This window comes from Streptomyces sp. DSM 42067, assembly GCF_055792885.1.
The window spans coordinates 5,066,615-5,123,426 of record NZ_CM147706.1; the positions used below are offsets into that span (position 1 = coordinate 5,066,615).

Below are 56,812 nucleotides of genomic sequence, written 5' to 3' on the forward strand. Positions count from 1 at the left end.
TCATCGCCGACGACCATCCGTGTCGCCACGACCCGGTCCGCCCCGAGCAGTTCCCCGATGGGCTCGACGACCTCCGCGCCCGAGGTGGAGACGATCACGACGTCGCGGCCGGCGGTGTGGTGCTCCTCGATGAGCGAGGCGGCCTCGTCGTAGATGATCGGGTCGATCAGGTCGTGCAGGGTCTCGGCGACGATCTCCTTCACCTGCTGCACGTTCCACCCTCGGCACAGCGCCGACAGATACTCGCGCATGCGCTCCATCTGATCGTGGTCGGCCCCGCCCGCCAGGAAGACGAACTGGGCATACGCGGTGCGCAGTACGGCCCGGCGGTTGATCAGCCCGCCTTGGTAGAACGACTTGCTGAAGGTGAGCGTGCTCGACTTCGCAATGACCGTCTTGTCCAGGTCGAAGAAGGCAGCTGCGCGAGGCGACGAGTGGTTTTCCACGTGCCAGAGCATAGGGGCCCACCATTCGGCGTAAGGTGTGGCGCGTGGGTTTGCCTGAGAGGGCTCTCGGGTACACCATGGAAGTCACGGATCGTTCGCGACCGTGCTAACCCGGTCCGACTCCTCCCCCCCCGAGTCGGCCGTGGGGACGACCCCCGCTCTCCCCCCCGGCGGGGGTCGTCGCATGTCCGGACGCATTTCGTCCCCTCTTCTCCGATCATCGAGCCCTCCCTGTGGCTTCAGCGGTGCTGCCGTCCGACTGTCTCAACTGGTTACTCTGTGTAGTGGTTGCGCTGCTCTGTGGAAGTTCCGGCGATGTCACCGGTATGGGTGAGGGGGATATTCACAACCACAGGCTTGTCCACAGTTATTGACCAAGATCCACACGATTTCCGGGATCGCTGCACGGTGATTCCGCTCGTCCCGCTCGCGGAGTTCAAGACCCGGCTCGCTTTCGCCGGTTCCTGCGGCCGCTTCCAGTCGCCACTTCTGTTTGGCGAATTGGCAGCCGGTCCTCCGTGCTCGCGGGTTCACGGGCGCATGACGTGTACAGCGAGAGGGGCTGGGGATCGTGGCGGGAGCCATCGCATACGACCGGTCGCCGGCCGCCGACAGGCGGCAGGGCGCACCGCTGATCGTCACGGAGGACGTGGAGTTGCTGGACGACCTGCTGCGGCTGTGTGCCGCGGCAGGGGCGAGACCCGAGGTGCACCACGGGGTGCCCGAGCAGCGAGGCGACTGGGAAGCGGCGCCCCTCGTGCTGGTCGGGGACGATGCCGCCGTCCGGGTGAGGGGCGCTGTCCGCAGACGGGGAGTGGTACTGGTCGGTCACGACCAGGACGACCCGGACGTGTGGCAGCGGGCCGTGGAGATCGGCGCCGACCATGTGCTGCGGCTCCCCGACGGTGAGCAGTGGCTGGTGGACCGGATCGCCGACGTGGCCGAGGGCGCGGGATTGCCCGCGCTCACAGTCGGGGTGATCGGCGGGCGCGGAGGCGCGGGGGCTTCCACGCTCGCGTGTGCGCTCGCGGTGACGTCGGCACGGGAGGGGCGCCGCACCTTGCTCGTGGACGCCGACCCGCTGGGCGGCGGCCTCGACGTACTGCTGGGTGGTGAGACCGCCGACGGGCTGCGCTGGCCCGCGTTCGCGGAGTCACGCGGGCGGGTCGGCGGCTCGGCCCTCGAGGAGTCGCTGCCCGAGCTGCATGCGCTGCGGGTCCTCAGCTGGGACCGGGGCGATTCGGTGGTCGTGCCGCCGGAGGCCGTGCGCGCGGTCCTCGCCGCCGCGCGCCGGCGGGGCGGCTCGGTGGTCGTGGATCTGCCGCGCCGGGTGGACGACGGGACCGCCGAGGTCCTCGCTCAGCTGGACCTGGGGCTGCTGGTGGTGCCACCTGAACTTCGCGCGGTGGCCGCGGCGAGACGGGTCGCGTCGGTGGTGGGCATGGTGCTGCAGGATCTGCGGGTCGTGGTGGGTGCCGGGCGTGGCAGCGGTGGGCTCGGCGGGCTCCCCGCGGAGGAGGTCGCGCGGCTCCTGGGGCTGCCGCTGGCGGGAGAACTCCCGGTAGAGCCCGGCCTGTTGGCGGCTCAGGCGAGCGGTACGCCGCCCGGGGCGGCCGCGCGCGGTCCGCTGGCGCGGTTCTGCAGCGCCTTCTGGGAGCGGGTGCCCGCTGAAGGAGGGGGCGTATGAGCCGCCGGCCCATCGCGGTGGCAGGTGGCCCCGGACACGCGGGGCAGGCCGGAAGGGGTGCCGGGCTGCTGGACGGAGTGCGGCAGTGGCTCGCCGAAAGTGGTTCCGACCCGACCCCGGCCCGGGTGGCCCAGGCGTTGAGGGAGCAGGGCAGGGTGCTCGGCGACGCCGAAGTACTGGGCGCAGCCGAACAGTTGCGTTCCGAGCTGGTCGGCACGGGGCCCCTGGAGCCGCTGCTCGCCGACCCGCGGGTGACCGACGTCCTGGTCTCCGCGCCCGACCGGGTGTGGGTGGACCGAGGGGGCGGCCTGGAGCTCACCGGTGTGTCCTTCCCGGACGCGGCGGCGGTACGACGCCTTGCCCAGCGTCTGGCGGCCGTGGCCGGGCGGCGGCTCGACGACGCACGGCCCTGGGTGGACGCCCGGCTTCCGGACGGGACGCGACTGCACGCGGTGCTGCCGCCGGTCGCCGTGGGCTCGACCTGTCTGTCTCTGCGGGTCGTGCGGCCGCGTGCCTTCACCCTGGACGAGCTGGTGGCGGCGGGCACGGTGCCGCCCGGCGGAGAGCGGGTGCTGCGAGCGCTGCTCGAGGCGAGGCTGTCGTTCCTGATCAGCGGCGGTACGGGCTCGGGCAAGACCACTCTGCTGAGTGCCCTGCTCGGACTGGTCGGACCGGGCCAGCGGATCGTACTCGCCGAGGACTCCGCGGAGCTGCGGCCCGACCATCCTCATGTGGTGCGCCTGGAGACCAGGCCCGCCAACCAAGAGGGTGCGGGGCTCGTCACGCTCGAGGACTTGGTGCGCCAGGCCCTGCGGATGCGGCCCGACCGGCTGGTCGTCGGCGAGGTGCGGGGCGCGGAGGTCGTCGATCTGCTTGCTGCGCTCAACACGGGTCACGAAGGAGGCTGTGGCACCGTCCATGCCAATGCCGCGGGCGATGTGCCGGCGCGACTGGAGGCACTGGGCACTGCGGCCGGTCTCGACCGGGCGGCGCTGCACAGCCAGTTGGCGGCCGCGCTGTCTGTGGTGCTCCATCTTGTCCGCGATCGCGACGGACGGCGGCGTATCGCAGAGGTGCACGTGCTGGAGCGGGAGGCCTCCGGGCTTGTGGTGACGGTGCCCGCTCTGCGCTGGGGCGCGGACGCGTTCCGGTACGAGCGCGGCTGGCAGCGGCTACGGGAACTGCTCGGGGGTGGGGCGCTGTGACAGCGATTGTGCCCTCAGCGCCGATGTGCGCGGCGATGGTGTGCGCGGGAGCGGCGGCCTGGGTGATGGCCGGGCGTGACCGAGTGGTGCGACGTGCTCGGCGGCTGCTGGCGGAGGGTGGGCCCACAGGACCCGTCCGGTCGCCATGGGGTTGGGCGAGTGCCTGGTGCCGCGCTCGGCTGCGGCCCGAATGGTGGTGCCTTATGGCCGGGGTGACCGTCGCGCTCATCGGGGAGTCCTTGGTGCCGCTTGTCGTGGGGTCAGTGGGTGTGCCCCTTGCCGGGCGGGCGCTGCGTGCCCGTACGGCACGACAGCTGAGCGAGAAACGGGCCGACGCGGTGATCGCGCTGTGCGGAGCGCTCGCCGGAGAAGTGCGCGCGGGGCGGCAGCCCGCCGAGGCGCTGCTCGTGGCGGCCCGCGATTCCGGTGGGCTCGGCGGGGCCCGGGCGGCAGTGGTAGCAGCAGCCCGGTTCGGCGGGGACGTTCCGGGGGCGCTGGGAGAGTCCGCGCGGGAGCCGGGGGCCGAAGGTCTGCGAGGGCTCGCGGCGTGCTGGCGGGTCGCTGTGGACAGAGGGGCCGGCCTCGCCGCCGGGCTGGACCGGCTGGAGAGCGCACTGCGTGCGGAGCGCGATCAAAGGGCGGACCTGAGAGCCCAATTGGCGGGAGCTCGCTCAACGGCCGTACTGCTCGCGGCGCTTCCCCTCCTTGGCCTGCTTCTCGGTACGGCACTGGGCGCCGACCCGCTGCGGGTGCTGCTGCACACCGGGCCGGGGCTCGGCTGCCTGCTCGTGGGCGGGGTGCTGGAGGGGGCGGGGTTGTGGTGGGCACTGAGGATCGTACGAGGGGCGGAGCGGCAGTGAACGTTGTCCACAGGCTGGGGGCGGCGGTGTGCGTCGCGGTGACTGTGCTGTCGCTGGTGCACCTACTGAGTTCCGGGCGGCGTGAACGGACGGTGCGGCGCCGGCTGAGTGCACTGCTGGGCACGGTGCGCCGGGCGGCTCCTGCCAGAGAAGCGCGAGTGCGGCATGCGGTACGGAGATGGGCGCCGGTGGTGGGCGCGGCGTGTGCCGGATATGCGCTGGTGGGCGGTGTTGTGGGCTGCCTCGTCGGGGCGGTCGCCGGGTACGGCGCCTTGCGCTGGCGGCGGACAGGTGCGCCGGCACCGGACGTCGATGCGGATGCCGCGGCACGGCAACTGCCGCTCGCCGCCGATCTGCTGGCGGCATGCATCGCGGCTGGCGCCGACCCCGTCAGGGCCGCGCAGGCGGTTGGCGGATCGCTGGGCGGTCCGGTGGGCGAGCGGCTGGCGTGGGGCGCGGCCGAGGTGCGGCTCGGCGGCGAACCTGCCGAGGCATGGCGGCGGCTGGCCGCGATACCGGGGGCCGAGGCGCTGGCCCGGCTGCTGGAGCGGGCCGGAGAGTCGGGTGCACCGGCGGCCGTACCGGTCGCACGGCTGGCCACGGAGGCCAGGGCCGAGTGGGGGCGTACGGCCATGGCCAAGGCGCGCCGCGCCGGGGTGCTGATCACAGCTCCCGTCGGGCTGTGCTTTCTGCCCGCGTTCATCGCCGTCGGGGTCGTCCCGGTGCTGATCGGGCTGGCGGGTGGCGTGCTGGGCGGGGGTGGTGGCTGAGAGGGGGGCGTGAGTCCGGGCACCGGACCGTGCAACGCAGGGCCCGTCGCACGAGCGGGCCTCAAGTACCGAATTCCATTGGATCTTTCTGGGGGTTGAGATGTGTGAAGTGATGCGGGCACGCGTGCGTGGCCTGTTGCGCAAGGTTCGTACGGCGTCCGCGGAGCGGCCGAGGGACGCGGGGATGGTCACCTCTGAGTACGCGATGGGCCTGATCGCGGCAGTGGGGTTCGCCTCCCTGCTCTACAAGGTGCTGACGAGTGGGCAGGTGAAGGCCGCGCTGCAGGGCATCGTGGAGAAGGCGCTCGATGTCCAGTTCTGATGAGGCGTGGCCGACAAAGGATTGGCACCAGCCGCATGCGGCCGGCGACGAGACGCACGCGGGCAGGAGTGAGACGCGTGCGGGCGAGGGTGTGACGCATGCGGGCGGGCCTGAGATCCATGCGGGCGATGTGACGCATGCGGGTGGGGGCGAGAGGGATGTGACCCCTGTGAGGCGCTCGGTCCGGCGGCCTCGGGACCAGGGCTTCGCGACGGCCGAGGCGGCGGTGGTGCTTCCCTCTCTGGTGCTGTTCGCGATGGGACTGGTGTGGGCGCTGCTGGCCGCGTCCGCCCAGATCCAGTGTGTGGACGCCGCGCGGGCCGGGGCTCGTGCCGCCGCCCGCCAGGATCCGCAGAAGGTAGCTGTGGCGGCGGCGGAGCAGGCCGCACCGGACGGGGCACGGGTCACCGTGCGGCGGGACGGTGACCTGGTCCGGGTGGAGGTCACAGCGGACTCACCGGGCCTCGGGGCACTGTCCCTGCGCCTGCGGCACGAGGCCGTGGCGCTGGCGGAGGAGACGGTGGGGGTGAGTGGCTGATGAGGCGCTCCCGGTACAGGCGCCGGTGCGAGCGGCACGGCTGGACAACCCGCTGGTCGCAGGCTCGCGCGTCGGACCGGGGCTCCGCCACCGTCTGGGTCGTCGGGGCGGTCGCGGTGCTGTGCCTGGTGTTCGGTGCCGTGCTCACCATGGGCCAGGCCGTGATCGCTCGTCATGAGGCGGGTGGAGCAGCCGACCTTGCCGCACTTGCGGCGGCGGACCACTGGATGGAGGGGGGTATGCCCGCGTGCGCCCGGGCGGAACGGGTGGCAGAGGCACAGGGCGCTCGGCTCGTGCGATGCACTGTTTCCGGCGAGATCTCGGACGTAACGGCGGCGGCCGGCCTCGGTCCGTGGACGGCGGAGGTCAGATCACGGGCGGGACCGTCGGGACCGGTTGCTCCGGGACCGCCGCCCCCGGCCCCCGAGCAGGCTTCACTCCCGGTGGCGGGGCCGGGCCCGGAGGCGGAGGCTCAGGTCTCGGTGCGCTCCGCGGCCTTCACAGGACCGGGTGCCTCGTCCTCGTCCTCGGGAGCCCCTTGAAGCAGCACGGTCAGGAGGCGCACGGCTCCGCGCTTGTGCAAGGGATCGTTGCCGTTGCCGCACTTCGGGGACTGGATGCACGACGGGCAGCCCGCGTCGCACTCGCAGGATGCGATGGCTTGGCGGGTGGCGGTGAGCCACTCCCGAGCGGTGTGGAAGGCGCGCTCCGCGAAGCCGGCGCCGCCCGGGTGGCCGTCGTAAACGAAAACGGTGGGGAGCAGGGTGTCCGGGTGCAGCGGGATGGAGACGCCGCCGATGTCCCAGCGGTCGCAGGTCGCGAAGAGCGGCAGCATGCCGATCGACGCGTGTTCCGCGGCGTGGAGAGCACCGCCGAGCTGTTCGGGGTTGACCCTCGCGGCGTCGACCTGGTCCTCGGTGACCGTCCACCACACGGCGCGCGTGCGGAGCGTACGAGGAGGGAGGTCGAGTCTGGTCTCGCCCAGCACCTCGCCAGTGATGAGTTTGCGACGCAGAAAGGAGACGACCTGGTTGGTGACTTCGACGGAGCCGTAGCACAGACGTGCCTCGCCCCACGGGACCTCGACGTCGGTCTCCAGTACGGAGATCGAGGTGGTGTCGCGGGCCACAGTCGAATAGGGCGGATCGGCCTCCTCGACCAGGGCGACCGAGTCCTCCAGGTCCAGTTGCCGCACCAGATACGTGCGGCCCTGGTGCAGGTGGACCGCACCGTCGTGGACGGTGGCGTGCGCGGCGGAGGCGTCGACGGTGCCGAGCAGCCGGCCGGTCGCCGCCTCCACGATCTGCACCGGACGGCCGCCCCCGCCGCGGATGTCGGTCAGGTCCGCGGCCCGTTCCCTGCGGGTCCAGTGCCAGGCCTTGGCACGTCGGCGCAGCAGCTTCGCGGCCTCCAGCTGCGGCAGCAGATCGGCGGTGGCCGGACCGAAGAGGGGAAGGTCGTCGTCTGTGAGGGGAAGCTCGGCCGCCGCGGCGCACAGGTGCGGGGCCAGGACGTACGGGTTGTCCGGGTCCAGGACCGTGGACTCCACCGGTTTCTGGAACAGGGCCTCGGGGTGGTGGACGAGATAGGTGTCCAGCGGGTCGTCCCGGGCGACAAGCACGGCCAGTGCGCCCTGCCCGGAGCGACCGGCGCGGCCTGCCTGCTGCCACAGCGAGGCTCGCGTCCCCGGATAGCCGGCGATGAGGACGGCGTCCAGCCCGGAGACGTCGACTCCGAGCTCGAGGGCGGTGGTCGCGGCCAGACCGAGGAGGTCCCCGGAGTGGAGGGCGCGCTCAAGGGCGCGGCGCTCCTCGGGCAGGTAGCCGCCCCGGTAGGCCGCAACGCGCTGGGCGAGCGAGCGGTCGCCGGGAGTCTCGGCTGCTGACGTCAGTCCGGCCAGCCGCTCCTGGGCGATCACGGAGATCAGCTCGGCCCCCCGGCGGGACCGTACGAAGGCGACCGTGCGCACGCCCTGCGTGACCAGGTCGGTCAGGAGGTCGGCGGTCTCGGCGGTGGCCGTGCGTCGCACGGGCGCGCCCTTCTCGCCGTGGAGCTCGGTGAGCGGTGGCTCCCAGAGGGCGAAGACGAGCTCTCCGCGGGGAGAGGCGTCGTCGGCAATCTCGCGTACGGGGAGTCCGGTGAGGCGCTGGGCGGCCACCGCGGGTTCGGCGGCGGTGGCGGAGGCCATGAGGAAGACCGGTTCGGAGCCGTAGCGGGCGCACAGGCGGCGCAGGCGGCGCACTACCTGGGCGACGTGGGAGCCGAAGACACCGCGGTAGGTGTGGCACTCGTCGATGACGACATAGCGCAGGGCACGCAGGAAGGAGGACCAGCGGGGGTGGGACGGGAGTATGCCGCGGTGCAGCATGTCGGGGTTGGTCAGGACGTAGTTGGCGTACTGGCGCACCCACTCGCGCTCCTCGACGGGGGTGTCGCCGTCGTAGGCCGCCGGCCGTACGGCGTTGCCCAGGGGCCGGGCGAGATCCTTCACGGCCCGGCACTGGTCGGCCGCGAGCGCCTTCGTGGGAGCGAGGTAGAGGGCGGTCGCGCCCCGCCCGTTGGGTGCGTCGGAGCCGTCGAGCAGGGTGCTGAGGACCGGCACGAGATAGGCGAGCGACTTGCCGGACGCGGTGCCGGTGGAGACGACCACGCACTCGCCGTCCAGGGCGTACTCCGCGGCGAGTGCCTGGTGGGACCAGGGGTGCTCGATACCGGCGGCCTGCACGGCCGCGAGGACCTCGGGGCGGATGCGGTCCGGCCAGACGGCATGGTGTCCCGCTCTTGGGGGCAAGTGCTCCGTATGAGTGATACGGGAAGCCCGGCTCGGGCCCGGGGCGAGCCGGTCCAGGACAGCACGAGGGGAGGGGCGCACCGTGGTGTCCCCCGTGCGTCGATCGGATCGGTGATTCTTGGCCATCGGCATCGAGTGTGTCACTGGCGTGACGGACAATGGCCTAAGGCGTCGTGCACGCCTGCCGGTAAGTGATTGAATGCCATCGCGGCTGGCGATCCGTCCCGGGGGCTCAAGCCGAGGTGTCCCTAGGGGCGACCGCTCGATAGCAAGGTGCTGGAGGATCCGTGGACCTGTCCCTGTCGACCCGTACCGTCGGCGATCGTACGGTCGTCGAGGTCGGTGGCGAAATTGATGTATATACCGCGCCCAAGCTGCGCGAGCAGCTGGTCGAGCTGGTGAACGACGGCAATTTCCACCTCGTCGTCGACATGGAGGGCGTGGACTTCCTCGACTCCACCGGGCTCGGCGTGCTGGTGGGCGGACTGAAGCGGGTGCGTGCCCATGAGGGCTCGCTGCGCCTGGTCTGCAACCAGGAGCGCATTCTGAAGATCTTCCGGATCACCGGCCTGACGAAGGTGTTCCCGATCCACACCTCAGTTGAGGAAGCGGTCGCGGCCACCGACTGAGCCGGTCTCCCCGGGCTCCGAACCGGGGTGCACAAGTAGGGAGACCGGGCCGCTGTGGCCCGGTCTTCCGAGAGCACGCCCATACGTCCGAGGGGGATGCATGGCCACCGTTGAACTCCGCTTCAGCGCGCTACCCGAGCATGTCAGGACCGCCCGACTGGTGGCGGCAGCAGTTGCGCGCAGGGCTGGGGTGGACGAGGCCGTTCTCGACGAGGTCAGGCTCGCTGTCGGCGAGGCCTGCAGCCGGGCCGTCGGGCTGCACCAGAGCGGCGGCGTCACCGCGCCGGTGCGGGTGGTGCTGACCGAGGAGGAGAAGCAGTTCTCCATCGAGGTCGGCGACGAGGTGCCGCATGCGGCTGCTTCTCACGGCGCGCCTGGCGCGGACGGTGTGGCAGCCGACGAGCTCGAGCCGGAAGAGGACGAGATGGGCCTCGCAGTCATCAGTGGTCTCGTGGACGATGTCGAGGTGAGGGCCGACGAGCACGGCGGCCTCATCCGCATGAGCTGGCCGACCGCGTCGGCGGCGGTGCTGCCGTGATCGCGTGCGCTGGTCGCTGACCCATCTACCCGCGCCTGGCGACGCACACATGTTCTGATCTTTTTCTCTTTCGGGCCCTGTTGAACAGGGCCTTTTTCATTTACCTAGATCATTCATCTGGCGTCAACGCTTTCAAGGCATTACTCCTTTTGGATGTCGCCGGCGTTGAGGGATCATTTGCTGAAGAGCACATGAAGTCCGATTCCGTTTGTCGCGCTCTGTTTTGATCAGGGCCTGCTACCTACAATCCGTCCACATCTTGAGCTCAGCCCAAGCGTCAAGGAGGACGAATGGCGGGGCTTTCTACCCCTCATCAGCTGGACCATCCCTCAACCTTCGCAGCCGCAGTTCTGACCGACGACAACCGCCTCATCGTGACCGTCATCGCGGCCGTCGCGCTCGCGGCTCTGGTGGTCGCCGGAGTGCTGGTGCGCCAGGTGCTCGCGGCAGGCGAGGGCACCGACAGCATGAAGAAGATCGCGGCGGCGGTGCAGGAAGGCGCGAATGCCTATCTGGCCCGGCAGCTGCGCACTCTCGCGGTATTCGCCGTCGTGGTGTTCTTCCTGCTCATGCTGCTGCCCGCGGACGACTGGAATCAGCGCGCCGGACGCTCGGTGTTCTTCCTGATCGGCGCGGCATTCTCGGCGGCCACCGGCTATATCGGCATGTGGCTCGCCGTACGGAGCAATGTGCGTGTGGCAGCCGCCGCGCGCGAAGCGACTCCCGCAGAAGGAGAACCCGAAAAGGATCTGACGGCCGTCTCGCACAAGGCCATGAAGATCGCGTTCCGTACAGGCGGCGTCGTCGGCATGTTCACGGTGGGGCTCGGTCTGCTCGGAGCCTCCTGTGTGGTGCTCGTGTACGCGGCCGATGCGCCGAAGGTCCTTGAGGGCTTCGGTCTCGGCGCCGCTCTGATCGCGATGTTCATGCGTGTCGGCGGCGGCATCTTCACCAAGGCCGCCGACGTCGGCGCCGACCTGGTCGGCAAGGTCGAGAAGGGCATTCCGGAGGACGACCCGCGTAATGCCGCGACCATCGCCGACAATGTGGGCGACAACGTCGGCGACTGCGCAGGTATGGCCGCGGACCTCTTCGAGTCGTACGCCGTGACACTGGTCGCCGCGCTGATCCTCGGCAAGGCGGCCTTCGGCGACGCAGGTCTCGCCTTCCCGCTGATCGTTCCCGCGATCGGCGTCGTGACGGCGATGATCGGCATCTTCGCTGTGGCGCCCCGCCGTGCGGACCGCAGCGGCATGTCCGCGATCAACCGCGGTTTCTTCATCTCCGCGCTGATCTCGCTGGCGCTGGTGGCCGCCGCGGTCTTCGTCTACCTGCCGTCTTCGTACGCCGACCTGAAGGGCGTCACCGACGCGGTGATCCAGGCCAAGAGCGGTGACCCGCGGATCCTCGCGCTGGTCGCCGTGGCGATCGGCATCGTCCTGGCCGCGCTGATCCAGCAGCTCACCGGCTACTTCACCGAGACCACCCGGCGACCCGTGCGGGACATCGGCAAGACCTCCCTCACCGGCCCGGCCACTGTCGTCCTCGCCGGTATCTCCGTGGGTCTCGAATCGGCGGTCTACACCGCACTGCTGATCGGCCTCGGCGTGTACGGGGCGTTCCTGCTCGGCGGTACGTCGATCATGCTGGCGCTCTTCGCGGTGGCGCTGGCCGGTACCGGTCTGCTCACCACGGTCGGCGTGATCGTCGCCATGGACACCTTCGGTCCGGTCTCCGACAACGCGCAGGGCATCGCCGAGATGTCCGGTGACGTCACGGGCTCGGGCGCTCAGGTGCTCACCGACCTGGATGCCGTGGGCAACACCACGAAGGCCATCACCAAGGGCATCGCCATCGCCACGGCCGTCCTCGCGGCGTCGGCGCTCTTCGGCTCGTACCGGGACGCGATCGTCACCGCCGCACAGGAGGTCGGCGAGAGCGTCACCGGCAGGGACGCGCCGATGAACCTGCTGATGGACATCTCGCAGCCCAACAACCTGGTCGGTCTGATCGCCGGTGCGGCCGTCGTCTTCCTCTTCTCCGGTCTCGCCATCAACGCGGTGTCGCGTTCGGCGGGCGCGGTGGTCTACGAGGTGCGGCGGCAGTTCCGCGAGCACCCCGGGATCATGGACTACACCGAGAAGCCGGAGTACGGGCGCGTGGTCGACATCTGCACCAAGGATGCGCTGCGCGAGCTCGCGACGCCGGGTCTGCTCGCTGTGATGGCGCCGATCGCGATCGGGTTCACGCTCGGTGTCGGCGCGCTCGGTGCGTATCTCGCGGGTGCGATCGGCACGGGCACGCTGATGGCGGTCTTCCTCGCCAACTCCGGGGGCGCCTGGGACAACGCGAAGAAGCTCGTCGAGGACGGTCACCACGGTGGCAAGGGCAGTGAGGCCCATGCCGCGACGGTGATCGGCGACACAGTCGGCGACCCCTTCAAGGACACCGCGGGACCGGCGATCAACCCGCTGCTGAAGGTGATGAACCTGGTGGCGCTCCTCATCGCGCCAGCGGTAGTCAAATTCAACTACGGCGACGATGCCAGTGTCGGTATCCGTGTCCTGATCGCGGCGCTGGCCATCGTGGTCATCGTCGGCGCGGTGTACGTCTCCAAGCGGCGCGGCATCGCCGTGAGTGACGAAGACAACGCCGAGCGGACGTCCAAGCCGGCCGACCCGGCGGTGGTTTCCTGACCCTTGGTCAGAAGGCCTGGTCAGACTGGGCTCGACGGGCGGGCGTGCGGCGCGCTAATGCGCGCTGCGCGCCCGCTTTCGTGCGCTCGTGAGCCTTCTCTCTCTTGGTGCAAATGGCTTCAATAGGGCCCATAGCGGACGTCCGACATGCGATAGTCGCCCACTTGGCGTGTAAGTTCCGGGGCCGAGAGCCATGGAAGGGACCAATCCGGTGAACAAGAAGCTCGCGGCCGCACTGTCCGGCGGTGCGGTACTGGTACTGGCGCTGTCGGGATGCAGTGGCGACAGCAACGAGGAGCTGGACTCCTGGGCCAAGTCGGTCTGCGACGCGGTGAAGCCGCAGGCGAAGGCGATCGAGGACGCCAACGCCGCGATCCAGAAGCAGACCTCGGACAACAGCACGCCGGAGGACGTCCAGAAGACCGACTCCCAGGCCTTCCAGGACATGTCTGACGCGTACAAGTCGATCGGCTCCGCCGTGGACAAGGCCGGTGCGCCGCCGGTCGACGGCGGCGAGAAGAAGCAGCAGAACGCCGTCGAGGAGCTCAAGAGCATTTCCGCGGCGTACGCGGACCTGAAGAAGAAGGTCGACGACCTCAACACCGAGGACCAGGCGAAGTTCGCCGACGGTCTCAAGGACATCGCGACCGAGCTGGACAAGCTCAGCAAGAGCGGCAACGACGCGCTGGAGAAGCTCGAGGAGGGCGACGTCGGCGAGGCCATGCAGCGGCAGGCGAGCTGCAAGTCTGCCTCGCCGGCGGCTACGCAGGGGTGACGGGCGCCGCCCTTTGGGGGCGGCTTCCGGCCGGGCCCGCCCCGACGCCCGGGTGTTCAATTCGTACGTCGCCGAGGCGACCGCCGTCGTGGTGCTGTGCCACTCTCCCCCAGCTACCTCCCCCAGACTCCGTCCGGGAGGTGCCCCCAGGGGGTGCCGGGTGCCCCCAGCCCTGCGGAACGCCTGCCCACAGCGGTGCGGACCTGCCTGCCCACAGCAAGGCAGGGCAGCGCGCCGTTCTGGGCTCTGGGCGACACAATGGGTCGCGTGAGTAGCGCCAGTCAGTCCTCCCTGTCCTCCCTGTCCTCCCTGCCCTCGTCCGGCCGGGCCGACGTCGCCGCCCGGCTGCGCGACGCCCTCCTGGCCGCCGACTTCACCGCCGACGGGCTTCTCGAACTGCTCGGCGCACCCGCGTACGCGGCGCTGGCGCGCAGCGAGACCGTCCCCGCCCTGCGCGCCACCCGAGGGGACACCCCGCTGGAAGCGCTCGTACGACTCTTTCTGCTGCAGCAACCCGTGCCGCACGCACGCGTGGCGGACGTTCTGCCGGTCGAGGAGTGCCTCGACAGCGGGTGGCTGGTCCGGGCGGGCGGCGACGAGGTCGCGGCGACGGTGGATGTGCGGCCGTACGGCGGACCTGACGGCGAGGACTGGTTCATCGTCTCGGACCTCGGGTGCGCGGTCGGGGGTGCCGGAGGCATCGGCAACCGCGACGAGGGCGTCGTGCTGGGCGTCGGCGGGGCGTCCACGACCCTGGCTGGGATCACGGTGCGCAGGTCCGTGGCATCGGCCCTGGACCTCGGCACCGGCTCCGGTATCCAGGCGCTGCACGCCGCCCAGCACGCGACCCGGGTGACCGCGACCGACCTCAACCCCCGCGCGCTGCACATCACACGGCTCACGCTCGCGCTGTCCGGGGCCCCGGAGGCGGATCTGCGTCAGGGCTCGCTCTTCGAGCCGGTGGCCGACGAGACGTACGACCTGATCGTGTCCAACCCGCCGTTCGTGATCTCGCCCCTCTCTCGCGAAGGGTCTCGGCTCACCTACCGGGACGGCGGGATGGGCGGGGACGATCTGTGCCGGACGCTCGTCCAGCAGGCGGGGGAGCGGCTGAACCGGGGCGGGTATGCGCAGTTCCTCGCCAACTGGCAGCACGTGGAGGGCGAGGAGTGGACCGACCGGCTGCGCTCCTGGGTGCCGCGCGGCTGCGACGCCTGGATCGTGCAGCGCGAGGTGCAGGACATCACGCAGTACGCGGAGCTGTGGCTGCGCGACGCGGGCGACCACCGCACGGACCCGGCCGAGTACGCCGCGCGGTACGACGCGTGGCTCGACGAGTTCGAGGCCCGCAAGACGAAGTCCGTCGGGTTCGGATGGATCACGCTGCACAGGACGGACTCGGCGGAGCCCTCCATCACGGTGGAGGAGTGGCCGCACCCGGTCGAACAGCCGCTCGGCGAGACCGTGCTCAGGCACTTCGAGCGCCAGGACTATCTGCGGACGCACGACGACGCGGCGCTGCTCACCTCGCACTTCGCGCTCGCCGCCGAGGTCGTGCAGGAGCAGGTCGGGCTACCCGGAGCCGAGGACCCCGAGCATGTGGTGCTGCGTCAGCACCGTGGGATGCGCCGGGCGACAAAGGTCGACACGGTCGGCGCCGGATTCGCGGGCGTGTGCGACGGCACGCTGAGCGCCGGACGGATCCTTGATGCGATCGCACAACTGGTCGGCGAGGACCCTGTGTTGCTGCGCGACCGGACGCCCGCTCAGATCCGGCTGCTGATCGAGCAGGGCTTCCTGGAGCCCACGGTTCCGTAGGTGTTCCCCTGCGCCTCCCCGCCGTAGCGCGCGGTTGCCTGTGGGGTCGGACATGGCTACTGGGGCTCAGGGGGCCGATATGACGGGATTGATCCGCAAAAGGCCTCCTGTCAGTGGTGTCTGCGAAGCTACCTTCGAGAGACCAGCTTCACGCGTCCTCGGGGGAGGCGCGCTGTCTCGGGGGAGGCGCCATGGCGGGGGAGACGCCGGATCACGGTGAAGACAGGGTCATCAACGGTCGTTACCGGCTGTTGAGGACGCTGGGCGCGGGCGGCATGGGGCGCGTCTGGCTCGCGTATGACGGGGAGTTGGCCTGCGAGGTCTCCATGAAGGAGATCGCCATGCCGGATGTGCCGATGGAAGCCTCCGAGCCCGCCGATGGGGTCTCCCCTGCTCGAGCGGAGCCGAGAGCTCGGGAAAGGATCGCGCGGGCGCGGAGCGAGGCCCGGCACGCGGCCCGGTTGCGCGGCCATCCACATGTGGCGACGGTGCACGACGTGCTGCTGCACGAGGGGCTGCCGTGGATCGTCATGGAGTATGTGCCGGACGCGGTCGATCTCCAGGAGCTCGTGCGCCGGTCGGGGCCGCGGTCGCCCGAGCAGACGGCCCGGATCGGGCTAGCGGTGCTGGACGCGCTCACCGCCGGGCACCGCATCGGCATCCTGCACCGGGATGTGAAACCGGCCAACATCCTTCTGGCGCCGGACGCTTCGGGCGATCCGCACGCGCGTGTGCTGCTCACGGACTACGGCATCGCGCTGCAGCCGGAGTCGAGGGAGCCCCGGCTGACCTCGACCGCGGGGATCCTCGGAACTCCCGGTTTTCTGGCACCCGAGCGGGCCCGAGGCGAGCCGCCGACGCCCGCGGCCGACCTCTTCTCACTGGGTGCCACGCTGTACCAGGCCGTGGAGGGCCGAGGCCCCTTCGACCGCAGCGACGAGTACTCGACGCTGACCGCCCTGCTCACCGAGGACCCCAACCCGCCGCAACGCGCCGGTGAACTCGCTCCCGTGCTGAACGGGTTGCTCATCAAGGACCCGGTGCGGCGGTCGGCGCCCGAGGCCGTGGCCCGTGGTCTGGAACGGGTCCTTCAGGGGCCGTCGGGTGGCTTCTTCGGGCCTCCGCCGGTGGTCACGCAGGTGCCGGGGCCGGCGTCCGGACCGGGCGGATGGGCATCCGGATCGACGCCGGACGGCTCCGGCCATCCGGCAGGGCACGCGTCGGGGTACGGATCCGGACCGGGAACTCCGGTTACGCCTGGGGCCATGGGCGCCGGCACTCCGCATACGCCGCGGTCCGCCCAGGCCCCGCAGACGCCGCACACACCGCAGACCCCGGCGTCCGGACCGAGCACACCGGCCGGGTCGCAGGCGGGAACGCCCCTGGGCACACCGTTCGGCTCACCGGCGCTCGCACAGGGCGGTGCCCCCGGGTACGACGGATGGAACCCCTACGCGGTCGGGTCCGGGGCCTCCGGCCCGACACATTCCGGTTCCGGTTCTCCTTATTCAGGGGCTCCGGGAGCTCACTTCGGAGGGCCCGGACAGACCGGTGGTCCGGGCGGTCCGGGGCCGGGCGGGCCAGATGGGCCGCGTCGCCGACTGCCCGCCGCGGCCCTCGTGGCGATCGTGGTCGCCGTGGTGCTCGCCGTCGGCGGCGGCACCTGGGCCGCGGTCTCGCTCGTGGGAGACGGGAGCGGCGACGGCAAGAAGAACTCGGCGGGTAAGAAGTCGGCGTCACCAACTGCCACGCCATCGCCGACACCGACAGGCCCCGTTTACCCGTACGGAGAAAAGGCGGGACTGACCAAGCGGTTGCAGGTCGGAGACTGCGTGAACGCGGTCTGGTCGGGCGAGCCGTTCAAGTCCGTGCCCAACCTCGGCGTCGTCGACTGCGCGGAGGACGTTCCTGACGGGCAGGTCGTGGCCGTCGACATATCCAAGGACTACGACGAGGCCGTCAACGAGGGCGCGAGGCGCTGCGATCAGCAGACCGAGGAGATAGCGACGGCCCTCCCCGACGCGGGCTCCTACGCCCTGACGCCGGCGAAGGACCGGTTCCAGGCGAGCGGTGGCGGTACGCCATGTCTCGTACTGGGGCGCCACGTCCCGATCGGTGGCGAGGTGGGGAACTTCCGCGACTCGGGCACGGACCTGTGGGTCAGCCAGATGAGCATCGGCGACTGCTGGAACTACATCGAGGAGGAGGACACTTACCGGGCGCCGCTCGTCGACTGCGCCAAGCCGCACACCGACCAGGTCATCGGGATGGTCCCGGCCCCGGAGAACATGGCGCACAAGAAGGCCCTCGACAACGCGAACAAGCTCTGCAAGAACACATTCGAGTCGACCTGGGCGTCTGGCGCCGAGCTCGTCGTGTACGGCTGGATCGCAGGCGAGGACGACTGGGAGGAGGGGTTCACCAAGGTCGTGTGCACGGTAGGCAGGGCCGACGGTGAAAAGACGAGCGGGAAGATACCGGCGCCGGGCTCGGCCTGAGCCGGCCTGACGCGGCCCGAGCCGGTGGGAGCGATGTGGGCAGGCCGGCACGGTCTGAGGTCTGAGCGGGCCGGTCTCGGCGTGGGCCGCAGGCGGCGTCCCGCTCACCGGTTGCAGGCCTCTCGCTGACCGGTTGCAGGTCACCTGGCGGGTGCGCGCCGGCACCTCCGAGTGCGCGCCGCGATGCCGTCTGCTGTTCACCTCGGGTTCGTGCCGCGGCTTCCCGGCTGTGCCAGCCTCCCGCCCGGACCTGGTCGGTCCGGGGCAGCTCCCGGGGAGCCAACGAGCAGCGGCGGAGGGCAGAGCGCATGGAGAGCGGGCCGGCGATCTTCGCGGGGACGGTGTTCGTGCTGTTCGGAGCCGCCCTCCTGGTGTGGACGGGGGCGCGGGTGCTGCATCGGGCACCCGTGGCACAGGGTGTGAACCCGGTCGCATCTGCGACGCTTGCGACCGTCGCCGGAGCAGGCGCGCTGCTGCTCGGGATCTGGTGCTTCGCAGGGCTGTGACGTCGGCGGCGGCCATGTCGCCGGGCATCGCGCCGCTCGGTGCGCGGGTCTGCCCGAAAAGACCAGGTCGCCACTCCGTGCGGCAGGAATACCGGTACTCGGGTTACCGTTCGAGTGGCCGTTGTGGGCTTTTCCCGTTTGACACGGGGGCGGGATGTACCGTCACACTCCGCAGCGTCACCCTACGTACCGCACAGTCATCGAGTGCCGACCGGAGAGAAGAGCGAAGTTGTCCCCGACCAGCGAGACCGCACAGGGCGGCCGCCGACTCGTCATCGTCGAGTCGCCTGCCAAGGCGAAGACGATCAAGGGCTACCTCGGCCCCGGCTACACCGTCGAGGCGAGCGTCGGGCACATCCGCGACCTTCCGAACGGCGCCGCGGAGGTGCCGGAGAAGTACACCGGCGAGGTGCGCCGCCTCGGCGTGGATGTCGAACACGACTTCCAGCCGATCTATGTCGTGAACGCCGACAAGAAGGCCCAGGTCAAGAAGCTCAAGGACCTGCTCCGCGACTCCGACGAGCTCTTCCTCGCCACCGATGAGGACCGCGAGGGCGAGGCGATCGCCTGGCATCTCCTCGAGGTGCTGAAGCCGAAGGTCCCGGTCCACCGGATGGTCTTCCACGAGATCACCAAGGACGCGATCCGCGAGGCCGTCGAGAACCCGCGCGACCTGAACAAGCGCATGGTCGACGCCCAGGAGACCCGCCGCATCCTCGACCGCCTCTACGGCTACGAGGTATCGCCGGTCCTGTGGAAGAAGGTCATGCCGCGACTGTCGGCGGGCCGTGTCCAGTCCGTCGCGACCAGGCTCGTCGTCGAGCGGGAGCGCGAGCGCATCGCCTTCCGTTCCGCCGAGTACTGGGACCTGACCGGCACCTTCGCGACCGGCCGCCCCGGCGACTCGTCGGACCCGTCGTCGCTGGTCGCACGCCTGAACACGGTCGACGGCAAGCGCGTCGCTCAGGGCCGTGACTTCGACTCGCTCGGGCAGCTGAAGTCCGACACGCTCCACCTCGACGAGGCGAACGCCCGTGCGCTCGCCGCAGCGCTGGAGAACACGCAGTTCTCGGTGCGCTCGGTCGAGTCCAAGCCGTACCGCCGCTCGCCGTACGCTCCGTTCCGCACCACGACCCTCCAGCAGGAGGCGAGCCGCAAGCTCGGCTTCGGCGCGAAGGCCACGATGCAGGTCGCGCAGAAGCTGTACGAGAACGGCTACATCACGTACATGCGTACGGACTCCACGACGCTGTCGGACACGGCTGTCGCCGCCGCCCGTGCGCAGGTCACGCAGCTGTACGGCGCCGACTACCTGCCGGCCCAGCCGCGCACGTACGCCGGAAAGGTCAAGAACGCGCAGGAGGCGCACGAGGCGATCCGCCCCTCGGGCGATCGTTTCCGCACCCCCGCCGAGACGGGTCTGACCGGCGACCAGTTCAAGCTCTACGAGCTGATCTGGAAGCGGACCGTCGCGTCCCAGATGAAGGACGCCGTCGGAAACAGCGTGACGGTGAGGATCGGCGGCCGCGCGAGCGACGGCCGGGACGCCGAGTTCACCGCGTCCGGCAAGACGATCACCTTCCACGGCTTCCTCAAGGCGTACGTCGAGGGCGCCGACGACCCGAACGCCGAGCTCGACGACCGTGAGCGCAGGCTGCCGCAGGTCACCGAGGGTGACGCGCTGTCCGCCGAGGAGATCTCGGTCGACGGCCACGCGACCAAGCCGCCAGCTCGTTACACCGAGGCCAGCCTGGTCAAGGAGCTGGAAGAGCGCGAGATCGGCCGCCCGTCGACGTACGCGTCGATCATCGGCACGATCCTCGACCGCGGCTACGTCTTCAAGAAGGGCACCGCGCTCGTCCCGTCCTTCCTGTCCTTCGCCGTGGTCAACCTGCTGGAGAAGCACTTCGGCCGGCTCGTCGACTACGACTTCACCGCGAGGATGGAGGACGACCTCGACCGCATCGCGCGGGGCGAGGCGCAGGCCGTGCCGTGGCTGAAGCGCTTCTACTTCGGCGAGGGCGAGGGCCACGGTGGTGCGGCGGACGCCGGTAACGGCGACGGCGACCACCTCGGCGGCCTCAAGGAGCTCGTCACCGACCTGGGCGCGATCGACGCCCGCGAGGTGTCGACGTTCCCCGTCGGCAACGACATCGTGCTGCGCGTCGGGCGGTACGGCCCGTACATCGAGCGCGGCGAGCGCGACAACGACGGCCACCAGCGGGCGGACGTTCCGGACGATCTGGCCCCGGACGAGCTGTCGGTCGAGTACGCCGAGGAGCTGCTGGCCAAGCCCAGCGGCGACTTCGAGCTGGGCAAGGACCCGGAGACCGGTCATCAGATCGTTGCGAAGGACGGGCGCTACGGCCCGTACGTCACCGAGGTGCTCCCCGAGGGCACCCCGAAGACCGGCAAGAACGCCGTCAAGCCGCGTACGGCCTCGCTCTTCAAGTCGATGTCCCTCGACACGGTGACGCTCGAGGACGCGCTCAGGCTGATGTCGCTGCCGCGCCTCGTCGGGACGGACGCCGAGGGCGTCGAGATCACCGCGCAGAACGGGCGCTACGGGCCGTATCTGAAGAAGGGCACGGACTCGCGCTCCCTGGAGAACGAAGAGCAGCTCTTCACGATCACGCTGGACGAGGCCCTCGCGATCTACGCCCAGCCCAAGCAGCGCGGGCGGGCCGCGGCCAAGCCGCCGCTGAAGGAACTCGGCGAGGACCCGGTCAGCGGCAAGCCGGTGGTCGTCAAGGACGGCCGCTTCGGCCCGTACGTCACGGACGGCGAGACCAACGCGACGCTGCGGTCCGGCGACAGCGTCGAGACGATCACGCCTGAGCGTGGCTTCGAGCTGCTCGCCGAGAAGCGGGCGAAGGCCCCGGCCAAGAAGACCGCCAAGAAGGCGGCCGCGAAGAAGGCACCGGCGAAGAAGACGGCCGCCAAGAAGACCGCTGCGAAGAAGACCGCTGCGAAGAAGACGACGACGGCCGCCAAGACGACGGCTGCGAAGAAGACCACTGCGAAGAAGACCACCGCCAAGAAGGCGACGGCTTCTTCGGCTGCGGACGACTGAGCAGGCGCGGACGGCTGAGTAGCCGCGGACGACTGAACAGCCGCACAGTACGGAACAGAGCAGTCTCCGGACCTGCGTGCTGAACTGCGACGCCCCGGTGCCACCCGGCGCCGGGGCGTCAGTCTGTTCGGGTCCCCTCCGGGGAGTACTCGCGTCCGGATACCCTTGCAGGATGACGCGAGCCGAGCAGCCACCGGCCCAGAATCCGGCCCCTGACGACGCCCTGGTCGCAGATTCGCGAGAGCGCGCCGTCCGCGCACTGTTGCGCGGGCCGCAGTTGAAGCGGTTGTGGAGTGCCCAGCTCGTGGGCGGGGTGGGGGACGCACTCGCCCTTCTCGTCCTCGTGCTGCTGGTGCTCCAGGCAGCGATTTCCGAGAGTTCGTTCGGAGGCGGCTACCGCGGCGTGGCGTTCGGAGTCGCCGCCGTCTTCGCGGCGCGGATCCTCGCGACCCTGCTGTTCGGGGCGGTCCTGCTCGGTCCGCTCACTTCTCTCACGTCCCCTGGCGGTCCCCTGGACCGCCGCTGGACCATGATCGGCTCGGACGGCGTGCGCGCCGCGCTGCTGATCGTCGCTCCGCTGTGGATCGACTGGACCCCGGACAACGCGTTCGCCCTCCTGCTCGTCACCGCCTTCGTGACCGGCGTCGCGGAACGCTTCTGGACGGTGTGCCGGGAGAGCGCGGCGCCCGCGCTGCTGCCCCCGCCGCCGCTCGAGGGCGCCGCGGTGCGACCGCTGCCGGACCACATGGACGCGCTGCGGCGGCTGTCGCTGCGTACCGGCTTCGTGGCGCTGCCGATCGCCGCCGCCGCGCTCGTCGTGGTCACGCTCGTCGGCAATCTGCTGGGCGCCGGCATCGCCTGGTTCGGGCAGCACCAGGCCGCCCTCGCCTCCTACGTGGCGGCGGGCCTGTTCGCCGCCTCGCTGTCCGTTCTGTACTTCCTCGAACTGCCCGACGCGCAGACGCCGCGCGCGCGTTCGCCGCTCGAGGGCCTGCGCCGCCCCAAGACGGGCTCCGGCGTCGACAAGGGACGTACGAAGGCGATCCCGCTGCTGGTGCTGGCTTGTGCCGCGGTCGCCACGGCCATCGCGGCCGCGGTCGCCGTTGCGGTCCTGCACTCGAAGGACCTGGGCGGCGGCCCGGTGCTGTACGGGCTGCTGGTGCTGGCGCTGACAGGCGGCACCGTCGTCGGCATCCGTACGGCGCCGTCCGTCCTGCCGTCGCTGTCGCGCCGCCGGCTGCTGGCGCTCGCCGTGGCGCTCACCGGCGTGGCGCTGCTCGCCGCGGGTCTCGTGCCGGATGTGACGAGCGTGTGGTTGATCATGGTGCTCGCGGGCGTCGCCGCGGGTGTCGCCGCGAACACCGGGCACACGCTGCTCGACCAGGAGACCGAGGAGTACCGGCGGGCGCGTACGACCGAGCATCTGCACGCGGTCGTACGGGTGTGCGTAGCGCTCGGCGTCGTGGCCGCGCCGGTGCTGGCGGCGGCGATCGGGCCGTATCGGCTGGCCGGCGGCAAGTTCGTGTTCGCACACGGCGGCGCGGCGTTCACGCTGATGCTCGTCGGGGCGCTGCTGCTGCCGGTGGCCGCGCTGGTGCTGGCGAAGACCGACGACCGGTCCGGGGTGCCGCTGAGGCACGATCTGCGGGACGCGATGCGTGGCGGTGACCCCGCCCAGGCGCCCGCCGCCTCCGGCTTCTTCATCGCCCTCGAAGGTGGCGACGGCGCCGGGAAGTCGACGCAGGCCGAGGCGCTCGCGGAGTGGATCCGAGCGAAGGGCCATGAGGTCGTGGTCACGCGTGAGCCCGGCGCGACGCCGGTCGGCAAGCGGCTGCGGTCGATCCTGCTGGACGTGTCGTCCGCGGGTCTGTCGCACCGGGCGGAGGCCCTGCTGTACGCGGCCGACCGCGCCGAACACGTCGACACGGTCGTCAGGCCCGCCCTGGAGCGCGGCGCCGTCGTCATCTCCGACCGCTACATCGATTCTTCTGTGGCGTACCAGGGCGCGGGCCGTGATCTGTCTCCGACCGAGATCGCCCGTATCTCGCGCTGGGCTACGGATGGGCTCGTCCCGCATCTGACCGTCCTGCTGGACGTCTCGCCGGAGGCTGCGCGGGAGCGGTTCACGGAGGCGCCGGACCGTCTGGAGTCGGAGCCTGCCGAGTTCCACGCGCGCGTGCGGTCCGGTTTCCTGACGATGGCTGCCGCCGATCCGGGCCGCTACCTGGTCGTCGACGCGGCTCAGGAGCCGGAGGCGGTGACGACCGTGATCCGGCACCGGCTCGACGTGATGCTGCCGCTCTCCGCCGCCGAGGTGAAGGCCCAGGAGGAGGCCCGCAAGGCCGCCGAGGAGGAGGCGCGGCGGAAGGCCGAGGAGGAGGCCGCGCGCAAGGCGGAGGAGGAGCGCCAGGAGCGCGAGCGCCAGGAGCAGCTGGCGAAGCTCCGCGCCGAGGAAGAGGAGCGCAAGCGCCGCGAGGTCGAGGAGGCCCAGCGCCGCGAGGCCGAACGCCAGGCGGAGGAGGCCCGGCAGCGCGCCGAGGAGGCCCGCCGCCTCGCGGAGGAGGAGCGCGCCCGGCGGCAGGCCGAGGAGCAGGTGCGGGCAGCCGAGCAGGAGCGTCTCCGCCGGCAGGCGGAGGAAGAGGCCCGGTTGCGCGCGGAGGCCGAAGCGCGGCGTATGGAGAAGCAGCGCAAGGCGGAAGAGGCGCTGCTGCGGGCCGAGGAGGCACGGCGCCTGGCGGCGGAGGCGGCGGCTGCCTCGGCGGCGTCCGCGGCGCAGTCGGCAGGCGGGGCTACGGAGGCCACGGAGACCTCCAGCGTCTCGCCCGACAACGAGCGGACGGTGCCCACTCCGATCGTGACGCCGACCAACGCCTCCGGCGGACCGGTGGACGAGACGGCGGTGCTGCCGCCGGTGCAGGCGCCGGGTGCCGGGGACGAGACGGCTGTGCTGCCTCCCGTGCAGCACGGTGGCGCTGCGACGGGCCGGCCCGGCCAGGACCGGCCCGGCCAGGACCGGCCCGGCCAGGACCGGCCCGGCCAGGACCGGCCCGGCCAGGACCGGACCGGCCAGGACCGGACCGGCCAGGACGCGGAGGAGACCGCGGTGCTGCCGCAGCCGCCCGCGGCTCCCGCCGGGCCCGCGGGTGCGGCGGACGAGACGGCTGTTCTGCCTCCGGTACGCGATGACCAGCAGGGCGAGGACCCCGCCGACCGGGTGCCGCCGGGCTTCTTCCGTGATGAGCGCCAGGACGGGCCGCAGCCGGACGGTTCGAATGCCAGGACCCACGAGCTGCCCCGCGCCGACGCCGAGGGCCGCGCGCGCCGCCCCCGGTCCGACTGGGCGGAGGAGACTCCCCTGGACGACCTCCCGACCCTGGCGGACGAGCTGCTGGGACCGCAGGAGGACCAGGACGGGAACGACGGCGGACGGTGGGGCAGGGGCCGCCGCTGACGCCTTCGGCTCCCTCCGCCGGTCCGGCGGTCCGCCACTGTCAGTGGGCAGCCCCACAATGGACCGGGCAAGCCGAAGTACGACGAAAGGGCGGTGGACCCATGAGCGTGTGGGACGACCTGGTCGGCCAGGAGAAGGTGAGCGCCCAGCTCGCCGCTGCCGCCCGTGACGCCGACGCTCTGGTGACCGCCGCCGCCTCGGACGCCCCGCTCCCGGAGGCGTCGAAGATGACGCACGCGTGGCTGTTCACGGGCCCGCCCGGCTCAGGCCGCTCCACGGCCGCCCGTGCCTTCGCGGCCGCGCTCCAGTGCGTCAGCCCCGACCGGGCGCTCGGCGGCGCCCCCGGCTGCGGGTTCTGCGACGGCTGCCACACGGCCCTGGTGGGCACCCATGCCGACGTCGAGGTCGTCCGCACCGACCTGCTCTCCATCGGTGTCAAGGAGACCCGCGATCTCGTACGCCGGTGCCAGCTGTCGCCGGCAGGCGGCCGCTGGCAGGTCATCGTGCTGGAGGACGCCGACCGCCTCACCGAGGGTGCGGGCAACGTCCTGCTGAAGGCGGTGGAGGAGCCCGCCCCCCGCACGGTGTGGCTGCTGTGCGCGCCGTCCCTCGAAGACGTCCTGCCCACCATCCGCTCGCGCTGCCGTCACCTCACGCTGCGCACGCCTTCGGTGGACGCGGTGGCCGACGTACTCGTACGGCGCGACGGCATCGAGCCGGACGTCGCGGCCGCCGCGGCCCGCGCCACGCAGGGGCACATCGGGCGAGCCCGGCGCCTCGCGACGGACGAGCGGGCGCGTGAGCGCCGCGCCGCCGTGCTGAAGGTGCCGATCCGTGTCGGCGACATCGGCGGCTGCCTCAAGGCCGCCCAGGAGCTGATCGACGCCGCGGCGGAGGACGCCAGGCAGGTCGCCGAAGAGGTCGACGTGAAGGAGACCGAGGACCTGAAGGCGGCCCTCGGCGCGGGACAGGGCGGCCGGATGCCGCGCGGCACCGCAGGTGTGATGAAGGAGCTCGAGGACAGGCAGAAGCGCCGCAGGACCCGCACCCAGCGCGACAGCCTGGACCTCGCCCTGGTCGATCTGACCGGCTTCTACCGCGATGTGCTCGCCCTGCAGCTCGGTTCCCGAGTCGCTCTCGCCAACACGGAGGTGCAGGACGCGGTGGAGCGGATAGCCCGCAGCACCTCGCCCGAGTCGACGCTGCGTCGCATCGAGGCGATCGTCGCGTGCCGGGAGGCCCTCGACACCAACGTCGCGCCGCTGCTGGCGGTGGAGGCGATGACGGTCGCCCTGCGGGCGGGCTGACCGGGCTGACCGGGGACCGAGCTGATGCTCGGCCGCCGGGCGAGCCAGCGGGCTGCGTGACCCGTCCGCCGACGGAACCCGACAGGCGAGAGGCGCCGACCGAAGCAACTCGCAAGACACCGATGGCTACGTAGTGCATTCATCCCATCGCGGACAGTTAGGCTCGCCTGATGAACACCATGCGTCACATCCAGGCAAACGGGCTCCGGGCGTCCGGTGCCCTTCTCGTCGCCGCCGGGCTGCTCGCCACCGGCTGCTCGCCGGGCGGATCGACGACCGATGCCGCGCTGGCGGCGCTGCCCAGGTCCACGCCGACCGCGCTCTCGGCGTACTACGGCCAGGAGCTGCGCTGGCGCGACTGCGGCGTCCCCGGATTCGAGTGCTCCACGATGAAGGCCCCGCTCGACTACGAGAAGCCGGACTCCGGCGACATCAAGCTGGCCGTAGCCCGCAAGAAGGCCACGGGCCCGGGCAAACGCCTCGGTTCGCTGCTGGTCAACCCGGGCGGCCCGGGCGGCTCGGCGGTGGGTTACCTCCAGTCGTACGCGGCGCTCGGCTATCCGGCCGAGGTCCGCGCGCGGTACGACATGGTGGCCGTCGACCCGCGCGGCGTGGCGCGCAGCGAGCCCGTCGAGTGTCTCGACGGCCGCGAGATGGACGCGTACACGCAGACCGACATCACTCCGGACGACCGGCGCGAGACCGACCAGCTGGCCGCCGCGTTCAAGAAGTTCGCGGGCGGCTGCGAGAGCAGGTCGGGCACGATCCTGCCGCATGTCTCCACGATCGAGGCGGCCCGCGACATGGACATCCTGCGCGCGGCGCTGGGTGACAAGAAGCTGACGTATGTCGGTGCCTCGTACGGAACGTTCCTGGGTGCCACATACGCGGGGCTGTATCCCGAGCGGGTCGGCCGCCTGGTGCTGGACGGCGCGATGGACCCGACGCTGGCCGCACGCCAGCTGAACGAGGAGCAGACCGCCGGATTCGAGACCGCGTTCCGCTCCTTCGCGGAGGACTGCGTGAAGCACCAGGACTGCCCACTCGGCGGCCCGGGCACGACGGCGGAGGCCGCGGGCAAGAACCTCAAGGCCTTCTTCCAGCAGCTGGACGCCGAGCCTCTCGCCGGCGGCTCCACGGACGGACGCAGGCTCACGGAGTCACTGGCGACGATCGGTGTGATCGCGGCGATGTACGACGAGGGGGCCTGGGGCCAGCTGCGCGACGCCCTCACCGCGGCAATGAAGGAGAAGGACGGCACGAGCCTGCTGGCACTGGCGGACAGCTACTACGAGAGGGGCGAGAAAGGCTCGTACTCGAACCTGATGTTCGCCAACGCCGCCGTGAACTGCCTCGACCTTCCGGCCGCCTTCACCTCGCCCGAGCAGGTCGAGCAGTCGCTCCCCGCTTTCGAGAAGGCGTCCCCCGTCTTCGGCGAGGGACTTGCCTGGTCCTCCCTGAACTGCGCGTACTGGCCGGTGGCGCCCACGGGCAAGGCGCACCGCATCGAGGCGAACGGCGCGGCCCCCATCGTGGTCGTCGGCACCACCCGCGACCCCGCCACCCCGTACCGCTGGGCCGAGGCCCTGGCCGACCAGCTCTCCTCCGGCAGGCTCCTGACGTACGAGGGAGACGGCCACACGGCGTACGGCCGGGGGAGCGAGTGCGTCGACTCCGCGATCAACCGCTATCTGATCGAGGGAACCGCCCCGAAGGACGGAACTCGCTGCTCGTAGCACGGAGGGGGCGGTGGACTCCGGGGGTGTGCGGAGCACCCCCGGAAACTGTGTAGACTTGGCGACGCCGCTGATCGCAGCATAGTGATCGCGACAAGCCGCCTTAGCTCAGATGGCCAGAGCAACGCACTCGTAATGCGTAGGTCTCGGGTTCGAATCCCGAAGGCGGCTCCATCTAACCCCGGCTCAGACGATTTCTGAGCTGGGGTTTTTGTACGGCCCCGCGTCGCGTCAGACCTTGAGGACGCGTATGCCAGGGCCGCACAGGATCAGTAGATCCTCGGGATCCGAGGTCAGGATCGTTACCGGGGCGGGTGAGGCGAGTGCTGTGGCGGCCACGATCGCGTCGAGGGCGTACTTGTGGCCGTGCAGCCCGGCTGCGGCGAGGATTTTGCTGGCGTGGCGGGCGATGGCTTCGGTGGGCGGGATGATGTTCACGCGGGAGACGGCGTAGTCGAAGCGTGCCTGGTTGGTCTTGGGGTCGCGGGCTTCGACGAGTGTTACCGAGCTCGCGACGACGCGGATGTCCTCTGCCTCGGCGGCGGCAAGCCACTCGGTGAGCTCGGGCGTTCGTCGTACGAGTTTGGACAGTCCTTCGCAGTCCAGGACGAGCATGCCGCTCACGCGGCGTCCGCCGAGCCGGCCGTGTCTCCGCGCAGAATGGCTCGCTTGGCCTCGACTGCGGCCTGGTCGACAGGGCCGTGGCCGGCTTCTGCGTCTTCGATGAGTTCGCGCAGTCGGTCGCGTTCCAGCTGGCGCTGGATGAGGGCTTCGACGTATGCGGACATGCCTCGCTTGCCTGTCCGTGCCTTGAGGGCGGCGATGGTGCCTTCGTGGAGCGAGACGGAGACCGGACGGACGGGGCCTTCGCCGGGAACGGGGGAGGTGGCCATGGAGCCAGATTAACAAAACTCTTGTTATTGGGCGCGGGTCATTCGTGTTCGCGCACAGCGACGGGTCAGCGCATGTGGCCCCCGCATCCGACTCGTCAGTCGTGCTCGCAGGACTGGCAGGGCCACCCCCTCCAGCGGGCCCCGATGGATGTAACTAGCAATTAACTGCGACCTATTGCCGTGGCCAAAAGTGCATGCAAAAGTGTGTTCATCTTGGAAGGGAGGGATCCCGTGGTCGGGACTGGAGCCAGGGTGAGGGTGGGCAGCGCCCTCTACAACGAGGTCGTCGAGTGGATGGACACCGAGGCCGAGCTGCTGGACGCATACCGGGAACGCGAGTGGCTGGAGGCGATGGTCAGCCGCGATGTGGTGTACCAGGTGCCGATCCGCCAGACCGTGGAGCGGGCGCGCGGGACCGGGTTCGTGGCGGGGGCGTTCCACCTGGACGAGACGTACGGGTCGCTGGAGAGCCGGGTGGCGCGGAACGAGACCGCGTACGCCTGGGCGGAGGACCCGCCGTCCCGTATCCGCCACTTCGTGACCGGCGTCAGGGTCACCGAGGACGCCGAGGACGCCGAGGACGCGGACCTCGTGAGCGTGCGCAGCAATCTGCTGATCTTCCGCACACGGCAGGAGCAGACCCAGCCGCAGTTGCTCTCGGGTGAGCGGCAGGACCGCTTGCGCAGGGAGGACGGCGCGCTGCGCCTCCTGCGCCGTGAGGTCCTGCTGGATCTCACGGTGATCGGCACCCACAACCTTTCCATCTTCTTCTGACTCTTCTGAGAGGAACGCGGCGATGACGCAGGCGAAGAGCACGAGAGCCGACGCGCTTCTCGACGAACTCGACACGGGGCTGGCCGAGGGCGAGCTTCCCGCGGGGCTGTTCGGCAACCAGGAGATCTACGACCGCGAGCTGCGGTCGATCTTCGGCCGATGCTGGGTGTTCCTGGCCCACGAGTCGGAGATCGAGGCGAAGGGCGACTACGTCCTGCGCAAGATCGGCGAGGACAACTTCATCGTGATCCGCGATGAGGAGGGCGGGATCAACGTCCTGTTCGACGCGTGCCGGCACCGCGGTGTGCAGGTGTGTCGCGCGGATTCGGGCAACACCTCGCACTTCCGGTGTCCGTACCACGGCTGGACGTACAACGCGAAGGGCGACTTGGTGGGGGCGCCGCTGTGGCGTAACGCGTTCGGCGGGATGTCGAAGGAGGGCAACGGGCTGTCGAAGGCCGCGCGGGTGCAGTCGTATCACGGGCTGATCTTCGCGACGCTGGACCCGTCGGCTCCGCCGCTCGAGGAGTATCTGGGCGGCATGGCCTGGTACTTGGACCTGCTGTTCGGTCTCAACGAGCATGGCATGGAGGTCGTCGGGCCGCCGCAGCGGTTCGTCATCGACGCCAACTGGAAGTCGGGCAGCGAGAACTTCGCCGGCGATGACTACCACCTGGGCACGCTGCACCGGTCGGTGTGGGAGATCGGCGCCTTCCCGGTGCCGTTCCGCGAGAACATGATGGGCTATCACATCCAGGCGTCCCCGGGGCACTCGCTGTCGTTCTCGATGGCGCCGACCGAGGACGAGCCGGGTCCGAAGTTCTTCGGGTTCCCCGAGGAGCTCGCCGAGACCTTCGACACCAGCCGCATCAGCGACCATCAGCTCGATATCGCGCGGCGTTCCCGCGTGATGGTCGCCAACGTCTTCCCCAACTTCTCGATGCTGGCGCTGCCGATGACCGAGGACGGCGCCAACCACGCGCCGACCGGCGTCGTCACCATCCGCATGTGGCAGCCGCACGGAGTCGGCCAGGTCGAGATCTGGAACTGGTTCTGCGTCTACAAGAACATGACGCCCGAGCAGAAGGACCGGGCCTACAAGGCCGGACTCGGCACGTTCTCCATGGGCGGCGCGTTCGAGATGGACGACACCGAGCCGTGGATCACCGTCAGCCGCACCGGCCGCTCCGTCGCCGCCGACCTCCTGGACTTCAAGCTCAACTACCAGATGGGCATGCCGGGTGTCGGTATCGCCAAGCAGGTGGAGGACTGGCCGGGCCCGGGCATCGCCTTCTGGACCCGCTACGAGGAGGGCGTGCAGCGCAACCTGTACCGCCACTACGCCGACATGATGCGAGCCGAGCCCGGTAGCTGGCCGAAGTCGAGCTTCGATGAGTGAGTCGACGGGTGACTGGATGGAGGCGGTGCGGGAGCAGTACCGCGGGCGGGGAGTCGGTGAGCGGCTGTCAGCCGGTGCGGGCGGCACACTCGGCCGGAGGCCGGGTGTGGTGGTCGTGGATCTCATCAACGGCTTCACCGACCCCGCGTGCCCTCCCGGCTCCGACCTGGACGCGGTCGTCGAATGCACGGCTGAGCTGCTGGAGCAGGCCCGCGCTGCCGGGCTGCCGGTCTTCTTCACCACGATCTCGTACGAGCCCCGTGACCTGGACGAACTCATCTGGTTGCGCAAGATGCCCGCGCTGCGCGCGCTCACCGCGGGTTCGCGGTGGGTTGAGGTCGACAAGCGGCTGGCGCCCCGGGACACCGAGCCGGTGATCGTCAAGAAGGCGGCCTCGGCGTTCCACGGCACGGATCTCGCCCAACGGCTGGCAGCCGCGGGGGTGGACAGCCTGATCGTCTGTGGCGCCACCACCTCCGGCTGCATCCGGGCCACCGTGATCGACGCGTGTGCGGAGAACTATCCGGTGCGCGTCCCTCGCGAGTGTGTGGGGGACCGGGCCGAAGGGCCGCATGAGGCCAACCTGTTCGACATCGACGCCAAGTACGCGGATGTGGTGTCCCTGGACGAGGTGCTGGACGAGTTGCCGGGTGCGGTGATGGCCCGATGACGCTGACCACGAGCACCGCACTCGACACGAGCCTCGCACCCGACACGAGCGCCGCCCTTGCAGCGACAGCCGGGCACGCCCCCGGCATCGAACCCCGCCTGGCCGTCGACCGCCCGCTCGACCTCGCCGCCGAACGCGAACGCGGCACGTACGGACCGCCGACCCGCTCCGACGTGATCGCCGAACTGGAGGCCGCCGGACTGCGCGGCCGCGGCGGCGCCGGATTCCCCGCGCACATCAAGTGGCGCGGGGTCGCGGAGGCGGGCGGGCCCCGGGTGGTCGTGGCCAACGGCGAGGAGGGCGAGCCGAGTTCATGCAAGGACCGCTGGCTGCTGACGCACCGGCCGCATCTGGTGCTGGACGGGCTGCTGCTCGCCGCCCGCACCGTCGGCGCCGACCGCGCGGTCGTCTACCTCTCCCACCCGGAGACCGAGACCGCCGTGCGCGCCGCCATCGCCGAGCTCGACGCGGCGGCCCTGGTGACCCCGGCGGCCGGGGTGCGCCTGGACGTGCACGTCGTGGAGCCGACGTATGTGGCGGGCGACGAGACGGCGGTCTGCCGGTCGATCAGCGGAGGTCCGGCGCTGCCGACGGCCCGGCCGCCCCGGGTCGGGGAGAAGGGAGTGGACGGCCTGCCGACGCTCGTATCGAACGTCGAGACGCTGGCCCACGCCGCCTGGATCGCCCGGAACGGTGCCGCGGCCTACCGCACTCACGGCACCGCCGATTCGCCCGGCACCACCCTGGTGACGCTCAGCGGCGCCTGTGCCCGGCCCGGTGTGTACGAGGTCCCCTACGGGCTGACCGTCGCCGAACTCTTCGAGATCGCAGGCGGGTTCACCTCGCCTCCGGCCGGGTTCCTGATGGGCGGCTGGTTCGGCGGGCTGCTCGGCCCGGCGCACGCGGAGACCGTCTGCACGTATGAGGACGTCCGGGCGGCCGGATCGGGACTGGGCTGCGGGGCGATCACCGCGCTGGACGCCGACCGCGACCCGCTCGCCGTCGCGGCCGAGGTCTCGGCCTGGTACGCGGTGGAATCCGCGCAGCAGTGCGGGGTCTGCGTCAAGGGCACCGCGTCCATCCGGGACGCCTTCGCCTCGCTCGGCGCGGGCACGGCCACGGCTACGGACCGGAACAACCTCGCCCGCTGGGGGCAGACCCTGCCCGGCCGGGGCGCCTGCGCCTTCCTCGACGGCGCCGCGACCTGGGCGCGCACCGTGCTGACGGAGTTCCCGGAGCACATCGACGCCGGCGACGCCGCCAACGCGGACGACAGCGGCAACTGAGACACAGGCACGGCTGCGCCGGTACGAGCGACCCCGGCACCAGCGACCTCCGAAGGAGAACACCATGAAGGCAACCGTCGACTCCACCAAATGCAACGGATACGGCACCTGTGCGGACGAGGCGCCCACCGTCTTCCAGCTCGACGAGTGGGGCTACGCCGGTGTCATCGGCGACGGCACGGTGACCGACAAGGATGCCGCCTGCCGTGCCGCCGAGGGCTGCCCCGAGCGCGCCATCACCCTCCACGACTGAGCGGGGGCGTCATGGATCTCGGACTCAAGGGCAAGGTGGCGTTGGTCACCGCCGCAAGCAAGGGCATCGGCCAGGCGATCGCGCGGCAACTCGTCGCCGAGGACGCGGTCGTGGCCGTCAGTGCCCGTACGCCGGTCGAGGCGGAAGGCCAGACCCCGTATTCCACAGACCTGATGGACCCGGAGGCCGTCGAGAGGCTGATCCCCGAGGTGATCGCCGCGCACGGCGCCCTGGACATCCTGGTCGTCAACACGCCAGGCCCCAGGATCATGCCGGTGCTCGAGACGCAGCGCGCCGACTGGGACACCGCATACGACCAGCTCGTGCGGCCCGCCGTGCAGTTGGCCACGGCCGGGGCTCGGGCGATGGCGGCGAACGGCGGCGGCTCGATCCTCTTCATCACCTCGACCTGGGTGAAGCAGCCCGCAGTCGGTGGCGCCCTGTCGGCGTCCATGCGCTCGCTGCTCTCGGCCCTGGCGAAGCAGATGTCGCTGGAACTCGCGGAGCACGGCGTGCGCGTCAACCAGCTCATGCCCGGCGCCACCGGCACCGACCGGATGGAGAACATCGTCGCGGCCAAGTCGGCGGCCAACGGCACGACCCGCGAAGAGGAGATCCGCAAGGTCGTCTCCGCCATTCCGCTGGGCCGCTGGGCCGAACCGGAGGAGATCGCGCGGGCCGCCGCCTATCTGGTCTCCCCGGCCGCCGCGTTCGTCACGGGCGAGACGCTCGCCGTCGACGGCGGCGCCATCCGCTCCACCCTCTGACCACCGAGAAGATTGGTAGGAAGTCATGCCCAAGACCCTGCGTGAACTGTTCGTCGACCAGTACCGGCTGTGCAAGCTCGCCCCGAACGAGACGGTCGCCGTCATCCAGGAACTCGGCCAGAAGACCGCGTACGCCGAAGCCGCGGTGGCCGCCGCCCGGGACATCGGCGCGGGCGCCCTGGTGCTCACCGCCTCCAGCCTGTCCAACCCGATGCTGCCGCCGTACGAGGCCGACGGCCGCGAGGTCGCCGCGCTGCTGGCCGCCGCCGCGGAGTGCGACCTGGTGATCGACGTGACCGTCGGCGGCCTCATCCACTCCGACGTGCGCACCCGGATCACCGGCAACGGCAAGCGGATGCTGTTCGTCGCCGAGCCCGCCGACGTGCTCGAGCGCCTGATGGGCGACGAGGACCTCCGCAAGACCGTCGAGGCCGGTGGCCGCCTGCTCAAGGCGGGCAGCACGCTGCGCGTCACCAGCGCCGCGGGCACCGACCTGACCGCCGACATCTCGGGCGAGGACCTCCCGATCACCCACCAGTGGGGTTACGTCGACGAGCCCGGCCGCTGGGACCACTGGCCGAGCGGCTTCGTCGCCTGCTTCCCGCACGACCGCACCGCCGAGGGCACCATCGTGCTGCAGCCGGGCGACGTGCTGATCCCGTGGCAGCGCGCCGTGCGTGACACCGTCACCCTCACCGTCGAGAAGGGCTTCATCACCGGCGTCGAGGGCAAGGGCAACGACGCGTTCGTTCTGCAGGACTACTTCGACGCCTGGGAGGACCCGGAGGTGTTCGCGGTCTCCCACATGGGCTGGGGCGTGCACCCGATCGCCCGCTGGTCGGCCTTCGAGGTGTACGAGCCGCGCTCCCTGTACGGGCAGGAACTGCGCTCCACCGCGGGCAACTTCATGTGGTCGACCGGCCCGAACCGCTTCGCGGACCGCGAGACCCCCGCGCACCTCGACATCCCGATGCGCGGCTGCACCGTCGAGATCGACGGCACGGCGGTCGTCCGGGACGGCAAGCTGACCGGCGAGGGAGCGTAGATGGACACCCGCACACTCGAGCGCGCGATCCTAGCGCTCGGCAAGGACACCGGGCTGCTCGACCGGTTCCGCGCCGACCCGGCCGGCGTGGGCGCCGCCGAGCTCGGCCTGGACGCCGAATGGGCCGCCGTGATCGCCGGAGGCGACCGCGACCGGCTGCGCTCGGCCGGGGTGGTGGACGGCATCACCATCCTGGTCAGCCGCTGGTTCGCCGACGACCTCAGCGACTCGACGAGCTCCGGCCGCTTCCACGTCGAGACGTCGACGCCGCTGCCCGACCCGGACGTACCGCAGAACCTGGTGTTCGCCGGTGGCTGCTCGCACGTACCGGACCTGCTGGCCCGGCCCGAGGTGGACCCCGCAGACGCGGTGGCCCGCCTGACCGAGGGCTACCAGCGGCTGGCCGAGCGGATCGCGGCCGCCGACCCCGACGTGCTGATCGTGACGGCTGACTGCCACTTCCAGTCGTTCCGGACCGGCGCCTTCGTCATCGGCACCGGCAAGGAGCACGTCGGGTCGATGGAGTTCTTCAAGCGCCCCGACCTGGACCTCACGCTGACCGGCGCGCCCGAGTACGCCCGCGCCATGGCCAACGCGATCCGCGCCGAGGGCATGGAGGTCGAGGAGTCCGAGCAGATCGACCTCGACCACGGGTTGATCGTCCCGCTGCGGCAGCTGCTGCCCCGCCCGGACCTGCCGGTGATCCCGATCATCACGCAGCCCGCCCGCTCGTTCTCGCCGTTCGGCGCCCGCGCCTTCGGCGAGGTGCTCCGCTGCGTGGTCGACGGGCGCGACCTGAAGGTGGCGATGCTGGCCACCGGCGGTCTGTCGCACTGGCTCGACCCTGGCAAGTTCGGTGGTGTGGACGTCGAGTTCGACACCTACATCCTGGAGATGCTGCAGGCCGGACGGGGATGCGACCTGGCGAACCTCGAGCCGTACGCACTGCTCGACCACGGCCAGTACGAGTTCCCCAACTGGCTGATCATGCTCGGTCTCACCGGCCCCGGCGTACGCGGCGAGGTGCTCGCGTACGAGCCCATGGAGGCGTCCGGCGGCGGCTGGACGGTCGTCGACATGCTCCTGCCGGAGCGCGAGCCGTCGGAGGCGGGCGGCCGTGACTGACCGGACACTGCGGGTCGGCCTCACCCAGTGGCACGCCACCCGTGACCTGGCCGCCAACACGGCAACGGGCGCCCGGATGGTGCGCGAGTGCGCCGCCGCCGGAGCGGATCTGGTGCTGCTGCCCGAGAACGGCCTGATGCTCGGCACCAACACCGAGATGCGCGAGGCCGCCCTGACGGTGGACTCGCCGGAGATCACCAGCCTGCGGCAGGCCGCCAAGGAGGCGGGCGCGGCGGTCGTCCTCGGTGGCTTCAAGCGGCGCGGCCCGGACGGCATCCGCAACACCGCCCTGGTGATCGACGCCCAGGGCGCGATCGCCGGCGGTTACGACAAGATCCACCTGTTCGACGCCCGCGTCGACGGCCAGTCGTTCGAGGCGTCCGGCGTCGAGACCGCGGGCGACCGCCCGGCGCTGCTGCGCATCGGCGGCACCACGGTGGGCCTGACGATCTGCTACGACGTGCGCTTCCCGGAGCTCTACCGGGCGCTCGCCCTGGCAGGCGCCGAAGTCCTGCTGGTCCCGGCGGCGTTCACACAGCGGACCGGCGAGGCCCACTGGGAGGTGCTGCTGCGCGCCCGCGCCATCGAGAACGCCGCATACGTGGTGGCCTCGGCGACGATCCGGGGGCAGGGCGACGACGCGGACGACGCCTTCCCCACCTATGGGCACGCCCTCGCGGTCGGCCCTTGGGGCGAGGTGCTCGCCGACCTCGGGGACCATGCCGCGGCCTGGCACGTCGTCGACCTGGACCTGTCCCAGGTGGCGGCGCGCCGCCAGACGTTGCCCGTGCTGAGCGGTGTGAAGACCGGCGTCTACGGGGTCCCTCCTGAGATCATTGACGCAGACGCGAGGGAGGGAACATGACCACCGAACCGCCACTGGGTGAGGGCATCGTTCGGGCCGGTGAGAGCTTCGGCATCGGCAACGAGTTCACCGGGGTGCGCGTGCGCAAGGTGTGGACGCGACAGGGCGAGAGGCTGGAGCTCTTCGTGCCCAAGCGGGGCTACCGCATCCTGCTCGACGCCATGCAGCTGGAGATCATCGCTGCCCAGGAACCCGAGCGCTTCAGCGAGCTGTTCGCCATCTCGTTCGGAGCCGAGGAACCCGTGGCGGGGGAGGGCGGCGTCTGATGGCAGCGGGAACCCGGCCGGGGACGACGGTCGAGGAGATCTACCGGACACTGCGGGAGCGGATCATAGAGGGCCGGTACATGCCCGGCTTCCGTATGTCGCAGGGCGCGCTCGCCGCCGAGCTGGAGACCTCCCGTACGCCGCTGCGCGAGGCACTGCACCGTCTGGAGGCCGACGGCCTGGTGGTGGCCGAGGCCAACCGCGGCATGGAGGTCGCCCCGACCAGCCCTGCCGACGTCGAACAGCACTATGTGCTGCGGCTGCTGGTGGAGCCGCCGACGATCTCGGGCATCATCGACCAGCTCACCGAGGACGACCTGGCACGGATGACCGAGGACCTGGAGGCGATGGAGGCGGCCCGCCACCGCATCCGCGACTTCCAGGAGGCACACCACCGCTTCCACCAGAACGCGTTGCGCCGCTACCCGAAGGCACTGGCCGAGCTCACCGAGTCGCTGACCCTGAAGATCTACCGCCACCAGCGCCTCTATCTGTCGCACCCGCACGCCCCCGAGCACTTCACCAGCGTCGACCGCCGCTTCCTGGAGGCGGTCCGGGCACGCGACACCGAACTCGCCCGCCAGATCCTGGAGTTCCACCTCATCGACGCCGCGCTCGGCCTGGTCCTTGACAGCGATCCGGACCACCGGTTCGACGCGCTGCTCGTCGCGACCCGGGGGCTCGGCATCGAGCTGGGCACGACCGCCGACAACCGGGTGGACCGCCCCGCGTCGCTGCGCTGGCGGCGCCTCGGCGCACGCGCCGACCTCGAACTGCACACGTCCAACCTGCGCCTGCCGCGCACCGAAGGAGACAGCTCATGACCGCGACCCGGGTCGGCCTCATCGTGCCGAGCTCGAACACCACGATGGAGACGGAGATCCCCGCGATGCTCCGGGCCCGCGAGGAGATACGCCCCGAGCGGTTCACCTTCCACTCGTCGCGCATGCGCATGCGGCAGGTGACCCCGGAGCAGCTGCGGGACATGGACGACCAGTCCCTGCGCTGCGCCCGCGAACTCGCGGACGCCGAGGTCGACGTCATGGCCTACGCCTGCCTCGTCGCGATCATGGCGCGGGCCACCGGCTACCACCGCGAGAGCCAGCGGCGCCTGGCCGAGATCGCGGAGGGCACCCCCGTCGTCTCGTCCGCCGGCGCGCTGGTGGAGGGCCTCGAGCACCTCGGCGCGAAGAAGATCTCGGTGATCGCGCCGTACATGAAGCCGCTCACCCAGACCGTCTGCAACTACATCGAGGCCGAGGGCGTGGAGGTCCACGACTCGATCAGCCTGGAGGTCCCGGACAACCTGGAGGTCGGCCGGCTGGACCCGGCGCAGCTCGTCGACATCGCCGCCAAGGTCGACACCTCGGGCGTGGACGCCCTGGTGCTCAGCGCGTGCGTGCAGATGCCCTCGCTGCCGGTCGTGGAGCAGATCCAGAACGCCTTCGACATCCCGGTGGTGACCGCCTCGGTGGCCACGGTCTGGAAGACACTGCGGGAACTCGGACTGGAGCCCGTCGTGCCGCGCGCGGGCTGGCTGCTGGCCGACCGCGGCTGACCTTTTTGGCGCTGCTGGTGCATGCACTTCTGCATGCACCAGCGCTGAGTGGGACTCCGGCGCGGGGGCGCCGCCTTCGTACCACCCGCACGAGCTGTCCGGACCCTTCCGGCCGAACCGGTCGGAGCCGTCCGGCACCGCTGAGGAACCGAACCAGGAGATGGATGCCATGGCACTGCACACCCTGTTCCGCCCCGGCCGCATCGGCTCGCTCGAACTGAAGAACCGCGTCATCAAGTCGCCCCAGACCACCGCCTTGGCCAACCAGGACGGAACGGTCACCCAGCGGCTGGTCAACCACTACAAGCGGCTCGCCGAGGGCGGCCCCGGCCTGATCATCGTCGAGTACAGCTACGTCGACGACAACGCCAGCAAGTCCATCCACGCCCAGCTCGGGATCTCCCGTCGCGAGCACATTCCCGGCCTCGGCTGGCTCGTCGACGAGGTCCACGCCGCGGGCGCGAAGATCGGCATCCAGCTCGAGCACTGCGGTCGGCAGAAGTTCCTCGGCACCCAGCCGATCAAGACCGCGTCGGACGTCTCCTGGGACTACGTCGAGTCCCAGTACGGCGAGCGGCCCCAGGTTCTGACCGAGGAGGAGATCCAGGGAGTCGTCGCCGCCTTCGCGGACGCCGCCGAGCGCGCCTGGCTGGCCCGGTTCGACCTGGTCGAGGTGCACGCGGGCCACGGCTACCTGCTCACCAACTTCCTGTCTCCGCACACCAACAAGCGCACCGACCGCTACGGCGGCTCCTTCGAGAACCGCGCCCGGCTGACCCTGGAGGTCGTCGCCGCCATCCGGGAACGCGTCCCGCGCGACTTCCCGTTCAGCGTCCGTCTCTCGGTCACCGACTACGAGGAGGACGGGATTCCGATCGAGGAGACCGTCCGGCTGGCCCAACTCCTCGAAGCGGCGGGCGTGGACGTCATCCACGCCTCCGGAGGCCACCACGCGCTGATGGAGTACGAGGTCAGCCCCTGGTACATGCCACGCGCCCTGCACCGCTGGGGCTGGGAGAAGATCAAGCCCGAGGTGACGATCCCGGTCATCGGCTCCGGTTCCCTCGTCACCCCCGAGGTCGCGGCCGAAGTGCTGGAGAACGGCGCCGACTTCGTCTCTCTCGGCCGGGCGATGCTCGCCGACCCGGACTGGACCCGCAAGGCCCAGGAAGGGCGGCTGCTGGACATCGTCCCGTGCATCCGCTGCAACGACGGCTGTCTCGACCGGGCGCTCAACGCGGGCCGCAGCACCGGATGCACGGTGAACCCGTCGATGGGGGAGGAGTACCGCTACCCCGTCGAACCCGCGGCCGTCCGCCGCCGCGTCGCCGTGGCCGGGGGCGGCCCCGCCGGGCTGCGCGCCGCCGCAGTGCTCGCCGACCGCGGCCACGACGTGACGCTCTACGAGCCCGGGGAGCTCGGCGGCGCCCTGGTGCCCGCGACCCGCTCGCCGTACAAGCAGGACCTGGCGGCACTCCGCGACCACCTCGTCCACCAGGTGCGTTCCCGCCCGGTCGAGATCATCGCCGAGCGCGCCGAGGCCTCTGCTCTCGCGGAGGGCGGCTTCGACCTGGTGTACGTGGCCACGGGGGCGGTGCCCCGCACTCTGCCCGGGGTGCGCCTGGCCCGGGACGTCGCGGATCCCAAGGACGTCGTATCGCCGGTCGTGGTCGTCGGCGGCGGGATGACCGGAGCCGATACCGCGTTGTGGCTGGCCGACGCCGGACACGACGTCACGCTGGCGGAGGCGGGCCCGGCGATCCTCGCCAACCGCGAGGTCTTCACCGACGCGGGGGTGCTGCCGAAGATCCTCGCCGAGAAGGGCGTTGCGGTCCTCACCGACACCGAGGTGACCGGACTCGGCGAGGACGGTGCCCGCGCCGCGGACGGCAGGGTCATACCCGCCGCCACCGTCCTGGCCGCCATCGGCAACGACAGCGCCTGCGAGCTCGCCGGCGCGCTGCGCGAGGCCGCCCCCGGGCTGGAGGTCGTCACGCTCGGCAGCGCCGCGCGCAACGGCCGGGTCTTCGACGCCCTGCATGGAGCGTTCTTCGAGGCCCGTCGCGCCTGATCCCGTCCACGGGCGCCGCCCCCGGAAGCGGGGCGGCGCCCCACACGAGGTTCCATAAGCAAACACAGAAAGAGGAGGTCGGTCATGGGTGCACTGGACGGGCAGGTCGTGGTGTTCACCGGCGCCGGATCAGGCATCGGACGGGCCGTCGTCACGCACTATGTGGCGGAGGGCGCCCGCGTGGTGGCCGTGGACGTCGCCGACACCGTCGAACAGCTGGCCAAGGAACTCGGGGACGCCGTCGTCCCGGTGGTCACGGACGTACGGTCCTGGGAGGGCAACGTCCGGGCGGCCGCCGCGGCCAGGGAGACATGGGGCCGCATCGATGTGTTCGTCGGCAACGCGGGCATCACGGACGGGGCCCGGCCCCTGGAGGAGATCCCCGGCGAGCGGCTCACCGACGCCTTCTCGGAACTGTTCGGGGTGAACGTCCTCGCCCCGATGCTCGGCGCCCGAGCCGTGGTCGACGATCTCGTGAAGTCGCGCGGAAGCATCATCCTGACCGGCTCGTTCGCAAGCTCGAACGCCGCGGGCGGCGGTGTGCTGTACACGGCTTCCAAGCACGCGGTGCAGGGGCTCGTCCGGCAGCTCGCGTACGAGCTCGCCCCAGATGTGCGGGTCAACGGCGTGGCGCCGGGTGTGGCACCGACCCGGTTGCGCGGCACGACCTCCCTCGGCCAGACGGCCGCCGACTCGGTCCTCGACGGCACGCGGGAGGTGCTGCCGCTGCAGGAGGTCCCGGGCGTCGACGCGTACAACGGCATCTTCACCCTGCTCGCCTCGCCGTCGCAGTCGGCCGCGATGACGGGGACCATGGTCACCGCCGACAGCGGCCTGTCGATCCGGGGGCTGGCGCGTCCCGGCGGCCGGGTCGCGGAAGCCGGCGAGTAGCAAGGCGGAAGCCGGCGAGTAGCAAGAAGGAGAGCCCGGCCATCGCCACCAGGCCGGGCACCCTCACCGGCAGGACGACGTGCCGTACTCACGCGGGGGTCGGGTGAGCCTTGCGCCGTAGGTGCGGGGTTGACGCGCGTCGACAACGCCGCCACCCTCTGCTCCGTGCACCTTTCGTGTCACCCGTCTCGACGTTCGTCTCGACACCCTTCCCGACATCCGTCTCGGTATGGAGGCCCCGTGCTCCGGCGTACCGTAAGACTCGTCCTCTCTGTTGTCATGATCATGGCTGGCGTGCTGGCCGGGACCGTGGCGACCACCGGCACCGCGCACGCTGACGGCTGCTACACCTGGTCCAGAACCCTCTCCGAGGGCGCGTCCGGCGCCGACGTCACCCAGTTGCAGATCCGCCTCGGCGGCTACGCCGGATACGGCGGCGTGCTCGCGACCGACGGCGCCTTCGGCCCGGCCACCAAGGCCGCCGTGACCCGCTTCCAGCAGGCGTACGGGCTGACCGCCGACGGCATCGCCGGCCAGCAGACCTTCAACAAGCTCTACGCCCTCCAGGACGACGACTGCACGCCCATCCACTTCTCGTACAGCGAGCTGAACGACTGCAACAGCGACTGGTCGGGCGGCGCCGTCAGCGCGGCCACCGCCAAGTCCAACGCCCTGCGCACCATGTGGAAGCTGGAGGCCCTGCGGCACGCCCTCGGCGACCAGCCGATCACCGTCACCAGCGGCTTCCGCTCGTACGCCTGCAACAGCGCCGTGGGCGGCGCATCCGACAGCCGCCACCTCTACGGCGACGCCGCCGACCTCGGCGCCGGCCCGCACTCCCTGTGCACCCTCGCGCAGCGCGCCCGCTACCACGGCTTCCGCGGCATCCTCGGCCCCGGCTACCCCGGACACAGCGACCACACCCACGTCGACCACCGGTCGAGCCAGTACTGGTCCGCGTCCAGCTGCGGAATCTGACCGCGGAACGCAGGTAAAAGGGAACGCGAACAAAGAAATGGACCCGTCAGACGGCCACCGGCAGCGCCTGTTCCGCCCAGATCGTCTTGCCGTGGTGCGTCTGGCGGGTGCCCCATGCCTGGGTCAGCTGGGCGACCAGGAGCAGGCCGCGGCCGCCCTCGTCGTAGGTGCGGGCGCGGCGCAGATGGGGGCTGGTCGTGCTGGCGTCCGAGACCTCGCAGATCAGGCTGCGGTCGTGGATCAGCCGTAGCCGGATGGGTGGCGCGGCATACCGGATGGCGTTGGTGACCAGTTCGCTGACCACCAGCTCGGTGACGAACACCGCCTCGTCCAGACCCCAGTCGGCCAGCTGCCGGCAGGCGCGCCTACGGGTCTCGGCGACCGCGGCGGGGTCCGGCGGCACGTCCCAGGTCGCCACCTGGTTCGCGCCCAGCGCGCGGGTACGGGCCAGCAGCAGCGCCACATCGTCGACGGGGCGGCCCGGGAGCAGGGTGTGGAGCACGGCGTCGCAGGTGCCCTCCAGGGACGCGGCCGGATGGGCCAGTACCTCCTGCAGCGCGGCGATGCCCTCGTCGACGTCGCGGCCGCGGACCTCGATGAGGCCGTCGGTGTACAGCGCCAGAAGGCTCCCTTCGGGGATCTCCCGTTCGAGGCATTCGAAGGGCAGGCCGCCCAGGCCGAGCGGCGGGCCTGCGGGGACGTCCAGGAACTCCACTCTGCCGTCGGGCGTCGCCAGCGCCGGTACGGGATGGGCCGCCCGGGCGAGGGTGCAGCAGCGGGAGACCGGGTCGTAGACGGCGTACAGACACGTCGCCCCGATCGCGCTGGCGCTGCCCGAGTCCTCTCCCTCAGCTGACACGCGGTTGACGAGGTCGTCCAGATGCGTCAGCAGCTCGTCGGGCGGGAGATCGACATCGGCCAGGGTACGTAGGGCGGTGCGCAGCCGGCCCATGGTGGCCGAGGCCTGGATGCCGTGGCCGACGACATCGCCGACGACGAGGGCGACCCGGGCGCCGGACAGCGGGATCACGTCGAACCAGTCGCCGCCGACGCCGGTCTGTCCGCTGGCCGGCAGATAGCGCGATGCGACATCGACGGCGGCCTGCTGGGGCAGCCGCTGGGGCAGAAGGCTGCTCTGCAGGATGAGGGACGTACTGCGCTCGGTGGTGTAGCGGCGGGCGTTGTCGATGCACATGGCCGCCCTGGCCGTGATCTCTTCGGCGAGCGGCAGATCGTCGGTCTCGAACGGCTCGGGGCGCCTGTGGCGGGAGAAGGTGGCCACCCCGAGGGTGATGCCGCGGGCCTCCATCGGGACGGCCAGCACCGAGTGGAAGCCGTACCGTCGTACCCGCTCGGCGCGGTCCGGGTGCCCGCTCTCCCACTCGGCTATGGCGTCGGGGGTCACCTCGCGGATCAGCGGCCGGCCCACGGCCAGACACTCGGCCGGGGGCGACCTGTCCGGGTAGGTGGTCACGGCGCCGGGCTCGATCGCGGCCTCCGGGGATCCCTCCAGGACCGACTGACAGGCGACGCGGCGCAGCATGACGGGACTGGACGGCGGACCGGTAAGCGGATTCTGGCTGCCTTCGACGGCGGGGAGGAGGTCGACCGTGACGAAGTCCGCGAGAGAGGGGACGGCGACGTCGGCGAGCTCCTGCGCGGTGCGCGTCAGGTCCAGCGTGCTGCCGATGCGGACGCTCGCGTCGTTGAGCAGGGCAAGCCGCTGTCGGGCCAGGTGCTGTTCGGTGGTGTCGTGTGCCGAGAGCAGTACCCCCTGGATCTCTCCGCCGGCGTCCCGCACAGGGGCCAGTGAAGTCGTCCAGATACTTGCGCGGTCATGGAAGGGCAGGCGTACGGCGATCTGGAGATGCTGCCGCTCGCCCGTCTCCAGTGCCCGGCGCATGCGCTCTTCCGTCAGGTCCCCCTGGGGGTCGGCCAGGATCTCCGGCAGGCGCAGGCCGCGCATGGCGTCCTCGGACAGGCCGATCGCCCGCTCCATGTCCGCGTTCACCCGCCGCAGCCGCAGTCCGGTGTCGTAGAGGGCCATCAGGCACGCGGACTGGGCGAACCCCCACATCACCAGGGCGTCGTCCCCCGGAGACCGTGACGGGCCGGTTGGAGAGGTCAGCGGCGAGACCAGGAGCCACTCGCTGTCCAGGCTGTGCTGCTCCGGGGGCTGGTTCCGGTCCTGCTGCCGGTTCTGATTCGGGTCTTGGCTCTGGTCTTGGCGTTGGTTCTGGCTCTGGTCTTGGCGTTGGTTCTGGCGTTGGTTCTGGCGTTGGTCCTGGCGTTGGTCCTGGCTCTGGTTCCGTATGCGCCGGTGTGCCAACAGGCCCACTTCGAGGCGGTGGCCGTCCCGGTGCCGCAGCGTCGCCGTACCGCTCCACCGTCTCAACCCCGCCAGGGACCGGGGCAGCTCGGCGGGCGGATCGTCCGCCAGCAGCAGGGCCGCGGACCGGCCGACGACCTCGGAGTACTCGTATCCGAGCAGCCGACGGGCTCCTTCGCTCCAGCCGGTCACACGGCCTTGCGGATCCACCGTGGCCCTGGCCGTGGCGGTCTCGTCGACGAGATCTTCGTGCCATGCCGCTCTGTCGTCGCGCCCGGCGGTTTCCGATCCCGTCATGGCCCTCACCGCTTCCGCCTCGCTCTCTCCACCATCGACCGGCAGGCCGGAAGGGGCAACAGACGGCCGGAAGTTGTGGCGCTCGGTCCTCACGGACCGGGGAGTTCACTTCGCATCCGCATAGCACTCCACCACCGCCGTCGTGAACGGAAAGCGGACCGGTGTCTCTCCGAACGTGATGCGGCCCGCCAGCTCCGAGGCCTCCCGTATCGCCTCGGTCACGGCCTCGGCCTCCTCCGCCGGGCAGTGCACGATCACCTCGTCGTGCTGGAAGAAGACGAGCTCGGCCGCCAGGTCGGCGCAGCTGCGGCGGAGGGCCGCGAGCATCAGCAGGGCCCAGTCGGCGGCGCTGCCCTGGACGACGAAGTTCCGGGCGAAGCGGCCGCGGGCGCGGGTGTTGGTGGACGCGTATCCAGGGGTGAACTCGGTGTCCTCAGCCGATCCGGTGCCTCCGGCGGTGGTCTCGGTGGGGTCGTCCTGAGGGATGCCGGCCTCCTCCGCGGCGTCGCCCGAGCCCGCCGCCGGGGGGCAGGTGCGGCCCAGCCAGGTGCGGACGAGGCGGCCCTCCTCGCCCGCACGGGCCGCATCGTCGACGTACGCGACGGCCTTCGGGAAGCGGCGGCGCAGGGCAGCGAGGTTCTTCAGGCCGTCGCCGGACGTCTGACCGTAGATCGCGCCCAGTACCGCGATCTTGGCCATGGCCCGGTCACCGGAGAACGCCCGGTCCGAGACGGCCTGGTAGAGATCCGTGGCGCGGCCCGCGACCTCCATCAGGCCGGGGTCCCGGGAGATCGCGGCCAGAACGCGCGGCTCCATCTGGTCGGCGTCCGCGACGACCAGCCGCCAGCCGGGGTCGGCGACCACCGCACGCCGGATCACCTTGGGGATCTGCAGCGCTCCGCCGCCGTTGGTCACCCAGCGACCGGTGACGGTCCCGCCCGGCAGATACCCGGGCCGGAACCGGCCGTCCCGCACCCAGTCCTGCAGCCACGACCAGCCGTGGGCCACCCAGATCCGGTACAGCTTCTTGTACTCGATCAGGGGCTTCACGGCCGGGTGGTCGAGTGACTCGATCTCCCAGCGGCGGGTCGAGCGCACCTTGATCCCGGCCTGCGCGAACGCCTTCACCACGTCCGCGGGCAGGTCGGGGCGGACCCGGCGCCCGAAGGCAGCGGACACCTCGTCGGCGAGCTCCGCCAGCCGCCTGGGCTCCCCGCCGCCCGCATAGCGCTCGCCGAGCAGTTCGTGCAGCACCTCGCGGTGCACGTCCGCCCGCCACGGCAGCCCGGCCTCGTTCATCTCCGCGGCGACCAGCATCCCGGCGGACTCGCCGGCCGTCAGCAGCCGCATCCGGTCCGGGTGCGCGGTCGCCGCATGACGGCGCTGCTGGTCGGCGTACACCTCGATGAGCCCGTCCAGCGGTATGTCCGCAGGCCGGGGCTCGAACAGCGGCGACTGCGCACCGGGCTCCGCGGCCCGCTGCGGGGGATCCGGCGGTACGGGACCGCCGCGCAGCCTTGCCCAGGCGGCCGCCGCGGAACGGGGCTCCCCGAGCCGGCCTTCATGGCCGAGGAGCAGCGTCTCGGCGTCCTCGATGTCGTAGCAGCGGTCCACCCGGACGCCCGCGGCGAGCAGACGCGGATAGATCTCGGCGGTCGACCGCCAGACCCAGCGGGTGACGCCCGGACGCGAACGCACGGACTCGGCGAGGTCGGGCTCCCGGCGGACGCGTCCGGCGGGCAGCCCGTCGGACCCGAGGGCGGCGAGCTCTGCCCCGCCGTCCTCGGTCGCAGCCAGGGCCCACCGTTCGGTCATGTTCGCGAGTCTTGCAGCAGGCACTGACAATGGCTGCCGGCCGGAGGGGGTGCCGGGTGTGCCTGCCGACGGGACGGGCGTGCCTGCTTGCGGGGCCGGGTGTGCCTGCTTGCAGTGCGGATGTGCCTGCTCCCGACGTTGATCCCCGCGATGCGCTTGGATCCACCGTCCGCGTCCCCCTACCCCCGTTGCCGCCGGATCCCCGACGCGTACACCTCCACCGCACGCCGCGGCGCGCCCCCCAGCAGCTCCCTCAGCTCACTCCCCGTTTCCTCCATGAACCCGGCCGCGATCGCCGAGTACGTGCCCACCAGCATCGGCACCTGGAAGGGCTCGGCGCCGGTCGCGGCGATCCGCGCCCGCGCGTCCGCGAGCGTCTCAGGCCTGTACGTGCCCGAGACGGCCGCGGCGAGTTCCGCGCCGCCCAGCGGCTCCTCGCCGACCAGTTCGTGGATGCGTCCCGCATGCTTCGCCGGATCCGCGAGCACGCGGACCGCTGCATCGGCCAGGTCCTCGCGGGCGACAGCGGCCAGCCGCCCCTCGCCGAGCGGCGCGGTGATCACGCCGTCGGCGTCGGGGGCGGCGAGTCCGGTGAGGAGCTCGGCGTACAGGCCGTTGCGCAGGATCGTCCAGTTCAGACCGGACCGGCGCAGGCGGCGCTCGGTCCAGCGGTGCGGGAGCGCGTAGGCGAGGTGGTCCCCGCTGCCCGAGACGCTGGTGTAGACGACGTGCTCGACACCGGCCCGCTCGGCTGCCGAGACCGCTGCCTCATGCCGGGCGATGACGACGTCGTCCTCGCCGTATCCGGCCGAGACCATCAGGAGCGTGTCGACCCCGGCGAATCCCTCCACCAGCGAGGACGGGTCGTCGAAGTCGACGCGCCGGGTGGGGCGGGCGGGTGAGCCGGGCGCCGGGGCGCGGCTGCCGAGCGTCACGTCGTCGCGGCCCGCGAGGCCCTGGGCGATCAGTGTGCCGAGTCCGCCCGATGCGCCGGTCAGCAGAATCATGGGAAGCAGCTCCTTCGGCTCGTGGTTCGTGAGGGGTGACCGGGTCGCGACGGCTGCGACCATCCTGTGGAAGCGCGAGCCATCGCGTAAGGAGGCACTTTCATGTCACTGGGGCACACCGGGGTAACCGCCCCTGTCGCGGCGGACGCGGCGCGCCGGGACATCCCCGACCCCGTCGTCAGCTGTGGAAGCCCACCGGAGGACTGCGGCATCCGCGACGTCCAAGACCGGCTCGGCGACAAATGGTCCGTCATGGTGCTGTCCGAACTCGCCGCCGGGATACGCCGGTTCAGGCAGCTCCAGCGCGCTGTGCCGGGCATCTCGCAGCGCATGCTCACCGTCACGGTGCGCCGCCTGGAGCGCGACGGGCTGATCAGCCGCACCGTGCACCCCACCATCCCGCCGCAGGTCGAGTACGAGCTGACGGAGATGGGCCACAGCCTCACGCACCTCATCAGGGCGCTCGCCGACTGGTCGCTCGACCACCGCGAGGCCATCGCCGAGGCCCGCCGCACCTGGGACGAGGCGAACGCCACATGAGCAACCCCACGACGGTCGAGCGGGCACTCACGGCCGCGCTCCATGCCGACACCGACGACGCCCTGGACACCGGCGCATCGCTGCTCGCCGCCGATCCGTCACCGACGACGGACGCCGAACTCGCTCTGCGCGGAGAGGAGCTCGTCGCGGGGGCGTGGCGGCGCGGCTGGCAGCCCGCGGATGTCGTACGCATCGTCCGGCGCGAACTCGACGAGACGCACGTACGCCTCGTATCGGCGCTGATCCTCGCCGAAGCCCGGCGTCAGCCGAAGGGGCAGAACCGGGACGGACGCTGGGAGGCACAGCTCGCCCAGCTGGAGGAGCCTGGGGCCGAAGCCGCGCGCACCGACCGCTTCTCGTACGCGACCGCTGTCCTGGAGCTCTACCGGCTGCTGCTGCGGCTGCCGGGGATCGAGCCGCTCGACGCCGCCCCGGACCCCCGGGGGAGGGCTCACCGGTCCCAGTCGGCGGCGTCCCGCATGCTCACCCGCATCCGCGCTCTCCTCGCCAAGGCCGAGGCGACCGGCTACCCGGAGGAGGCGGAGGCGCTCACCGCCAAGGCGCAGGAACTCATGGCGCGGCACAGCATCGACGAGGCGCTGCTCGCCGCCCGCGCGGAGGACAAGGACGCGCCCGGCGCCTGCCGTATCGGTGTCGACCCGCCGTACGAGACGGCCAAGGCGGTCCTGCTCGACGCGGTGGCCACCGCGAACCGCTGCCGCGCGGTGTGGAACGAGCCGCTCGGCTTCTCGACGGTCGTCGGCTTCGCGCCCGACCTGGAGTCCGTGGAACTCCTCTACACCTCACTTCTCGTCCAGGGCACGTCCGCCATGGCCAGGGCGGAAGCGGCCCAGCGGGCGGGCGGCCGCAAGCGTACGAAGACGTTTCGGCAGTCCTTCCTAGCCGCATACGCGCATCGGATCGGCGACCGGCTGTCGGCGGCCGCGGACAGTCAGGTGGCCTCGTCCGAAGGGGACCTGCTGCCCGTACTCGCCGCCAGGGACGTGGCAGTCGCGGACCGTCTTGAGCAGATGTTCCCGAGGACGGTCACCACCCGGCTGCGCGGCGTCAGAGACGCGGCCGGGTGGGCAGAGGGGGCCGGGGCGGCCGATCGGGCACAGGTGGAGGCGCGGCCGCGTCTGCGGTGACTTCCGGGATCAGGTGACTTCCGGGATCGGGAGGGCCGGAGGCCGGACAGGGCTCACCGAATCGTCAGGCGCCGGTCGACGCCATGGTTCATGGTGCGCGGCTTACCCGACCTGCTCCGAACCCTCCCGTACGCTGGCGGAGTGAGTTGGCTCCGGGCGCTGACGGAGACCGCCCGTGCAGGGCTGAAGATCGAGCGGACCCGCCTCGAACCCCTCGTCGCGCTCCGCGGCGCCGCCGGGCTCGCGATCGTGATCGCGGTGAGCGTGTGGGCCGTCGGCCCCGTGGCCGCTGTGAGCTCCGCGTTCGGCGCGTTCCAGGCGGCCATCGCCACGTTCCAGCGCAGCTGGCGCCCCCGTCCCGAACTGGCCCTCGCCTCCGGCACGAGCCTCGCCGTCTCCACCTTCCTGGGCTACCTCACGATCTCCCACAAGGGCCTGTTCCTGGCCCTGCTCGTCCTGTGGTCCTTCCTCGCCGGACTGGCCTGGGCCGCGGGCCCGACCATCGGCCTCATCGCCTCGTCGAACGTCGCGATGATGGTGATCACCGTCACGCTCCCGACGTCGGTCGCCCAGGCCGCGGGCCACGCCCTGATCATGGTCTTCGGAGGCATGGTGCAGGCGGCTCTGATCGTCCTCTTTCCGGTCCGGAGATGGGGCGCCCACCGCGACGCCCTCGCCGACGCACTGGCCGGCGAGGCCGACTACGCCCGGCGGCTCCGCCACGACCCGGTCGCGCCGTTCGACCCCGGCCCCCTGATGGAGGCCAGAAACGCGGCCGCCGTCACCCGCCGCCAGGCCCGCACCCGCCCCGCCGAGCTGCACGGCACCCGCGGCCTCGCGGAACGTATCCGTCCGGTGCTCGCGTCCCTCGCCGATCCGGCGGTGGGCGTCCCGGAGGAGGGCCCCGAACGGGCCCGGGTGCGCGACCTGCTGGCCGCCTCGGGCGCGATCCTGGACGCCGCCGCCCATGCCATCCGGCACGGCGCACCCGTCGACCTCCCGCCGACCGCGGCCGACGCCTTCAGGACCCCGGACACGGCCGCAGTCCTGTCCGGGCCGGCCAAGCGCGCGGCCACCCGGCTGGCGGCGCTCCTGGAGGACGTGGTCGAAACGGCAGGCGCGTCCCGCACACCCGTTGCCCTTACGGCGCCCACGGCCTCGGCGGCCTCCGCGACGCCAGAGGCGGCGGGTCCGGACGCGCATACGGAACCTCCGCGACCGGCAAAAGGGATCGGTACCGAGCGCGCCCACCCCCAGGGCGTCAGTACCGAGCGCGCCCACCCCGACGGCAGCCAGTCCGACACCCGCCCGATCGTCCTCGTCCGGCCCACCCTCATCGGCCTGATTCCAGAGGCCCTTGAGTCCGTGCGCAAGGAGTTCCGCCGCGGCTCTCCAGTACTGCGCCATGCGCTCCGCGTGACCGCGGTCGCAGGCGCCGGCTATCTGATCGGCGACGCACTGCCCCTCGGCCACGGCTACTGGGCCCCTCTGACCTCTGTCATGATCATGCGCCCGGACTTCTCACAGACGTACTCCCGCGCGGTGGGCCGTCTCGCCGGCACGCTCGTCGGCGTCGCCGTGGCCACGGGGATCGGGCAGATCGCGGACCTGGGGCCGTACGTCTCGGGCGCACTCGCCGTCGTCTGCGCCGGCCTGATGTACCTGCTGATGCGCAGCGGCCAGTTCGCCGCGCAGGCGTGCGTGGCCGCGTACGTCGTCTTCCTGCTCGGCATGGGCGGCGAGGAATGGACCCAGACGGTCCCCGAGCGTGTACTGCTCACTCTCCTCGGTGGAGTCCTGGCGATGCTCGCGTACGCGGTCTACCCGGCCTGGGAGACCCCGCGGCTGCGGACGCGCCTCGCGGACTGGCTACTCGAGAACGGCCGCTACGCCGCCGCCGTCGTCGGCCGCTACGCCGCCCCCGCGGGCCGCACGTCCCCGGATGTGCGCGAGACGCTGCTGGCTGCCCGCGACGCCCGTATCGCCTGGCAGCAGGCCTCGGCCCGGGCCAGGACCGAGCCGGTACGCCACCGCGGCCTGTCCCGCGCGGCGGCCGACGACGCCGAGGAGGCCCTGGCGCAGATGGCGCGCGTCGCGATGCTGATGGAGGCCCACCTCCCCGAGCGCGGTACGACGCCGGTGCCCGCCGCGGGCCGTCTCGCCGAGGCACTGCGCACCTCGACGGAGCAGGGCGCCAAGGCGGTACGCGAACGGCGCGTCCCGAAGTGGGACTCCGTCCGCGCCGCCCTCGACGAGTGGGACGGGGAGGGCGTCCCCGACCGCGTCGTACGCAGAGGAGCGGGCCTGCTCCTGGAGACTCTCGACGAGCTCTCCGACGCCCTCGACACGGCCGTGCCCCCGATGTCACTCGACGGGACGGGGGCGGAGAGCGGGACGGGGGTGGGCGGCGGGTCCGGGACCGCGGAGGGGCCGCGGAACCCGGAGGATCCCGCGGCCCGCTGAGCTTCCGGTCCGCCTGAGGCCTTCTGCCTGCCTGCCAATGCAGGCCAAGCCGTCATCAGGACACAGGCGAAGCCGTCGCACGGAAGAGCACGTGCGCTCCGTACGGGCGGATGAAGCGCGTGTCATGTCGGGCACGCGCGCCCCGTACAGAGGAAGCGCGCGTGTCATCCCGGATACGCGCGCCACGTGGCACCGCACGCGCGCGGCATCTGCGCGGCTGCAGGACCGCAGGCGCAGCCGTCAGGACGCAACCCAAGCCGTCAGGTCGCAGGAGCGCAGCCAACAGGAGGCAGCCCCAGTTGTCAGAGCGCAGGCGCAGCCGTCAGGGCGCCGGCAGCGAAGCCGTCGGCAGTCCCTCCGGCAACTTCCCGCCCTCGGCCCTCCGGTAGGTCTCCTCTCCGAGGCCGCCCTCCCACGTGACCTTCAGCGTCGCGTCCGTGACGGAATCGACCGTGCCCTCGCTGCGGTCGTCGTTGCCGTCCGTGCACGTGAGCGCGATCGTCTGCATGCCCGCCTGCTCACCGGCCGTCCCGCTGCACACCGTCCCGCCGCTCGTGAAGAGGCCGGTCTGCTTGCCGTTGATCACCAGCGCGATGGCCTTGCCGTCGGTCGTGGCGAGCCAACTGCCCTCGAGGCCTCCACCGGACGACCCCGAACCGCCACCGCCACCGCTGCCGTCGCCCGAGTCCGGAGACGCGGACGCGGACGCGGAGGAGTTGGTGTCCGAGCTCTTGTCCGCGCCGCCGCCGTCACCTCCGTCGCTGCTGCAGCCGGTCAGAACGAGCGCTGCCGCGACTCCTGCCGCGGCAGCGGCGATCCGCATCCGCCCAAGCGCGGCAGACGCGGCAGACGCGGTAGCGGCGGTGGTCACTGGTGTCCCCCTATGGCACTGGTGTTTGCTCAGTAGACCGCAGCAAGCTACCAGGAGCCCCTGCGGCCGTTACCAGGACGACTTCCGTACTCCCGGCAGGAATCCGGCGTGCGCCTGCGCGCGCAGATTCACACGGGACAGCCCGAAGGTGCGCGAGTAGCCGCGCGGCCGCCCGTCCACACTGTCGCGGTTGCGCACCCGCGTCGCGCTGGCGTCACGCGGCTGCCTGCGCAGTTCCCGCTGGGCGGCCAGGCGTTCGGCTTCGCTGCCGGCCGGACGCCGGATGATCTCCTTCAGCTCGGCGCGCCGCGCGGCGTACCGGGCGACGATCTCCTGCCGCTTGGCGTTCTTCGCGATCTTGCTCTTCTTCGCCATCAGACGTTCACCCCGCGCGCGCGAATACGGGCCACGGCGGCCTCGATGCCGATCGTGTCGACGGTCTTGATGCCCTTCGCGCTGAGCCGCAGCCGGACGTACCGGCCCTCGCTCGGCAGCCAGTAGCGCTTGCGCTGGACGTTGGGGTCGAAGCGGCGCGACGTGCGCCGGTGCGAGTGGGAGATGTTGTTGCCGAATCCGGGCTGTGCGCCGGTCAGCATGCAGTGGGCGGACAAGGGTGATGCACCTCTCTGGTCGTCTGGTCGTCTGGTCGGCGAGGGGCGGCACGTGCCCCCGAAGCCCCTCATTTGGAAATGGGATTCGTTTTCATATACTAGCCGCATGGCCCGCAACGAACTCCGCCCCGTCATCAAACTCCGGTCCACGGTGGGGACCGGCTACACCTACGTCACCGCAAGAACCGCCGTAACGACCCCGACCGCATGACCCTGCGCAAGTACGACCCGGTCGTCGGCCGGCACGTCGACTTCCGCGAAGAGCGCTGAACGGGAGGCCTGGAGAGATGAAGCCCGGTATCCACCCCGCGTACGGCCCTGTCGTGTTCCGCGACCGCGCCGCGAACCACGCCTTCCTGACGCGGTCCACCATGACGAGCGACAAGACGATCGAATGGGAGGACGGCAACACGTACCCCGTCGTCGACGTCGAGATCTCGAACGTCAGCCACCCCTTCTACACGGGCACGGCCCGCGTCCTGGACACGGCGGGCCGCGTGGAGCGCTTCGAGCGCCGCTACGGCCGCCGCGAGGCCCGCTGATGGAGACACCCCCGACGCCCGGGTCGTCGGCGCAGCGGAGCTCGCCGGCCGTCGCGATCGTCGGCGGGCTGCACGCGGACGCCCGGAAGGCGGCCGTCGAGCGGCTGCTCGCCACCGTCCCGGGAAGCGTCGCGCTCCATCACGACCTCTCGACGGCCGTGGGCGGAACGGTTCTCCGGACCGTCCGCGACGCGACCGGTGTGCTCTCCACCGGCGAGGCGCCGCTGGTCAACGACTGCGCGTGCTGCGCGCTGCGCGAGGACCTCGTGCCGGAGCTGGAGCGGCTCACGGACGAGCCTGCCGGCGGTACACCCCCGCTCGCGGTTGGTGCCGCCGGTGGCCGCCGGCGGCTGGCGATCGTCGAGTTGTGGGACTCGGTCGAGCCCAAGGCGATGGCCGAAGTCGTCGTCGCGAGCGGCCTCACCGTGACCGCGGTGATCACCGCGGTCGACCCGGCCCTGCTGCTGCCCTACCTGACCAACGGCGACGACCTCATGGAGGCGGGGCTCGCCGCGGCCGCCACCGACCAGCGCACCGTCGCCGACACCTGGGCCCGCCAGCTCGAGTACGCCCCCGTGCTCGCCGTCGCCGACTCCGACGAGGCCGATGACGAGGACCGGGCGCTGCTCGCCCAGCTCCACCCGACGGCCCGTCATGTCTCCATAGACCACAGGAACCTGGCGGGCGTGGCGCTGGCGGGCTTCGACGTGGAGGCCGCCGCGGCCGCGCAGCACCCGTCATGCGCCCTGCTGCCCACAGAGGCGGACGAGAGCGGGGTCTCCACCCTCGTATGGCACCGCGACCGGCCCTTCCACCCGGAGCGGCTGTACGCGGCCCTGGAGGACCTGACCTGCGCGGCGGCACGCAGCCGCGGACGGTTCTGGCTCGCCGACAAGCCGGACACGCTGCTCGCCTGGGATGCGGCCGGTGGCGCCCTGTGCGTCGAGAGCGCGGGCCCCTGGCTCGCTTCGCTACCGGACGCCGCGTGGGACATGGTGCCGCCGATGCGCCGGGCCGCCGCCGCGCTCGACTGGCACCCGGAGCACGGGGACTGCTGCCAGCACCTCGTCTTCACCTCGCCCGGGCTCGACCGCGACGGGCTCGAACGGCTCCTCGAGTCCTGCCTGCTGACCGATGCGGAGTACGCGGCCGGGCGGGACGCCTGGAAGCGGCTGCCGCCCGCCTTCGACTCCCTCCTGGAGGTCTGACATGCCCCGTAAGAGCGACCGGGGGCCCAAGTCCCCCAAGTCCCGCCCCAATCCGCTGGACCAGGCCGGTGTCACGTACATCGACTACAAGGACACGGACCTGCTGCGGAAGTTCATCTCCGACCGGGGCAAGATCCGCAGTCGGCGGGTGACGCGGGTTTCCGCGCAGCAGCAGCGGCAGCTGGCCCGCGCGATCAAGAGCGCGCGGGAGATGGCGTTGCTGCCGTACGGGACCTCGGGGCGGTAGCCCCAGCGACGACGCCGCTGAATGCCGCCGCCGCAGCCCGCACCTTCCGCGGGCTGCGGCGGCGTCTGTTGGTGGGGGGCCCAGGCCTTCGGCCGGTGGGTTGGCGGGCGCCCCCAACGGCGGTCGCCGTCAAGGAAATACGGGCGGGTGGGTGGGGGAGAACCCGCCGCGGAGCGGCAGCGTGTCTGGCCCCGCGGCCGGCAGCGGCCCGCCCCGTTGGAACAAGAACGCCCCCGCACACGTCTCTTCCTTGTGCAGCAACGTATGCGACGGCGGGCCACGCACGGTCGGGGGCCAAGGGTCCCTTCCCGCATGCAATGCGCCCACGGGGGCAGACGCAACGCCAGCTGTAACCAGAGCACCACCCGCCGTGCACGTGCATTTGCCCATGCAGCCGCACGTGAACACAGCTATGATCCGGAACGTTGACCGCTGTCATCAGCCCAGCCTCACCGGGGAGCGATCTGTGCACGACGTGTACAACGGCATGGCGGCCACAGAGCTTCACGGGGTGGCCTGGCAGAAGAGCCGGCACAGCAACTCGCAGGGATCATGCGTGGAGTTTGCGAAACTGCCGGGCGGCGACGTGGCCGTACGCAACTCGCGGTTCCCCGACGGCCCCGCGCTCATCTACACACGCGCAGAGATAGAGGCCATGCTGCTGGGGATCAAGGACGGCGAGTTCGACCATCTGATTGCGGGCAACTGACCGCAATCAGGGAGCAACTCGTCGTAACAACGCGCGTAGACAACCGACATGCAAATCTGTCGGGTGCGACTAGTCGGTCTGCAGGCGGAAGAGCGCCCAGACCACCTTGCCGCCCAGCGTGCCGGCGTTGGAGTCTCCCCTGCTCGAATCGAATTGAGAGCTTGGGGAGGGATGCCAGCCCCAGCTGTCGGCGAACGAGTCCACGAGAAGAAGGCCGCGGCCCGACTCGGCCGCACAGTCCTCCTCCGTCTCGCGGGCGACGGGGTTCTGGCGGCTGGGATCGCGCACCGCGCACACCAGGCGCGAGGTCCAGTGCATGAGGTGCAGCCGCACGGGAGGCTCGTCGTCGCGCGGGGTGTCGGACGGCAGTGCGTGCCGCAGTGCGTTGGTGACCAGTTCGGACACCACCAGTGCGACGTCGTCGAATCTTTCCGACAGGTTCCACTGGTTGAGGGTTCGACCGGTGAACTGCCGCGCCTCACGCACCGCTTCGTAGCGGGCGGGCAGTGCGCAGGACGCCGCGCTGGAGACGGCTGCG

The 56,812-nt window shown here is 71.2% G+C and carries 50 protein-coding genes, 1 tRNA gene and 2 pseudogenes (2 of these 53 cut by a window edge); 42 read left to right on the forward strand and 11 right to left on the reverse strand.

What is annotated here, in order from left to right; all coding sequences use genetic code 11:
- On the reverse strand, positions 1–458 hold the 5' portion of the coding sequence (locus ACSMXV_RS23255) for an HAD family hydrolase (RefSeq protein WP_473173243.1). It extends 376 nt beyond the left edge of the window; 458 of the gene's 834 nt are visible here — the first part of the coding sequence; its start codon is at positions 456–458; the stop codon falls past the left edge of the window.
- Between the two features lie 559 nt (positions 459–1,017).
- Between ACSMXV_RS23255 and ssd the strand changes: the two genes are divergently transcribed.
- From ssd to ACSMXV_RS23290, 7 genes are all read left to right on the forward strand, one after another.
- The gene (gene ssd / locus ACSMXV_RS23260) at positions 1,018–2,133 is read left to right on the forward strand and encodes a septum site-determining protein Ssd (RefSeq protein WP_473173244.1); all 1,116 of its coding nucleotides are present in this window, start codon (positions 1,018–1,020) and stop codon (positions 2,131–2,133) included.
- Positions 2,130–3,338, forward strand: a complete 1,209-nt coding sequence (locus ACSMXV_RS23265) for a TadA family conjugal transfer-associated ATPase (RefSeq protein ID WP_473173245.1) — start codon at positions 2,130–2,132, stop codon at positions 3,336–3,338. The genes ssd and ACSMXV_RS23265 overlap by 4 nt, the downstream gene beginning before the upstream one ends.
- Before the next feature lie 23 nt (positions 3,339–3,361).
- Complete coding sequence (locus ACSMXV_RS23270; RefSeq protein ID WP_473179040.1) at positions 3,362–4,198, forward strand: type II secretion system F family protein; 837 nt, start codon at positions 3,362–3,364, stop codon at positions 4,196–4,198.
- Complete coding sequence (locus ACSMXV_RS23275; RefSeq protein WP_473173246.1) at positions 4,195–4,968, forward strand: type II secretion system F family protein; 774 nt, start codon at positions 4,195–4,197, stop codon at positions 4,966–4,968. Before ACSMXV_RS23270 ends, ACSMXV_RS23275 begins: the two co-directional genes overlap by 4 nt.
- 100 nt (positions 4,969–5,068) lie before the next feature.
- Positions 5,069–5,290, forward strand: a complete 222-nt coding sequence (locus ACSMXV_RS23280) for a DUF4244 domain-containing protein (RefSeq protein ID WP_473173247.1) — start codon at positions 5,069–5,071, stop codon at positions 5,288–5,290.
- A gap of 169 nt (positions 5,291–5,459) precedes the next feature.
- Positions 5,460–5,828, forward strand: coding sequence for a TadE family type IV pilus minor pilin (locus tag ACSMXV_RS23285; RefSeq protein ID WP_473173248.1), 369 nt, complete (start codon positions 5,460–5,462; stop codon positions 5,826–5,828).
- Positions 5,828–6,370: an Rv3654c family TadE-like protein gene (locus ACSMXV_RS23290; RefSeq protein WP_473173249.1), complete on the forward strand. Its 543-nt coding sequence runs from the start codon at positions 5,828–5,830 to the stop codon at positions 6,368–6,370. The genes ACSMXV_RS23285 and ACSMXV_RS23290 overlap by 1 nt, the downstream gene beginning before the upstream one ends.
- On the opposite strand, the pseudogene ACSMXV_RS23295 reads toward ACSMXV_RS23290, so the two are convergent.
- Positions 6,301–8,825, reverse strand: a pseudogene (locus tag ACSMXV_RS23295) (DEAD/DEAH box helicase). The gene ACSMXV_RS23290 and the pseudogene ACSMXV_RS23295 overlap by 70 nt on opposite strands.
- Before the next feature lie 81 nt (positions 8,826–8,906).
- On the opposite strand from ACSMXV_RS23295, the gene bldG reads away from it, so the two are divergent.
- The 12 genes from bldG to ACSMXV_RS23355 all read left to right on the forward strand — a co-directional run bounded on the left by bldG (position 8,907) and on the right by ACSMXV_RS23355 (position 27,820).
- Positions 8,907–9,248: an anti-sigma factor antagonist BldG gene (gene bldG, locus ACSMXV_RS23300; protein WP_010986038.1), complete on the forward strand. Its 342-nt coding sequence runs from the start codon at positions 8,907–8,909 to the stop codon at positions 9,246–9,248.
- Positions 9,249–9,348: 100 nt separating this feature from the next.
- Entirely contained in the window at positions 9,349–9,786 is a 438-nt protein-coding gene (locus tag ACSMXV_RS23305; RefSeq protein WP_181656013.1) for an ATP-binding protein, read from the forward strand.
- Between the two features lie 290 nt (positions 9,787–10,076).
- The gene (locus tag ACSMXV_RS23310; RefSeq protein ID WP_473173250.1) at positions 10,077–12,482 is read left to right on the forward strand and encodes a sodium-translocating pyrophosphatase; all 2,406 of its coding nucleotides are present in this window, start codon (positions 10,077–10,079) and stop codon (positions 12,480–12,482) included.
- A gap of 193 nt (positions 12,483–12,675) precedes the next feature.
- A complete protein-coding gene (locus tag ACSMXV_RS23315) occupies positions 12,676–13,257 on the forward strand; it encodes a small secreted protein (RefSeq protein WP_473173251.1) in 582 nt (193 codons plus the stop codon).
- Positions 13,258–13,515: 258 nt separating this feature from the next.
- Positions 13,516–15,075: a DUF7059 domain-containing protein gene (locus ACSMXV_RS23320; protein WP_473173252.1), complete on the forward strand. Its 1,560-nt coding sequence runs from the start codon at positions 13,516–13,518 to the stop codon at positions 15,073–15,075.
- Positions 15,076–15,266: 191 nt separating this feature from the next.
- Positions 15,267–17,573, forward strand: a complete 2,307-nt coding sequence (locus ACSMXV_RS23325; RefSeq protein WP_473173253.1) for a serine/threonine-protein kinase — start codon at positions 15,267–15,269, stop codon at positions 17,571–17,573.
- A gap of 308 nt (positions 17,574–17,881) precedes the next feature.
- Positions 17,882–18,079: a hypothetical protein gene (locus tag ACSMXV_RS23330; protein WP_181656008.1), complete on the forward strand. Its 198-nt coding sequence runs from the start codon at positions 17,882–17,884 to the stop codon at positions 18,077–18,079.
- A 229-nt stretch (positions 18,080–18,308) separates the two neighbouring features.
- A complete protein-coding gene (topA, locus tag ACSMXV_RS23335; RefSeq protein ID WP_473173254.1) occupies positions 18,309–21,152 on the forward strand; it encodes a type I DNA topoisomerase in 2,844 nt (947 codons plus the stop codon).
- A gap of 172 nt (positions 21,153–21,324) precedes the next feature.
- Entirely contained in the window at positions 21,325–24,603 is a 3,279-nt protein-coding gene (tmk, locus tag ACSMXV_RS23340) for a dTMP kinase (protein ID WP_473173255.1), read from the forward strand.
- Positions 24,604–24,704: 101 nt separating this feature from the next.
- Positions 24,705–25,910 carry a DNA polymerase III subunit delta' gene (locus ACSMXV_RS23345; RefSeq protein WP_473173256.1) on the forward strand — a complete coding sequence of 402 codons (1,206 nt, stop codon included), beginning with the start codon at positions 24,705–24,707 and terminating at the stop codon, positions 25,908–25,910.
- A gap of 170 nt (positions 25,911–26,080) precedes the next feature.
- Complete coding sequence (locus tag ACSMXV_RS23350) at positions 26,081–27,646, forward strand: alpha/beta hydrolase (RefSeq protein ID WP_473173257.1); 1,566 nt, start codon at positions 26,081–26,083, stop codon at positions 27,644–27,646.
- Positions 27,647–27,743: 97 nt separating this feature from the next.
- Positions 27,744–27,820: transfer RNA gene (locus ACSMXV_RS23355), tRNA-Thr, on the forward strand.
- 57 nt (positions 27,821–27,877) lie between these two features.
- On the opposite strand, the gene ACSMXV_RS23360 is transcribed toward ACSMXV_RS23355, so the two are convergent.
- Positions 27,878–28,270, reverse strand: a complete 393-nt coding sequence (locus ACSMXV_RS23360; RefSeq protein ID WP_473173258.1) for a type II toxin-antitoxin system VapC family toxin — start codon at positions 28,268–28,270, stop codon at positions 27,878–27,880.
- Complete coding sequence (locus ACSMXV_RS23365) at positions 28,267–28,539, reverse strand: hypothetical protein (RefSeq protein WP_473173259.1); 273 nt, start codon at positions 28,537–28,539, stop codon at positions 28,267–28,269. The genes ACSMXV_RS23360 and ACSMXV_RS23365 overlap by 4 nt, the downstream gene beginning before the upstream one ends.
- 231 nt (positions 28,540–28,770) lie before the next feature.
- Between ACSMXV_RS23365 and ACSMXV_RS23370 the strand changes: the two genes are divergently transcribed.
- From ACSMXV_RS23370 to ACSMXV_RS23440, 15 genes are all read left to right on the forward strand, one after another.
- Entirely contained in the window at positions 28,771–29,313 is a 543-nt protein-coding gene (locus tag ACSMXV_RS23370; protein WP_473173260.1) for an aromatic-ring-hydroxylating dioxygenase subunit beta, read from the forward strand.
- A gap of 22 nt (positions 29,314–29,335) precedes the next feature.
- Positions 29,336–30,712, forward strand: a complete 1,377-nt coding sequence (locus ACSMXV_RS23375; protein WP_473173261.1) for an aromatic ring-hydroxylating oxygenase subunit alpha — start codon at positions 29,336–29,338, stop codon at positions 30,710–30,712.
- Positions 30,705–31,382, forward strand: a complete 678-nt coding sequence (locus ACSMXV_RS23380) for an isochorismatase family protein (protein WP_473173262.1) — start codon at positions 30,705–30,707, stop codon at positions 31,380–31,382. Before ACSMXV_RS23375 ends, ACSMXV_RS23380 begins: the two co-directional genes overlap by 8 nt.
- Positions 31,379–32,668, forward strand: coding sequence for an NADH-ubiquinone oxidoreductase-F iron-sulfur binding region domain-containing protein (locus ACSMXV_RS23385; protein ID WP_473173263.1), 1,290 nt, complete (start codon positions 31,379–31,381; stop codon positions 32,666–32,668). Before ACSMXV_RS23380 ends, ACSMXV_RS23385 begins: the two co-directional genes overlap by 4 nt.
- Positions 32,669–32,732: 64 nt before the next feature.
- Entirely contained in the window at positions 32,733–32,921 is a 189-nt protein-coding gene (locus tag ACSMXV_RS23390; protein ID WP_181655998.1) for a ferredoxin, read from the forward strand.
- Between the two features lie 11 nt (positions 32,922–32,932).
- Positions 32,933–33,688 (forward strand): SDR family oxidoreductase, encoded by a 756-nt coding sequence (locus tag ACSMXV_RS23395; protein ID WP_473173264.1) that lies wholly within the window; start codon positions 32,933–32,935, stop codon positions 33,686–33,688.
- A gap of 25 nt (positions 33,689–33,713) precedes the next feature.
- Positions 33,714–34,733, forward strand: coding sequence for a 2,5-dihydroxypyridine 5,6-dioxygenase NicX family protein (locus ACSMXV_RS23400; protein WP_473173265.1), 1,020 nt, complete (start codon positions 33,714–33,716; stop codon positions 34,731–34,733).
- On the forward strand, positions 34,734–35,858 hold the full coding sequence (locus ACSMXV_RS23405; protein ID WP_473173266.1) for a DODA-type extradiol aromatic ring-opening family dioxygenase: 1,125 nt from the start codon (positions 34,734–34,736) through the stop codon (positions 35,856–35,858).
- Positions 35,851–36,723: a nitrilase-related carbon-nitrogen hydrolase gene (locus ACSMXV_RS23410; RefSeq protein ID WP_473173267.1), complete on the forward strand. Its 873-nt coding sequence runs from the start codon at positions 35,851–35,853 to the stop codon at positions 36,721–36,723. The genes ACSMXV_RS23405 and ACSMXV_RS23410 overlap by 8 nt, the downstream gene beginning before the upstream one ends.
- Positions 36,720–36,989 carry a hypothetical protein gene (locus tag ACSMXV_RS23415; protein ID WP_473173268.1) on the forward strand — a complete coding sequence of 90 codons (270 nt, stop codon included), beginning with the start codon at positions 36,720–36,722 and terminating at the stop codon, positions 36,987–36,989. Before ACSMXV_RS23410 ends, ACSMXV_RS23415 begins: the two co-directional genes overlap by 4 nt.
- Positions 36,989–37,813: a GntR family transcriptional regulator gene (locus tag ACSMXV_RS23420; RefSeq protein WP_473173269.1), complete on the forward strand. Its 825-nt coding sequence runs from the start codon at positions 36,989–36,991 to the stop codon at positions 37,811–37,813. Before ACSMXV_RS23415 ends, ACSMXV_RS23420 begins: the two co-directional genes overlap by 1 nt.
- Positions 37,810–38,547 carry a maleate cis-trans isomerase family protein gene (locus ACSMXV_RS23425; RefSeq protein ID WP_473173270.1) on the forward strand — a complete coding sequence of 246 codons (738 nt, stop codon included), beginning with the start codon at positions 37,810–37,812 and terminating at the stop codon, positions 38,545–38,547. The genes ACSMXV_RS23420 and ACSMXV_RS23425 overlap by 4 nt, the downstream gene beginning before the upstream one ends.
- Before the next feature lie 169 nt (positions 38,548–38,716).
- On the forward strand, positions 38,717–40,618 hold the full coding sequence (locus ACSMXV_RS23430) for an oxidoreductase (RefSeq protein ID WP_473173271.1): 1,902 nt from the start codon (positions 38,717–38,719) through the stop codon (positions 40,616–40,618).
- A gap of 84 nt (positions 40,619–40,702) precedes the next feature.
- Entirely contained in the window at positions 40,703–41,509 is an 807-nt protein-coding gene (locus tag ACSMXV_RS23435) for an SDR family NAD(P)-dependent oxidoreductase (RefSeq protein ID WP_473173272.1), read from the forward strand.
- Positions 41,510–41,749: 240 nt separating this feature from the next.
- The gene (locus tag ACSMXV_RS23440) at positions 41,750–42,487 is read left to right on the forward strand and encodes a D-Ala-D-Ala carboxypeptidase family metallohydrolase (protein ID WP_473173273.1); all 738 of its coding nucleotides are present in this window, start codon (positions 41,750–41,752) and stop codon (positions 42,485–42,487) included.
- Between the two features lie 46 nt (positions 42,488–42,533).
- Here ACSMXV_RS23440 and ACSMXV_RS23445 read toward each other — a convergent pair whose 3' ends face one another.
- The 3 genes from ACSMXV_RS23445 to ACSMXV_RS23455 all read right to left on the reverse strand — a co-directional run bounded on the left by ACSMXV_RS23445 (position 42,534) and on the right by ACSMXV_RS23455 (position 47,935).
- Positions 42,534–45,113, reverse strand: coding sequence for a SpoIIE family protein phosphatase (locus ACSMXV_RS23445; protein ID WP_473173274.1), 2,580 nt, complete (start codon positions 45,111–45,113; stop codon positions 42,534–42,536).
- Positions 45,114–45,218: 105 nt separating this feature from the next.
- Positions 45,219–46,928: a bifunctional 3'-5' exonuclease/DNA polymerase gene (locus ACSMXV_RS23450; protein WP_473173275.1), complete on the reverse strand. Its 1,710-nt coding sequence runs from the start codon at positions 46,926–46,928 to the stop codon at positions 45,219–45,221.
- 179 nt (positions 46,929–47,107) lie between these two features.
- The gene (locus ACSMXV_RS23455; RefSeq protein WP_473173276.1) at positions 47,108–47,935 is read right to left on the reverse strand and encodes an NAD(P)H-binding protein; all 828 of its coding nucleotides are present in this window, start codon (positions 47,933–47,935) and stop codon (positions 47,108–47,110) included.
- Positions 47,936–48,037: 102 nt separating this feature from the next.
- Here ACSMXV_RS23455 and ACSMXV_RS23460 point away from each other — a divergent pair, with 102 nt between their 5' ends.
- From ACSMXV_RS23460 to ACSMXV_RS23470, 3 genes are all read left to right on the forward strand, one after another.
- The gene (locus tag ACSMXV_RS23460) at positions 48,038–48,475 is read left to right on the forward strand and encodes a winged helix-turn-helix transcriptional regulator (protein WP_181655985.1); all 438 of its coding nucleotides are present in this window, start codon (positions 48,038–48,040) and stop codon (positions 48,473–48,475) included.
- Positions 48,472–49,623: a DUF2786 domain-containing protein gene (locus ACSMXV_RS23465; RefSeq protein ID WP_473173277.1), complete on the forward strand. Its 1,152-nt coding sequence runs from the start codon at positions 48,472–48,474 to the stop codon at positions 49,621–49,623. The genes ACSMXV_RS23460 and ACSMXV_RS23465 overlap by 4 nt, the downstream gene beginning before the upstream one ends.
- 141 nt (positions 49,624–49,764) lie before the next feature.
- Positions 49,765–52,086, forward strand: a complete 2,322-nt coding sequence (locus tag ACSMXV_RS23470; protein WP_473173278.1) for an FUSC family protein — start codon at positions 49,765–49,767, stop codon at positions 52,084–52,086.
- Positions 52,087–52,408: 322 nt separating this feature from the next.
- Here ACSMXV_RS23470 and ACSMXV_RS23475 read toward each other — a convergent pair whose 3' ends face one another.
- From ACSMXV_RS23475 to rpmB, 3 genes are all read right to left on the reverse strand, one after another.
- A complete protein-coding gene (locus tag ACSMXV_RS23475; protein ID WP_473179041.1) occupies positions 52,409–52,909 on the reverse strand; it encodes a hypothetical protein in 501 nt (166 codons plus the stop codon).
- Positions 52,910–53,026: 117 nt separating this feature from the next.
- Positions 53,027–53,332: a 30S ribosomal protein S14 gene (gene rpsN, locus ACSMXV_RS23480; protein WP_181655983.1), complete on the reverse strand. Its 306-nt coding sequence runs from the start codon at positions 53,330–53,332 to the stop codon at positions 53,027–53,029.
- Positions 53,332–53,568 carry a 50S ribosomal protein L28 gene (gene rpmB / locus ACSMXV_RS23485; protein ID WP_473173279.1) on the reverse strand — a complete coding sequence of 79 codons (237 nt, stop codon included), beginning with the start codon at positions 53,566–53,568 and terminating at the stop codon, positions 53,332–53,334. The genes rpsN and rpmB overlap by 1 nt, the downstream gene beginning before the upstream one ends.
- 106 nt (positions 53,569–53,674) lie before the next feature.
- Between rpmB and rpmG the strand changes: the two are divergent.
- From rpmG to ACSMXV_RS23510, 5 genes and pseudogenes are all read left to right on the forward strand, one after another.
- Positions 53,675–53,838: pseudogene (gene rpmG, locus ACSMXV_RS23490) on the forward strand (50S ribosomal protein L33).
- Positions 53,839–53,855: 17 nt separating this feature from the next.
- Positions 53,856–54,110: a type B 50S ribosomal protein L31 gene (locus ACSMXV_RS23495; RefSeq protein WP_181655982.1), complete on the forward strand. Its 255-nt coding sequence runs from the start codon at positions 53,856–53,858 to the stop codon at positions 54,108–54,110.
- On the forward strand, positions 54,110–55,318 hold the full coding sequence (locus tag ACSMXV_RS23500) for a CobW family GTP-binding protein (RefSeq protein WP_473173280.1): 1,209 nt from the start codon (positions 54,110–54,112) through the stop codon (positions 55,316–55,318). Before ACSMXV_RS23495 ends, ACSMXV_RS23500 begins: the two co-directional genes overlap by 1 nt.
- Position 55,319: 1 nt before the next feature.
- On the forward strand, positions 55,320–55,565 hold the full coding sequence (gene rpsR, locus ACSMXV_RS23505; protein ID WP_473173281.1) for a 30S ribosomal protein S18: 246 nt from the start codon (positions 55,320–55,322) through the stop codon (positions 55,563–55,565).
- Between the two features lie 487 nt (positions 55,566–56,052).
- Complete coding sequence (locus ACSMXV_RS23510) at positions 56,053–56,274, forward strand: DUF397 domain-containing protein (RefSeq protein ID WP_181656387.1); 222 nt, start codon at positions 56,053–56,055, stop codon at positions 56,272–56,274.
- A gap of 69 nt (positions 56,275–56,343) precedes the next feature.
- Here the strand turns inward: ACSMXV_RS23510 and ACSMXV_RS23515 are convergent, their stop codons facing one another.
- Positions 56,344–56,812, reverse strand: the 3' portion of a protein-coding gene (locus ACSMXV_RS23515) for an ATP-binding protein (RefSeq protein ID WP_473173282.1). The gene runs 62 nt beyond the window's last position; the window shows 469 of its 531 coding nt (coding positions 63–531); the start codon falls outside the window, past its right edge — the gene reads right to left on this strand; the stop codon is at positions 56,344–56,346.

What these genes read in the sequence shown, in the direction of transcription:
- ACSMXV_RS23265 (WP_473173245.1), top strand. Translation starts at nt 2,130, where the DNA reads ATGAGCCGCCGGCCCATCGCGGTGGCAGGTGGCCCCGGACACGCGGGG.
- ACSMXV_RS23270 (WP_473179040.1), top strand. Translation starts at nt 3,362, where the DNA reads ATGTGCGCGGCGATGGTGTGCGCGGGAGCGGCGGCCTGGGTGATGGCC.
- ACSMXV_RS23280 (WP_473173247.1), top strand. Translation starts at nt 5,069, where the DNA reads ATGTGTGAAGTGATGCGGGCACGCGTGCGTGGCCTGTTGCGCAAGGTT.
- ACSMXV_RS23290 (WP_473173249.1), top strand. Translation starts at nt 5,828, where the DNA reads ATGAGGCGCTCCCGGTACAGGCGCCGGTGCGAGCGGCACGGCTGGACA.
- ACSMXV_RS23305 (WP_181656013.1), top strand. Translation starts at nt 9,349, where the DNA reads ATGGCCACCGTTGAACTCCGCTTCAGCGCGCTACCCGAGCATGTCAGG.
- ACSMXV_RS23310 (WP_473173250.1), top strand. Translation starts at nt 10,077, where the DNA reads ATGGCGGGGCTTTCTACCCCTCATCAGCTGGACCATCCCTCAACCTTC.
- ACSMXV_RS23315 (WP_473173251.1), top strand. Translation starts at nt 12,676, where the DNA reads ATGGAAGGGACCAATCCGGTGAACAAGAAGCTCGCGGCCGCACTGTCC.
- ACSMXV_RS23320 (WP_473173252.1), top strand. Translation starts at nt 13,516, where the DNA reads ATGGGTCGCGTGAGTAGCGCCAGTCAGTCCTCCCTGTCCTCCCTGTCC.
- ACSMXV_RS23325 (WP_473173253.1), top strand. Translation starts at nt 15,267, where the DNA reads ATGGCGGGGGAGACGCCGGATCACGGTGAAGACAGGGTCATCAACGGT.
- ACSMXV_RS23330 (WP_181656008.1), top strand. Translation starts at nt 17,882, where the DNA reads ATGGAGAGCGGGCCGGCGATCTTCGCGGGGACGGTGTTCGTGCTGTTC.
- tmk (WP_473173255.1), top strand. Translation starts at nt 21,325, where the DNA reads ATGACGCGAGCCGAGCAGCCACCGGCCCAGAATCCGGCCCCTGACGAC.
- ACSMXV_RS23345 (WP_473173256.1), top strand. Translation starts at nt 24,705, where the DNA reads ATGAGCGTGTGGGACGACCTGGTCGGCCAGGAGAAGGTGAGCGCCCAG.
- ACSMXV_RS23350 (WP_473173257.1), top strand. Translation starts at nt 26,081, where the DNA reads ATGAACACCATGCGTCACATCCAGGCAAACGGGCTCCGGGCGTCCGGT.
- ACSMXV_RS23365 (WP_473173259.1), bottom strand. Translation starts at nt 28,539, where the DNA reads ATGGCCACCTCCCCCGTTCCCGGCGAAGGCCCCGTCCGTCCGGTCTCC.
- ACSMXV_RS23375 (WP_473173261.1), top strand. Translation starts at nt 29,336, where the DNA reads ATGACGCAGGCGAAGAGCACGAGAGCCGACGCGCTTCTCGACGAACTC.
- ACSMXV_RS23380 (WP_473173262.1), top strand. Translation starts at nt 30,705, where the DNA reads ATGAGTGAGTCGACGGGTGACTGGATGGAGGCGGTGCGGGAGCAGTAC.
- ACSMXV_RS23385 (WP_473173263.1), top strand. Translation starts at nt 31,379, where the DNA reads ATGACGCTGACCACGAGCACCGCACTCGACACGAGCCTCGCACCCGAC.
- ACSMXV_RS23390 (WP_181655998.1), top strand. Translation starts at nt 32,733, where the DNA reads ATGAAGGCAACCGTCGACTCCACCAAATGCAACGGATACGGCACCTGT.
- ACSMXV_RS23395 (WP_473173264.1), top strand. Translation starts at nt 32,933, where the DNA reads ATGGATCTCGGACTCAAGGGCAAGGTGGCGTTGGTCACCGCCGCAAGC.
- ACSMXV_RS23400 (WP_473173265.1), top strand. Translation starts at nt 33,714, where the DNA reads ATGCCCAAGACCCTGCGTGAACTGTTCGTCGACCAGTACCGGCTGTGC.
- ACSMXV_RS23405 (WP_473173266.1), top strand. Translation starts at nt 34,734, where the DNA reads ATGGACACCCGCACACTCGAGCGCGCGATCCTAGCGCTCGGCAAGGAC.
- ACSMXV_RS23415 (WP_473173268.1), top strand. Translation starts at nt 36,720, where the DNA reads ATGACCACCGAACCGCCACTGGGTGAGGGCATCGTTCGGGCCGGTGAG.
- ACSMXV_RS23420 (WP_473173269.1), top strand. Translation starts at nt 36,989, where the DNA reads ATGGCAGCGGGAACCCGGCCGGGGACGACGGTCGAGGAGATCTACCGG.
- ACSMXV_RS23425 (WP_473173270.1), top strand. Translation starts at nt 37,810, where the DNA reads ATGACCGCGACCCGGGTCGGCCTCATCGTGCCGAGCTCGAACACCACG.
- ACSMXV_RS23430 (WP_473173271.1), top strand. Translation starts at nt 38,717, where the DNA reads ATGGCACTGCACACCCTGTTCCGCCCCGGCCGCATCGGCTCGCTCGAA.
- ACSMXV_RS23435 (WP_473173272.1), top strand. Translation starts at nt 40,703, where the DNA reads ATGGGTGCACTGGACGGGCAGGTCGTGGTGTTCACCGGCGCCGGATCA.
- ACSMXV_RS23445 (WP_473173274.1), bottom strand. Translation starts at nt 45,113, where the DNA reads ATGACGGGATCGGAAACCGCCGGGCGCGACGACAGAGCGGCATGGCAC.
- ACSMXV_RS23450 (WP_473173275.1), bottom strand. Translation starts at nt 46,928, where the DNA reads ATGACCGAACGGTGGGCCCTGGCTGCGACCGAGGACGGCGGGGCAGAG.
- ACSMXV_RS23455 (WP_473173276.1), bottom strand. Translation starts at nt 47,935, where the DNA reads ATGATTCTGCTGACCGGCGCATCGGGCGGACTCGGCACACTGATCGCC.
- ACSMXV_RS23460 (WP_181655985.1), top strand. Translation starts at nt 48,038, where the DNA reads ATGTCACTGGGGCACACCGGGGTAACCGCCCCTGTCGCGGCGGACGCG.
- ACSMXV_RS23465 (WP_473173277.1), top strand. Translation starts at nt 48,472, where the DNA reads ATGAGCAACCCCACGACGGTCGAGCGGGCACTCACGGCCGCGCTCCAT.
- ACSMXV_RS23475 (WP_473179041.1), bottom strand. Translation starts at nt 52,909, where the DNA reads ATGCGGATCGCCGCTGCCGCGGCAGGAGTCGCGGCAGCGCTCGTTCTG.
- rpsN (WP_181655983.1), bottom strand. Translation starts at nt 53,332, where the DNA reads ATGGCGAAGAAGAGCAAGATCGCGAAGAACGCCAAGCGGCAGGAGATC.
- ACSMXV_RS23495 (WP_181655982.1), top strand. Translation starts at nt 53,856, where the DNA reads ATGAAGCCCGGTATCCACCCCGCGTACGGCCCTGTCGTGTTCCGCGAC.
- ACSMXV_RS23500 (WP_473173280.1), top strand. Translation starts at nt 54,110, where the DNA reads ATGGAGACACCCCCGACGCCCGGGTCGTCGGCGCAGCGGAGCTCGCCG.
- rpsR (WP_473173281.1), top strand. Translation starts at nt 55,320, where the DNA reads ATGCCCCGTAAGAGCGACCGGGGGCCCAAGTCCCCCAAGTCCCGCCCC.
- ACSMXV_RS23510 (WP_181656387.1), top strand. Translation starts at nt 56,053, where the DNA reads ATGGCGGCCACAGAGCTTCACGGGGTGGCCTGGCAGAAGAGCCGGCAC.